Here is a 57,671-nt window from a genome sequence, read left to right on the forward strand (position 1 = left end):
CAGACACAGCTTCGCCACGCATCTGCTTCAGAGCGGCGTCAACATCAGGGAGGTGCAGAGCCTTCTCGGACACAAGAATGTCGAGACGACTATGATTTACACTCATGTCTTGCGCGACATGTCTAATGCGCCACAAAGCCCGCTTGATGCCCTTTACGGAAATAAATAATGACTGCCATTGACAAAATAAAAGAGATTTCGGCTTTTCTTAAATCTCAAGGCATTGATGATGCGCATAAGGAATCGGAAATCATCGTCACTCATTGTCTTGGCATAGATAAGGCATTGCTCTACAGAGACAATCCTGTGCTTTCCGAAAAAAATGTAAAGGAGATTAATGCTGTTCTTCAGAAGCGCGCTAAGAGAGAGCCGCTGCAATATATCCTCGGCTATGTAGAGTTCTATGGATTAAAGATAAAAGTCGGGAAAGGAGTTCTTATTCCAAGGCCTGAGACAGAATTGCTGGCAGAAGAGGTTATCAAAGCAGTTGAGAGTTATAAGTTAAAAGTTAAAAGTGAAAAAGAAATACTCAACTCCAAACTCCAAACTCCATACTCTAAACTGCGAGTTCTCGACTTGTGCACAGGAAGCGGATGCCTTGCGCTTGCGCTTGCAAAGCGCTTTCCTGATGCCGAGGTGTACGGGACTGACATATCAAAAGATGCAATAAGGTACGCAAATGAGAATGCAAGGCTTAACGATATAATGAATGTAACATTTCTTAACGGCTCACTATTCGAGCCGTTAAGTCAACTTTTAACTCATAACTCTTCACTTTTAACTTTTGATGTGATTGTATCAAACCCCCCGTATATCAGAAGCGGTGACATAGCGAATCTTCAGCCTGAGATAAAGAAGTGGGAGCCGAGGAGTGCGCTTGACGGCGGCGAGGACGGGCTTGACTATTACAGAGCGATACTTTCAGAGGCGCCGAAATACTTAACCCCTCCTTGCCCCTCCTTGCCAAGGGGGGGATGGGGGGGTGGAGTTATCTTCCTTGAAATAGGAGAAGGGCAGTCAGAGGAAGTGTCAGTGATTGCCATGCAGAACGGCTTCTGTAATATCTCTGTGATTAAAGACTATGCAGGCATAGAGAGAATCATAGTGTGCTGTCCCTAACAATTCTGTACACTGTCATTGCGAGGGACAGAGTCCTGAAGCAATCTCAAAACGAGATTCTTCGCTTTGCTCTGAATGACAAGTAGAGCAAAGTTATTTATGGGACAGCACAATAGCTGCAAGCGCATTATAGATCCATAAATTTTTTATATAACCTATAGCTTGCTAAATCCTTGACTTTGAATCGGAATTTTAATTAAGATAGCAACGATTTTCCCTGTAGCCTATGACTTGTAGAGGAGGCTTTTATGGCAGCTGGCATGCACGAAGTGCTTTTAATGGATGTGATTGTTGATCCCAACAAGATTTCCCATAATGTTACTTACGCAGTCCTGGCGTCTGTCATTCTTATAACATCTGCGCTTGTCATCAGGCGTTCTCTCAGAATGGTGCCGACAGGCTTTCAAAATTTTATTGAGGTAGTTGTTGAGACATTCCTTAAACTCTCAGAAGAAAACATAGGGCATCACTGGGGCAGGACCCTTTTCCCTTTGATTGGCACATTGTTTATGTTTATACTCATTTGCAATTTTATGGGTCTTATCCCCGGATTTGCTTCTCCTACAAGCAACATAAATACAAATGCAGCGATGGCTATCCCTGTGTTTCTGGCAACGCATTATTACGGGATTAAGGTTCACGGAATAAAATACCTAAATCATTTCCTTGGTCCAATTCGTTCTATTTTTGCGCTGCCCTTAATGCTACTTATGTTCATAATCGAATTTATCGGCCATCTTGTAAGGCCCATTACCCTCTCGGTAAGGCTTTTCGGAAACATGGTGGCAAAACATATACTCTTAGGTGTGCTTGCTGTATTGGCTCCGTGGATAATTCCAACGCTCATACTCGCATTGGGCACACTCGTAAGTCTTATACAGGCATTTGTCTTTGCCCTTCTAACCACTTTATATCTTGCCGGAGCTGTTGAAGAAGGGCATTAAATACGAGTTTTAGAAGAAAGGAGGAATAAGTGATGAGAAAAATAATCTCTGTAATTTTAATGGCGCTAACCTTTGTCTGTCTGTTTGCTCCGTTTGTTTTTGCAGAAGAGGCAAAGGTTGCAGCATCTGGAGATTCTTCTGTTAAGGCAATGGCTGCATTGGCAGCAGGACTTGCAATAGGTATTGCAGCATTGGGCACAGGTATTGGCCAGGGCATCGGTCTGAGCAAGGCATGTGAAGGCGCAGCAAGGAACCCCGGCGCAGCCGGAAAGATTCAGCTCCTTCTTATCATCGGTCTTGCGATGATAGAGTCTCTGGCAATCTATGCGCTGCTCGTGGCATTGGGTATTCTGATCAACCAGAAGCTCTTCTTCTAAAAAAGAAAACTGATTAGTTTAAAAGGGCTCGCCCCCCGATAATATCGGGACGAGCCCTTTTTTATTTTGTCTTTGCCCTGTAATATGACGACTTGTATTTATCGGGCTTGAATGGCTTAAGGCGGACTATTTTGCACTCGGGAAGTCTCTCTTTAATCTTTTCCTCTGAAACCCTCTGGTCGTAGCCAAGGGCGATGATATCCGGTTTTAAATTCTCCAATATTTTAAAAATATCTTTATCCGTATATCCGAGTATGGCCTTATCCGGAATGCCTGTTTTTTCGACGCTCTCCCTGCGCTCATTTTCATTATGCTCCGGAAGTATGTTCTTTATGTGCCTGACATTCTCATCACGGGCAACAATAACAACGAGTTCATCTCCAAGAACCTTTGCCTGTTTCAAGAAGTTGGCATGCCCCAGATGGAGATGGTCGAACGTCCCGGCGCATACAACGAGTTTTTTTTTCAAAGATTCCTCCCTAACCCTTTTACAAAACATCCGGTTTGTCGCTTGCAATTCCGTCAACGCCTTTGGCGCGGTATTCTTTTGCCTCTTCTTTTGTATTAATCGTCCAGACAATTACCTTGAGGTTTTTCTTATGCGCGTCTTCAATGTTTTTAGTATGAGTAAACCTATAAAGGGCAACGAGGTACTGAGTCTTTAATTTTAAGGCTGAAGCAATGGGGTTCTTGTGCCTTGCATAGATGAGTCCAGTCTCAATCTTGCTGTCCAGTCTTCTGATTTCAGAGAGCGCCTCTTCATGGAACGAGACAATGATTGCGCGGTCCAGGAGTTTTTCTTTCTTTATAACCGCAAGGACTTTCTTTTCATAACCTGTTTCTTTTAGCTCAATGAGAATCCTCTCTACCTTTTCCCCGATGAATTGCAACGCCTCTTCAAGGGTCGGGATTCTGTTTTCCGTGAGATGCTTTAGTTCTTTTAATGGCGAAGCATTTAACTCAATGTCCTTTCCAAACACTCTTTTCAGATTGTCGTCGTGAAAGACAATGAGCTTTCCGTCCTTTGTTGCCCTCACGTCAAATTCAATGGCATTTACGCCAAGCTCAATAGCCCTTTTAAAACTATCAAGGGTGTTCTCAATCTCGTAGGCCCTTGCTCCCCTATGCCCGACTTTTAGAAACATAATCCTCCTCCACTTCTTCTATCAACTCTTGCATATCTTCTTTGGTTGCCGCATTAAATGCTTTCATTTTCAGCATTTTTACCGGCATCCCCTTTGTATACCATCCAAAGAATTTCCTAAAACGCAGGACTCCTCTTTCCTCGCCGTGGAATGAGATAGTTAGAGCAAGATGTTTTTGCATTGTTTGAGTAATCTCCTGAGCAGAAGGACTTAAAGGCGCCGAACCTTTTTTCAGAAACTCTTCTGTTTCCCTGAATATCCATGGATTGCCGAGAGCGCCTCGCGCCACTGCCACGCCGTCACAGCCGGTCTCATCAAAAAGTTTTCTGATTAGTTCCGGTGAGAGCGCATCACCGCTGGCTATTACAGGTATTTGAACGGACTCTTTTACCTCTCTTATTATGTCGTAATCTACTTTTCCCCTGTATGCCTGCTGCCTGGTTCTGCCGTGTATAATGAGGGCTTTAACGCCGGCATCCTGTGCGCGGAGCGCAGTCTCGGATGCATTGACAGATGATCCATCCCAGCCGGAGCGTATCTTTACGGTGACGGGCCTGTCTGTATTTTCTACGATTATCTTCAGGATTTTCTGCAGCCTCAGAGGTTCCATGAGAAGCCCTGCGCCTTCGCCTCTTGATACAACCTTGCTTACGGGGCATGCCGCATTGAAATCTATTATATCGAACGCATATCCGGATACAATATCAACAGCCCTTCTGATAACATCCGGATTGGCTCCGAGAAGCTGGACCCCCAATGGCCTGTCATCAACTGTCGTAGAAAGGTTTTTCAGCGTGGTTGCATTTTTTCTCACAAGCGAGCCGGCGCTTATCATCTCTGTGAATGCCAGTTCACACCCGAAAGACCTGTTAATCAGACGGAAAGGCAGGTCGCTTATCCCCGCCATGGGAGCAAGCGCCAATGGAGAACGGCTGTTTATTTTTATGTGTCCGATTGAAAGCATGGCTGTTTATTATACATTAGACGGATTATGGCTTCCTGCTTCCTTCATACAACTCGTATTCCAGCAGCCTGCATTCAATACTGCCGTTAAAGAACTGTATGCGCCTCTTTGCCTTAAGTCCAACTTTTTTCGCGAGGTCAAGATTTCCCGTGAATATGCAGCCTGTATATCCCTTGCACCTCTGTTTGAAAAAATCGCCTATTCCCTCGTATGTATCCTTTAGAGCTTCTTCCTCTCCCATCCTCTCTCCATATTCAGGATTCAGTATAACTACCCCTCCTCCTTCAGGAACCGGTGTTTCTCTGAAATCGCAGATATGAAACTCGATGAGGTGTGCAACGCCTGCTGTCTCTGCATTATTTTTTGCAGCATCTATAGCCTTACTGCTTACGTCAGATGCTATTATCCTGAAGTCAAGCCGCTTTTTTATTGAGGACTTTGCGTTTTCCCTTAAGCGTTCCCATGATTCCTCTTTAAATTCTTTTATATGCATAAAGCCGAAGTTGTCCCTGAGAAGGCCCGGCGGCCTGTTCAGAGCAATGAGGCTGGCCTCTATAGCGAGTGTTCCGCTTCCGCACATGGGGTTTATGAAATTCCCTTTCCCGCTCCATCCTGTTGCCATGATAACAGCGGCAGCGAGAGTCTCCTGCATCGGCGCCCTAAATGGGATTTTCCTGTATCTCCTTTTGGACAGGGGCTCGCCGGAAGTATCTATATATATGCTGCAATCTTTATTTCCCCAGTAAAGGTGGATAACTGCACTGTCCCTCAGCGGGCCCGAGTCAGGCCTCCTTCCGAACTTCTCTGACATCCTGTCCACTATCGCATCTTTACACTTAAGGTTTGGATATCTTGTATCGCTTATTGTTGAGTTTTTAACCGATGATGTTACGCATACATATCCATCCTCATGAAGATAATCCTCCCATGGTATTTTTTTGACCTCAGCGTAAAGTTCTTCGGGATCAGATGCATGAAAATCCCTGATGTGATAGAGGACCCTGTGGCCTGTTCTTAAAAAAAGGTTAAGCCTCATTGTATCTTCCATCAGACCTTCAGTTTCAACCCATGAAACAGAATCGGATTTTACAGGGAATTCAAGTCTCAGGATTTCTTCCTTAAGGTATGGAGAAATTCCCTTGGGGCATGTTATGAGAATCCTTGCCTTCTTCATCTTAAGTCACGAAGTTTTAAAAAAGAGATGGCGTTATGGTGTAAAAGTTCAAAGGGCAAGGCTTGCTTCTGAGTGTTGAGCCATGATGCCCCTGCGTTTGTTTCATGGATTTTTTTGGTTATAAATTTCTCTATTTTCATGACAGCCGCTGTAAGAGTATTTTGTAAAAACATTTAAAAAAATGCAATATAGCTTGAAGCCTGATGCGTTATCAATCTATAATATCACGCTGTCACATAAGAAAAACAAAAGTATCAAAGTGTCAGAGCGCAGAAGTTTAATAATGCCTTGGGGGAATCAATGGAGATTAGTGTCAGCATCGGTGATGCTTCAATATCTATTGCCGTTGAAAATCCATTCCATATTGATCTGGATTTTGTTGCAGGACGGATAGAGTCCTTTTGTTCCTCAAAAGGAGCAACTCTTAACGGCATCAATGTAAGAGGGCTAATCCCGAGAATGATAAAGGGCGTTGCGGGGTGTGAGAGAGGATGTCCTGCTGATGCAAAGGAGTTTGTCCACAGAGGGCTTAAGGAGTTCAGCCTTGCCTATGTTGAAGGCGGCATTCTTACGGCAAAGGCAGTGATTGGCAATAATAAAGAGCTTTCAATCAAGATGTTTCCTGATTTTTAGGGAAGCCCTGTTTTTTGGTTAAGTGGGCTGAGAATCTTTGAGGGGATGGACATGGATATAGTCCTTGCAACAAGAAATAAGAAAAAGGTTGAAGAGATAAAGAGGATTGTCAGGGATATGCCTGTCACAATTTATACCCTTGATGACTTTCCCGGATGCCCTGAAGTTGAGGAAGACGGAAAGACCTTTGAGGAAAATGCCGTGAAGAAGGCAAGGGCTGTTTCAAAATATACGAAGATGCCTGCCCTTGCCGATGATTCAGGGCTTGAGGTTTACGCCTTGGGCGGAGCGCCCGGAGTTTTCTCTGCAAGGTATGCGGGAGAAGGCGCAGACGACAGAAATAATCTTGAAAAGCTCCTGAAGGAAATGAGTTCGCTGCCTGATGATAAAAGAGGTGCGCGCTTTGTATGCGTAATAGCTCTGGCATTTTCTGGCAGCAGGGTGGAGACATTTTCAGGATATGCTGAGGGGTTGATAGGGAAGGAGACAAAAGGGGCTAACGGGTTTGGATACGACCCTGTTTTTTATCCAAAAGGGCATGAAATGACATTTGCCGAGATGTCTGATAAGGAAAAAGACCTTCTCAGCCACAGGGGCAAAGCCATTGGAAAACTTCAGGAATATCTTGCACACGGCAGACAATCATACCACAAGCAGCACAGAGAACAATGAGAATTACCCCGCCCCCATCCCCCTCCCTCAAGGGGAGCGGGTGAGGGGGATGGTGAAACATTACAATTATAAGAAAAATTAATATAATAATTTTTATTTTTTTCTTGAAAAAACCCCGATATTTAGAATAGTATGTAACGCTTACAAGGACTGCTTAAATTTTTTAGAAAGTCCTGCATTAGATACAGGCAGTTATTTTTGTTAGGTTTTTTATTTTATGTTGGGTTTAAGTTAGCTGACAGCAGAGGGAAATAAAGGGGGTAAGGTATGAGGATAGTATTGTTAGGTGCGCCTGGCGCGGGCAAAGGGACTCAGGCTAAGAAGCTTATTGACAAATACGGGATTCCGCAGATTTCAACAGGCGATATCTTAAGGCAGAATGTAGCGGAGGGCACACCGCTCGGCAAAGAGGCAAAGTCCTATATGGACAAAGGAGAGTTGGTGCCTGACAGTGTAGTTTTGGGTCTTGTGGAGGACAGGCTTAAAAAGGATGACTGCAAAAAGGGCTATATCCTTGACGGTTTTCCGAGAAATACTGCCCAGGCAGAGACGCTGGATAAAATATTGGCGTCGCTCGGCATGTCACTGACAGGCGCGGTGAGCGTGAATGTCCCGAAAGAGGACCTTATGAAGAGGCTCACAGGCAGGAGGACCTGCAAGGGATGCGGGCAGATGTACAATGTATATTTTTCTCCTTCAAAGAACGAAAGCGTTTGCGACAAGTGCGGCGGAGCGCTTTTCCATAGGGATGACGATAAAGAGGAGACAATTAAGAGAAGGCTTGATGTTTATGAGGCCCAGACAGCGCCGCTCATAGACTATTACAAAAAAAACGGGATTTTAAAATCTGTTACGGGTGTCGGAAGCATTGATGAGATATTCAGCAAGGTTTGCAGCGCATTGGGCGCAAAGTAGATAAAATTAATTTTTAAATTTTCAAGGAGGAAAGAATGGCATTAATTAAACCACATGGGTCAGACAAACTAAATCCACTATTTGTATATGACACGGCTGAAAATGAAGCCCTGCAGAAAGAAGCTAAAGGTCTGGCTTCGATTGTTGTGAGCTCAGCTACTGCAGCTAATGCAGTTATGCTGGGTGGTGGTTACTTCAACCCATTAACAGGCTACATGAATAAAGCTGATGCCCTATCTGTTGCTACAGATATGAAAACAACATCCGGTTTGTTCTGGCCTACTCCAGTTTTAAACTTGGCTAAAGCTGCAGGCTCAATCAAAGCGGGCGAACGCATTGCACTGAAAGATCCAAATGTCGAAGGCCATCCTGTACTGGCCGTTATGGATGTAAAAGCGGTTGAAGAATTCAGCGATGCAGAGATGGCGCTGATGTCTGAAAAAGTTTACCGTCCCAGGCTTCCTGAAGCACATCCGGGTGTTGAAGCCTTTAACGCTCAGGGTAAAGTTTGTCTGTCAGGTCCAATCAAAGTATTAAACTTCTCTTACTTCCAGGATGAATTCCCGGACACTTTCCGTACTGCAGTTGAAATTCGTAACGAAATCAATGAGCGCGGCTGGAAGAAAGTTGTTGCTTTCCAGACTCGTAACCCAATGCATCTGGCTCACGAAGAACTATGTCACATGGCAATGAAGCGCTTAGGTTGTGATGGTCTGGTTATTCACATGTTACTTGGTAAATTGAAAAAAGGAGATATACCGGCGCCTGTTCGTGATGCTGCGATCCGTAAAATGGTTGAGCTGTACTTCCCAAAAAACAGTGCAATGATTACCGGTTACGGTTTTGATATGCTTTATGCCGGTCCACGCGAAGCTGTATTGCACGCCATATTCCGTCAGAACATGGGTGCAACTCACTTCATTGTTGGCCGTGACCATGCGGGTGTTGGTGATCACTACGGTGCATTCGATGCTCAAACTATCTTTGATAATGAGGTGCCTGCCGGTGCGCTGAAAATTGAAATCTTCAAAGCTGACCACACTGCATACTCGAAGAAACTGAACAAGGTTATGATGATGTGTGAAGCGCCTGATCATAAAAAAGAAGACTTTGTTCTGCTTTCAGGTACAAAAGTTCGTGAAATGTTAGGCAAGGGTATTGCACCACCTAAAGAATTCTCACGTCCTGAAGTGGCTGAAATTCTGATTAAGTATTATCAGAGTCTTGAAAAATAGATTGTTGAGATAAAGGTTCACAAGTATTCAGAAGGCGTATAAGAATAATAGTGTCAGTGGTTAGTGTCAGTAAGCTTTATCACTGACACAGACACTATAAACTTAATGAGAAGGGGGTGAAGGAACAAGTTAGAGATTCACGGTTTTAGACTAAAGCCGATTTTGTATTAAAAACAATATCACTGAAGGAGGTTGAAAATGCCGAGTTTTGTAATCACAGAAAAGTGTGATGGTTGTAAGGCTCAGGATAAGACAGCATGCCAGTATATCTGCCCCAATGACCTGATGACTCTGAACAGGGATCTGATGAAGGCTTACAATCAGGAGCCTGACCAGTGCTGGGAATGCTACAGCTGCGTAAAGATATGCCCTCAGCAGGCTATGGAGGTAAGGGGTTACGCTGATTTTGTTCCCCTCGGAGGCAATGTTATCCCTCTGAGAGGTTCAGACTCAATCATGTGGACAATTAAATTCAGGAACGGGAAACTTAAGAGGTTTAAATTCCCTATAAGGACTACCCCTGAGGGTTCGGTAGAGCCGTACAAGGGGAAACCGGAAGCAAATATCGCAAACATTAAGAAGCCTGGCTTCTTTACACATCAGGGTGCAGGCAAGACGATGCCTCTCCCCAAGAAATAAGGAGGTGTGCTAATGGAAAAAGAAAGTTGCACGTTTTCGTATTGTCAAAAGCCGGAAATTGTTGAGCATGAGACAGATATTCTTGTCATAGGCGGCGGAATGTCAGCATGCGGTTCTGCTTTTGAGGCGGCAAGATGGGCCAACCCGCAGAAGATGAGGATTACAATGGTTGATAAGGCAGCAACTGACAGAAGCGGCGCAGTTGCAATGGGCCTTTCTGCTATCAATACATATATGGGCGAGAATGATCCCGCTGACTACGTCAAATACGTAAGAGCCGACCTCATGGGCATAACAAGGGAAGACCTTGTTTATGACCTCGGCAGGCATGTTGATGACAGCGTCCATAATTTTGAAGATTGGGGACTTCCAGTATGGAAGAAAGCTCCGGACGGGCACACAATGGACGGCGCTCAGGAAGCTCCAAAACTTTCAGAGGGCGGAAAACCTGTAAGGTCAGGCAAGTGGCAGATAATGATCAATGGTGAATCCTACAAAGTCCTTGTTGCAGAGGCAGCGAAAGCAGCTTTGAAGACAAACAGGGAGGCAACCGGCGTTGCAGAGAACCATTTTGAGAGGGTTTTCATAGTGAAACTCCTCCTTGATGAAAAAGTTCCCAACAGGATTGCCGGCGCAGTAGGATTCAGCGTAAGAGAAAATAAAGTTTATATATTCAGAGCCAAAACAATACTCCTCGGTGCCGGCGGCGCAGTTAACGTATTCAGGCCAAGGTCTGTAGCAGAAGGACAGGGCAGGGCTTGGTATCCTGTATGGAACTCAGGCTCAGGATACGCTCTCGGTATTCAGGCCGGAGCAGAGCTTACCATGATGGAGAACAGGTTCGTTCCTGCCAGATTTAAGGACGGATACGGCCCTGTCGGCGCATGGTTCCTCTTCTTTAAGGCAAAGTCAACAAATGCTTATGGAGAGGACTATTGCGTAGGCGAGAACTTTGAATCAACAAAGAAGCTCTACAGCCCTTATGCAGAGAAGATGGGAACTGCCATCAGAAACCACATGATGATGCTGGACATGAAGGCTGGCAAAGGACCGATTTTTATGCAAACTGCTCAGGCGATGGCAGAGCTTGGAAAGACAATGGATGCAAAACAGATTAAGCACCTTGAGGCAGAGGCATGGGAAGACTTCCTTGATATGTGTATTGGTCAGGCAGGTGTATGGGCTGGTATGAACATTGCGCCTGACGAGACGCCTTCCGAGATTATGCCTACAGAGCCATATCTCTTGGGTTCGCATGCCGGCTGTGCAGGTTTCTGGACCAGCGGCCCTGCAGATGTTATTGAGGCAACAGGCGCGCCAAAGGAATGGGACTGGGGCTATAACAGGATGTCAACAGTTAACGGTCTCTTTATGATGGGCGACATCTGCGGCGCATCAGGCCACAAGTTCTCATCAGGCTCACATGCTGAAGGAAGAATCGCGGCAAAGAGCGGAATTGCCTTTATCCTTGACAACAAGGATTTCAAGCCGACAGTGACAAAGTCAGCTGATGAGCTCGCAGCAGAGATATACATGCCGTTTGAAACATACGAGAAATATAAAACATATTCGACAGCTCCTGAGGTTAACCCCAACTACATTAAGCCGAAGATGCTTCAGGCAAGGATGCAGAAGATTGCTGATGAGTATTTTGGCGGAACCTCAACATGGTATATGACCAGTGCAACAATGCTTAAAGAGGGGTTAAAGCTGCTTGCAATGCTCAAGGAAGATGCAGCCAAGTCCGGCGCAAAAGACCTTCATGAGCTTATGAGGGCCTGGGAGAATTACCACAGAATATGGTCAATCGAGGCGCATGCAAGACACATACAGTTCAGGGAAGAGACAAGATACCCCGGTTATTACTATAGGGGCGACTACCTTGCAATCAATGACAAGGACTGGAAGTGCTTTGTAAACTCCAAGTACGATCCTGCAACAGGCGACTGGAAGTGCTTCAAGAAAGAGTACAAACAATTAATACCTGATTAATCAGGCAAAAAGGGGCGGAAGAAATCTCCGCCCCTTTTTAAATTAAGAAAAGTTAAAAGTTAAGAGTTAAGGACTGAGAGCTGAGAGCTATCAGCTAATAGCTCTCAGCTTTTAACTTTGAAATAAACAAAACCAGGTCGTCATTCCCCGACTTGATCGGGGAATCCAGAGGAATAAAGACTGGATTCCGCATCAAGTGCGGAATGACAAAACTAATGTGTTTTTTGGGAGGATTAAATGGCAGACGGAAAAACTATCTTAGTTATCGGCGGAGGCATGAGCGGATTGACTGCTGCTATTGAGGCGGCAGAAGCCGGCAACAACGCTGTTATAGTTGAAAAGACCCCTTTTTTAGGCGGCAGGGTTGCACAGCTTAATAAGTACTTTCCGAAGTTATGCCCTCCAAACTGCGGACTTGAGATAAATTTCAAAAGGATGAAAAACAATGCAGATGTAACTTTTTACACCCTTGCGGAAGTTGAAAAGATCTCAGGCGAGGAAGGGAATTACGATGTGGCCATAAAGGTTAAGCCGCGGTATGTGAATGACAAGTGTGTCGGCTGCAATGCATGCTCTGAGGCATGTCCTGTTGAGATGCCGAATGAGTTTAATTTCGGCATGGATAAGACAAAGGCAGCATACATAGCGCACAATCAGGCGTTCCCTTTTAAATATGCGATAGATGACAGGCACTGTAAAGGAGCGTCATGCGCAAAATGCGTTGAGGCATGCAAATACGATGCTATTAAACTTGACATGAAACCCGAGACAGTTAATCTCAAGGTCGGCGCGATTGTAATGGCAACAGGCTGGGATTTATATGATGCTTCAAAGCTTGATATTCTCGGCGGCGGGAAAATTCAGAATGTAGTGACTAATATGCAGATGGAGAGGATTGCATCGCCGAACGGGCCTACGGCAGGAAAGATTCTCAGGCCGTCTGACGGGAAAGAGGTAAAAAACATAGCGTTTGTCCAGTGCGCGGGAAGCAGGGATGAAAACCATCTTCCATACTGTTCGTTTATATGCTGTATGGCTTCTCTGAAGCAGGCTACATATCTGAGAGAACAGTATCCTGATTCCAGGGCGCAGATATTCTATATAGATATCAGAACCCCGGGTAGGTATGAACAGTTCTACTGGAAGGTAAAGGATGACCCTAATGTTACCCTCACAAAAGGAAAGGTTGCAAAGATTACAGAAGACCCTTCCACAAAAGACGTGATTGTTGAGGCGGAAGATATAATGGCAGGGAAAAAGATAAAGGCTAAATTTGATATGGTTGTGCTTGCAGCAGGCATGGTGCCCTCAACAAAGAGCCAAACAAATAAAATATCAGAAGATATTTCATATACTCCCGACGGCTTTGTTATTCCGTCTTCTCTAAAAAAAGGAATCTACGCAGTCGGGACCTTAAAGAGCCCTGTTGATGTGGCAAAATCTGTTCAGGATGCGACAGGGGTTGCCATTAAGAGCATTCAGAGCGCAAGGAGGTCGAAATAATAATGGAGAAGAAATACGGTGTATATATATGCAAGGGCTGCGGAATTGAAAAGGCGATTGATATAGAGAAGCTTTCAAAAAATGCCGCCAAGGGAGCTAAACTTCCGGAAGAAACAGTGAAAAATCACCCGATACTTTGCAGTCCTGAAGGACTGCAATTAATAAAGAGCGATATTAAGGAAGGCACAAATACGATAGTCATAGCCGCATGCTCTCCCCGCGTGAAGTATGAAGAGTTTGATTTCCCCGGCACAATAACAGAGAGAGCCAACATCAGAGAATTGGTTGCATGGAGCCAGCGGCCCAACACAGAAGATACTCAGATGGCGGCAAATGATTATCTTAGGATGGGGATAATAAAAGTTCAGAAAGGAACTCTTCCTGAACCAAATGTGCTTGAGGATTTGAGTAAGGCAATACTGGTTGTCGGCGGAGGAATTTCAGGGCTTTCTGCAGCGCTTGAGGCAGCGAATGCGGGTTATCAGGTTGTTCTTGTTGAAAAAGAGGCTGAACTCGGAGGGTGGGCTGCAAAACTTTATAAAGAGGTTCCGAGACAATACCCCTATGAAAAGCTGGATGACCCGATTATCTTTAGCAAGATACAGGAAGTTGAGTCAAACCCCAATATAAAAGTGTTCAAGTCATCGGTAATTGAAAAGACAGACGGGCAGCCCGGGCTCCTGGATGTAACTATAAGAAATAACGGCACAAGCGAGACAATCAGGGTTGGGTCAGTTATTATGGCGTCAGGGTGGAAGCCGTATGATGCGGCAAAGCTCGGACATCTCGGATACGGCAAGCCTAATGTTATTACAAGCGTACAGATGGAGGAAATGGCAAAGAAGGGGAAAATCATTCGTCCTTCTGACGGCAAAGAGGCCAAAAAGGTCGCATTCATACAGTGCGCAGGTTCAAGGGACCCGAATCATCTTCCTTACTGTTCATCTTTCTGCTGCGCAACATCTCTGAAACAGGCAAAGTATGTCAGAGAGAAAAACAGCGATGCGATTGCAATGATATTTTACAAAGATATAAGGACGCCGGGACAGTCAGAGATTTTCTATAAAAATATGCAGAATGACCCCGGTGTTTTATTGACAAAGGCTGATGTTACGGGCATAAGCGATGCAGGAAACAGCAGCCTGTTTGTTGAGGCTGAGAATGCCCTGCTTGGAGAGAAAATAAAGGTTGAAGCCGACCTTGTTGTTCTTGCAATAGGGGTGGTGCCCGGCACGCGGGCACCGCAGGAATATCTTGACGGGCTTACAGAGGCTCAGAAAAAAGGCGATGATGCAAAGGCAAAATATCTGGAAGAAACTCCCAAACCTGAATTTATACTGAATCTTGACTACAGGCAGGGTCCTGAAATCCCTTCGCTTGAAGGCGCATACGGTTTTGCTGATTCCAATTTTATATGCTTCCAGTATGAGACAAGAAGGACTGGTATCTATGCGGCAGGCTGTGTAAGGCAGCCGATGAATATGTCAGAAGCGCAGCTTGATGCGGCAGGCACAGCAATGAAGGCAATCCAGTGCGTTGAGCATGTCGCAAAGGGCATAGCTGTTCATCCGAGGGCATGGGATATGACATATCCTGATGCAAATCTTTTGAAATGTACCGCATGTAAGAGGTGTACGGAAGAGTGTCCGTTCGGCGCCATAGAAGAGGATGCAAAAGGAATTCCTTCTTACAAGATTAACCGGTGCAGGCGCTGCGGCACATGCATGGGCGCATGTCCCGAGAGGATTGTTTCATTCAAAGACTACAGTGTTGACATGGTAGGCTCAATGATTAAGTCAATGGAAGTCCCTGATGAAGGGCTGAGGATAATTGCGCTTGCATGTGAAAACGACGCTTATCCCGCGCTTGACAGCGCAGCGATAAACAGGAAACAGCTTCATCCGAGCGTAAGGTTTATACCTGTAAGGTGTCTCGGGTCAACAAATCTTGTGTGGGTTGCGGATGCGTTCTCAAGGGGCATTGACGGGCTTATACTCCTTGGGTGTAAATATGGGGAGAACTATCAGTGCCATTTTATAAAAGGCAGCGAGCTTGCGAACTACCGTTTCAGCAAGATTCAGGAAACACTTGACAAGCTTCAGCTTGAGGCGGAAAGATGCCAGCTCATGCAGGTCACTATATCAGAATATGACAAGCTTCCTGATATGATTAATGATTTTGTGAAGGGGATAGAGAAAGTAGGCCCGAATCCGTTTAAAGGATTTTAGCTTAAGTGTAAAGTTCAAAGTTGAAAGTTATAAAAATTAACTCTTAACTTTTAATTCTTAACTTATAACTGTATTTTTTAGAGGAGGAGTCAATGACAGAACAGATTATTAAACCTGATTTGAATTTTATAAACGATGTTATCAGTTCCGGAGGAGAGTCTCTCAAGAAATGTTTTCAGTGCGCAACCTGCTCTGTTGTATGCAATGTGACGCCCGATGACAAGCCTTTCCCGAGAAAAGAGATGCTGCACGCACAGTGGGGGCTGAAAGATAAGCTTCTCAGCAATCCTGACATATGGCTCTGTCATCAGTGCAGCGACTGCACAGCATATTGTCCCAGAGGGGCAAAGCCGGGCGAAGTTCTCGGTGCGATAAGAAAACTGAGCCTTCAGGAGTTTTCGGTTCCCGGCGTTATGGCGAAAATGGTAAATCAGCCGAAGTTTCTTCTGCTGCTACTCGCAGTGCCTGCGCTGCTCTACATATTGTTTATTGCCGCCCAAGGTTTTTTCAGCGGTGTCAGCATACCTACGGAAGACGGAAAGATTGTTTACGGGAAATTCCTTTTTTCCCTATATTATGTCGACACGGTTTTTACCGCTACCGCTCTCTTTGCGGCGTTTAGTCTGTTCCTTGGGATTACAAAATACTGGAAGGCAATGAGCGCTGCTGCTCCGGCAAATAAGGGTTCCTTCGGCAAGGCTCTCATTGATACAATCAAGGAAATCCTCGGACATAACCGCTTCAGGAAGTGCGAGGTAACAAAGGGCAGGGCTATATCGCACATGCTGGTATTTTACAGCTTCATCGGTCTTTTTATAACCACAGTGCTGGCATTTGCAAAAGTTATCCCCGAGTATTTTGAACATTTCGGCGTTCCGATGCATGTAGACCCTTCGCTTCTGAGCGGTCTGACAGTCACATACAAAATAATAGGCAACATAAGCGCCGCTGCGCTGGTCATCGGCATTCTTTTGATAATGCTTAACAGGTTCAAAAATCAGGGGAAGGCCGGATTAGGCAGCTATTACGACTGGCTGTTTATCTCGCTTGTAGCCGGGGTCGGAGTTTCCGGACTGCTGGCCCAGTTCCTGAGAATGGCTAACACAGTGGCTGCTTACCCAACTTATGTAGTGCATCTTTGTCTGGTTTTTTTCCTTTTTGCTTATGCCCCGTTTTCAAAGATGGCGCATATGGTTTACAGGGCAACTGCAATGGTTTTCGCAAAGCAGGCAGGCAGGGAATAATAAATATTTTTATATGCAGAGCCGGGTTACCCTAAGGATTATATTTCAGGCGGGTAAACGAATAGTTGAAAGTTCGAAGTTAAAAGGTAAGAGTTGAAAACTAAAATTGGAAACTGCTTAAGGAGGTGAGGGGGCTACTCGGTAAAGCAATTAAAAGTTATAAGTGAAAAGTTAAGAGTTGAAGTGAAAGTTTTTTAACTTATAATTTTAAACTCTAAACTTTAAATTTTTTCCAGAAGGAGGAGATAATGAGTTCAACAATACTTTTTGCCTTAGGCTGCGGATTGTTAGGCGTTATATACGCTGTGATGACCGCAATGTGGGTATCAAAACAGGACGCAGGAAGTGCGAAGATGCAGGAGATATCAAATGCTGTTAAAGAGGGAGCTTATGCGTTTCTTGCTCGTGAATATAAGACAGTAGCGATAGTTGCAGTGATTCTCGTTGTACTTATAGCGGCGATGAATCTCGGCATTTGGACTGCTATTGGCTTTATCGTCGGCACGTTCGGTTCAGCGCTTGCCGGTTTTGTAGGCATGTGGGTTACGGTCCGTGCAAACGTACGCACAACTCAGGCCGCGCACAAGGGTCTCCAGGCTGCACTCAGCCTGGCGTTTAAGGGCGGCTCTGTTACAGGCGTTATGGTCGTTGGCCTCGGAATTATAGGCCTTGCAGGTTTTTATTTTATAGCGAAGCAGGCAGCCCCTGAAATGGCATTCCATGCACTGGTAGGGCTTGGCTTCGGATGCTCACTCATGAGCGTGTTTGCGCGTATCGCAGGCGGTATCTATACTAAGGCTGCTGATGTAGGCGCTGACCTCGTTGGAAAGGTTGAGGCAGGAATTCCTGAAGATGATCCGAGAAACCCTGCTGTTATCGCAGATAACGTAGGAGACAACGTAGGGGACTGTGCAGGCATGGCAGCAGACCTTTATGAAACATATACGGTTACGCTTGTTGCAGCAATGCTCCTGGCAAAGACGGTTTTTGGCGTAGGGAGCGCATGGGTGGAATTCCCGATGCTCCTCGGCGGAATATCAATCATTGCTTCCATTATCGGGACCTTTGCAGTCAAGCTCGGTAAAAGCCAGTACATCATGGGCGCCCTCTATAAGGGGCTTGCCGTTGCAGGAGTTCTTGCGGCAATAGTATTTTATTTTGTGACAGGTAAATTTCTGAAAGGCGTAGATGCGGCTTCAATGGCCTCTCACCCTTCATTTACACAGATGAACGTTTTCCTTATGGCGGTTATCGGCCTTGCATTGACCGGACTGATCGTGGTTATAACTGAGTACTTCACTGCTTCGCAGTATCCCCCGGTGAAACACATTGCAAAGGCCAGCCTGACCGGTCACGGCACAAACGTGATCGCCGGTCTCGCGGTCAGCATGAAGTCAACAGGCGCGCCTGTTGTAGTTATCGTTGCCTCAATTCTCGGCGCTTATTCATTGGGTGGCGGATTTGCAGGTGATGCTGTGGGCGGTCTTTTTGCTATCGCATTGTCAGCGGTTTCAATGCTTTCGATGACAGGTATCGTTGTTGCGATTGACTCGTATGGTCCAATAACAGACAACGCAGGTGGTATCGCAGAAATGTCAGGACTTCCTGCAGAGATCCGTAACATAACAGATCCATTGGATGCAGTCGGAAACACAACAAAGGCTGTTACAAAGGGTTATGCTATCGGTTCAGCAGCCCTCGCGGCACTGGTCCTTTTTGCGGAGTATTCAAGGTCCTTTAGCACACAGCTTTATTTTGACCTTTCAAACCCGATGGTTCTGGCCGGCCTTTTCATCGGCGGTCTGCTCCCTTATTATTACGGCTCACTCCTTATGGAGGCTGTTGGAAAGGCAGCAGGCAGTATTGTTGAGGAAGTCAGAAGACAGTTCAGGGAGATCCCCGGCATTATGGAATACAAGGCAAAGCCGGAATACGGCAAGTGCGTTGACATTGTCACAAAAGGCGCTATCAAGCAGATGATGGTTCCTGCTCTTATCCCGGTTGTTGTTCCTATCGTAGTTGGCCTTACTCTTGGCAGGGAAGCGCTCGGCGGAGTTCTTATCGGCAGTATCCTTACCGGACTCTTCCAGGCTATTGCCATGACAAGCGGCGGCGGCGCATGGGACAACGCCAAGAAATCCTTTGAAGAGGGCGTTACCGACGACAAAGGCGTCGTACACAAGAAGGGGAGCGAAGGACACAAAGCCTCTGTCACAGGCGACACAGTCGGCGATCCTTACAAGGATACAGCGGGCCCGGCAATCAACCCGATGATAAAGGTTATTAACATTGTTGCGCTTCTGATAGTTCCACTCCTGTAAAAGAGAATTAAGGCTCAAATTAAAGGGGATGTTTCCACTACATGTGGAAACATCCCCTTTTTAGTTTGTAAGGTTTTATCAGCATTCTGATTTAGAAAATTGTCATTCCGAGTGAAGCGAAGCAATCTCACACGAATTGTCATTCCGAGCATAGCGAGGAATCTCAAAGAGATTGCCACGGGTTTTGCCCTCGCAACGACCTTTTAGGTCGGATTGCCACGAACCCTTCGGGTTCTCGCAATGACAGACAAAACAAGGCATTGAAAAGTCTATATTGGGATTGGGTAGCACTTGACTATATATCGGGTTTTATCGTATAAAAAAGCTGTCAATATAATTTATGAATAACGGCGCGCAGGATAAGAGATGCGAAATATGGGCTATTGGCGGAGGCAAGGGAGGGACCGGCAAGAGTTTCGTCACAAGCAGCATAGGCATGCATCTGGCTTCAAAGGGCCACAAGGTTGTGCTGATTGATGCAGATCTCGGAGGAGCGAACCTTCATACTCTGCTTGGAGTAAGCAAGCCAAGAAATTCTCTTACTGATTTTTTTGAAAAAAAAGCGTCACTGAATGACATTATAGTAAATTGCGGTATCCCTGACATTGGATTGGTGTCAGGGACTCTCAGTTCACTTGACTCCGAGAACATAAAATATGCTCAGAAACTCAAGCTGTTCAGGCAGATAAAGGCAATAGATACGGATTATATTCTCATTGACCTCGGAGCGGGCTCGCACAATAATACCATCGACACTTTTTTGCTGGCCGATAAGATGATAGTTGTAACACTGCCCGAAATCACCGCACTTGAGAATATGTATCATTTCATTAAAAATGGTTTTTTCAGAAAACTTAAGATTATACTCGGCGCACACGGGCTGAAGGATGTGATTCAGGATGTCTGGAAGAACAGGGATGCGCACGGCATAAAACACCTTAAGGATGTAGTGGAGCATCTGATGGGCACTTCGGTTCACATCAGGGATATTATTGAGGATGAACTGGCATCATTCAGGATACATATAGTCCTGAATCAAGTGAGAAGCGGCAGGGAGATTATGATTGGAGCTTCTGTTAAAAGCGTATGCCTGAAATTTCTGGGTTTTGATGCGCAGTATGCAGGGCACATAGAATACGATGATGCTGTGTTGAGGTGCATAAACAAGAGGCTGCCTTTTATGCTTACGCATCCGTTTTCACATGTAGCAAAAGAGATAAGCAAGCTTACGGAAAATCTGAGAGACGGCAGGCAGATAACGGTAACGGCCGATAAATATGCATATGCCAATAGAAGATTATAAGAAATACTTTGAGGCGCTTGAGCTCAGTCCTGACGCCCAGTTGTCAGAAGTAAGGAATTCATATCTGCATCTGAAATCATTATACTCAAATGACTCCATTGTGACTTCGGCCATTGCCTATGAATTATCCGAAGAAAAGCGGCATGATATACTGGAACAGGTAGAGGAGGCATACACAAAACTTATCGACTTTTTTGAGAATAAAGGCAGCAACCCCTCGGGCAGCAAGAAACCGTCTTTTGTTGTGGGTGAAGAACTAAAGCAGTACATGTCCGGTATGACGTCATTCAGCGGCGAATCGTTAAGAGAGATAAGGGAAAAGCTTGGGGTTAACCTGAAAGATATGGCAGTTTTTACAAAAATCCGCAAGCAGTATTTTGAAGATATAGAGCGCGAGAAATTTTCGTCCCTTCCGGCAGAAGTTTATCTGAAAGGGTATATCATGGAATATGCCCGTTACCTCTCCCTTGACCCTGTAAAGGTTGCAAATGATTATATAGGCAGATACAGGGCAGCGATGAAGGCTAAAGGCAAGCAGGATTAGGGAGAACATTACATTTTATGCCGCATGCGTCTTTTGAATTGTTTTAAGGGAAACCTGTAAGTTGAATCAAGGAAAATTTCAAGCAGCAACATTAAACTCATTGAAAAATATGGAAATTAATTTTCTGCCGCACAATTTATAGAAAATTTATCCAAGGCTTAAATCCCTTAAAAAACTGCCGGTTAAGCGCCTTTTTTAGTGTTTATAACCCCAAAGTTTTAATTGCATAGCGCCAATGTCCTGATAAATAAGGCTTTTTGATTAACTATAAAATCAAGTCGTTGCAGAGCCAATTCTAAAGACGTAACCTATTGTTATTTAAAGAAAACCTAACTGCACAAAAAACAGGCAAAATGTTGGGGTTGAGGACTGTAGAGGCAAAAAAATCTTTAATTGAAGTTGCTAACAATTTTTCAACATATATGTTTGGTAAATACTTTGATGCTGTCTTTATCCCGTCATAGATAACTCTCTAAAAATAAAGAGAAAGAATAAAAAATAGCGAAATGAAGGTGTTTTAAAAAATTTAGCTGACTGATTCAGATTCCCTCAATCACTGCTGCTGCCAAGAGCGGGAACATAATCTCGTGATGGCCTGTGAGGGCATACGAGCATCCTTTTTGCAGGGTAGGCCTTTTAAGAACATTTTGATGAGGCCTGTAGTGCTGGATAAAATCCATGTTGACAGTGGTGATGTTTTCAACCTTGCTGCCGAGATTTCTTGCTATTGTCAATGCCTTTAAAAAAACTTCCGGCATAATGACGGCAGAGCCTAAATTTATATAAACGCCTCCTTCAAGGTCTGACACTACGGATGTGAAGAGTTTGAAATCTCTCAGGCTACCTTCCCCGATTGATGCGCCGTCGGCGTGGGGGTGCATATGAATTATGTCTGTGCCGATTGCAACGTGGACAGTTGCAGGAATTTTAAGCTTATATGCAGAGCCGAATATGCTCATTCCTCTGTACTTGAATCTTGAATTTTGAATCATCTCGCCGAGCGATTTCCCGATGCCGTAACCTTTCTTTACCCCTCTGTTTATAGCCTTATTGATATATTCTCCGGTCTCCCTTGCCATTCCGAAAGTGCCTTTGCATATCTCCGCTGCAACGTCTTCGGAGGTCTTACCCATGAAAGACAGCTCAAAGTCATGAACAATACAAGCGCCGTTTGTTGCAATTGCGGTTATAATCCCCCGGTTCATAAGGTCAATGATAAGGGGGGATAACCCCACTTTTATTGGATGCGCTCCCATGCCTAAAATAACATGCCTCTTTTTCTTTCTTGCATTAACTATGGCCATTACAACAGCCCTGAAGTCCTTTGCCGCGAGTATGCCGGACAGATTACGGATAAAATCGCTGAATGACTGTCCTGTTTTATGCGGAGCAGCAGTCAAGGCAATCTCCACCTTGCTCTTCCTTCTTGAGATGGGATATGTCTTTAACTTTTTCAGCGAGACAGGCTTGTATTTTTTCATAGTGTTGAATTTTAACATAAAAAGATTGATTTTTTGTCTCCCTTGATTTTATTTTGTCTGATAAATGTGTATGCTATTCTATAATATACACATGGAGGTGACAGACTATGCAGACAGAAGAAAAGGTTAGAAAACAGTTTATCCTCGACCCTGCCAAAATCGCAATGGTTAAAAAAATTACCCGCGCAGCAACCGAGACAGAGGCGGTTAATAGGGCGTTGGACATGGTTATTGCAAATGAACAAATCGAAAAAACACTTATGGCGGTAAGAGGCAAGGGGAAGATAAAGGATGTCTACGGAAGAATATCCGTTTAAAGCTCTCTGCGACACTTCGGTATACATTCCTTTTATCAACAAGGGAATTATCCATCCTGTTTTTGCCGAATCTGCCCGGCCCGTGCTCTACATGAGCCTGGTAGTTCTTGCGGAATTGTACGCCGGAAGCCATGACGCTAATTCTATAAAACTTGCCGACAGGCTATACAATACTTTTCTGGGCGTTGGAAGGCTTATTATCCCCAATGATGAAGACTGGAGGAAGACGGGGATGGTTATGGCAAAGCTCGGCCAGAAATACGGATTTGAAGCAAAATATATCTCAAAAATTCAAAACGACGTCTTGATTGCATGTTCAGTGCGTAGAATCGGCGCATTCGTTGTCACGCAGAATAAAATTGATTTTCAGAGAATAAAAGAGTTCATAGATTTTCGGATTTATGGGTAAAGGCAGTGCATAAGTTCTATGCCCATAGCGTCGAAGGGAAGCCGAAGAGCGAATGGCAGGGGCTTGAGGAGCATTTGCTGAATGCGGAGGGGACTGTCCCAGATTTACGGACGGAGCAAAGCGTAGTCGTAGAATCGGGACTGTCCCCGGCTAAAAGGAATGTGGCGAAGTTTGCCGCCGAATTCGGCTGTGGGCGATTGGGCATATCTGGCGGGGTTGTGGCATGATAAAAATTGACTTGCCTTGAAATTGCTTTAAGGGTAGACTATTTTAAATTGTTTGAGACTGAATGATTGTATTCGGCAGGTGAGGAGGAAACTTTATGAATGATAGAGATAGGGCTTTGATATTGGATATTAAAAGAAGGCTTTCATCGGATTTGGAGGGTCATGTAAAACGCCTCATAGTTTTTGGTTCGAGAGCAAAAGGTGAAGCAGCAGAGGATTCTGATCTTGATGTAATTGCATTGGTTGATGAAAAAAATCCGGAGATTGAAAAAGGTCTTGAAGATATAGCGTATCAGATTATGTGGGATCATGACTTCAGGCCAATCATATCACTCAAGGTGCTCTCTGAAGCTCAATTCTATAATGCTCTCAATAGAGGTTTTTCCTTTTACCGGCATGTTGAAAAAGAAGGTGTTTCAGTATGACCGAGGAGGTAAAAAAGCTGGTTGAAAAAGCTGAACATGCACTTGAGGTGGCTGAAAAATTGATGGAGGATGGCTATCCATCTGATGCTGCAAGCAAAATCTATTATTCAATGTACTATGCAGCGCAGGCGCTTTTAAAATCAGAAGGAATTGATGTTATCAAGCATTCTGCCGTTGAATCAGCATTAGGGTATCACTTTGCTAAGACTGGAAAGATTGACTCCAAATACCACAGGATGCTTATAGATGCAAGGAAGATTCGTGAGATAGCCGATTATGATATTCAGGAAGAGATTATTGAGCCGGCTGCATCGCTAAAAATTGAAGAGGGGAAATCTTTTTTAGCTGAAATCAAGAAAATTCTCGGCAGCCCGTAGCATCAGGCTGTCTATTTTTAAAGTCTGCTGTTTAGGAAGTAGATTCCGTTCTTATTGAAATATGCCTCACGAATTCTATGCACATAGTATTAAGGGGAAGCCGACAAGAGAATGGCAGGGGCTTGGGGAGCACTTGCTGAATGTCGCTGAGCTTGCAAAGAAGTTCGGGGATGAATTCGGCTCAGGAGATTGGGCGTATCTGGCGGGGTTGTGGCATGATATGGGAAAGTATTCGGAGGATTTTCAGAAGATGCTTCTTGCCTCTGCCGATGCGCATATTGAGACAAAGCCAGGTCGGGTTGATCATTCAACAGCAGGGGCAATTCATGCCATTGAAAAATTAAAAATACCGGGCAGAATATTAGGCTATCTTATCGCAGGACACCATGCGGGGTTGGCAGATTGGCAAACTGATATGGCTGGGAGAAAGAGCCTTGTACAACGATTGCAGAACATTAATCTTTTTCATAAGCTACCCTTTTCAGACATCCCTCATCATATCATTGAGCAATCCCGTCCAAAACAAAAATTTATAACCAAAGAAGGTCATGCCCTGTGGATAAGGATGCTTTATTCTTGCCTTGTTGATGCTGACTTTCTTGATACAGAGGCGTTTCTTGAGCCGGGAAAAACAAAGACACGAAAAGGCTACCCCTCATTGAAAGAGCTTCTGTCGTTCTTTGAATCTTATATGGCTTACAAACAGACGAATGCAGTTGATACTCTTGTTAACAAAAAGCGGGCGGAGATACTCAAACAATGTATCTTAAACTCAGCGCATGAACCTGCGATATTTACCCTGACGGTTCCAACTGGCGGTGGCAAAACGCTTTCGTCAATGGCATTTGCGCTGAATCATGCCGTGAAGTACGGTATGGAGCGAGTAATTTATGTCATACCCTATACAAGCATCATTGAGCAGACAGCTGAACAATTCAGGGAAATTTTCAAAGATGCTGTTATCGAGCATCACAGCAATGTTGATGTCTCTGACGAGAGCAGTGAGACCGCAAGAAGCAGGCTTGCCTGTGAAAACTGGGACGCTTCGGTGATCGTAACAACGTCAGTTCAATTTTTTGAATCCCTTTTTGCCAATCGTTCAAGCCGCTGTCGGAAGCTACACAATATTGCAAACACCGTTGTGGTTTTAGATGAAGTGCAGCTTCTGCCGCCTGAATATCTTAACCCGATTCTCCATACAATGAAAGAGCTTCATCAGAATTACAATGTGACATTTGTCCTATGCACGGCGACACAGCCTGCATTCACGCCTCACAAATCGAATGACTATGAATTTAAGGGGCTACCTGACACCGTTGAGATAATGGAAAAGCCCCTGTCTCTTTACAAATCATTCAAACGGGTTGAGGTGCAGGTGCCAAACGATTTCTTAAAACCTTGCTTATGGGAAGACCTCGCATCTGAGCTTACTCAACATCCGTCAGTTTTGTGCATTGTGAACAGGCGAGACGATTGCCGGACACTTTACGAGTTGATGCCTGAGAAAGGAGAAAAAACCTTTCACCTCTCCGCTCTTATGTGCGGCGAGCATCGTTCGAAAGTAATTAAGCAAATAAAACAGAGACTTAAAGATAAAATCCTGACCCGTGTCATAAGCACACAGCTTGTTGAGGCAGGCGTTGATCTTGATTTTCCAGTCGTCTACCGCGCCCTTGCAGGGCTTGACTCGCTTGCACAAGCTGCGGGCAGATGCAACAGGGAAGGACTCCTTGAGAGCGGGCATGTAGTGGTTTTTATTCCACCGAGTAAATTCCCTGTTGGTTACTTGAGACAGGCAGGAGAAATCGGCAGAAGACTGCTTGCTGAAAAAGCAGACGACTTACTTTCACCAAAAAGGTTTGAGCAATTTTTTAAAGAATTGTACTGGCTTCAAGGGACTAACCTGGATGAGCATGAAATTATGAAAGACCTTGCTATAGACAAGGAGTTGCGATTCAGTTTTCTCTCGGCAGCTCAGAAATTCAAGATGATTGACGATAAGCAATATGCTCCTGTAATTGTATGTTACGAAGAAGGGGAGAGATTGATTGAGATGCTGAAAAAACTTAGTCCCGAAAGATGGCTGATGCGTAAGCTTCAAAGATATGTTGTGAATCTGCCTAAATACGGTCATGCAAAACTTTACAAAGATGGCGCTATTATTGAAGCTCATCCGGGTATATATATTCAGGTAAATAGGGCAATGTATCATCCTGAGCTTGGGTTTTGTCCTGATAAGTCTATGATCTACGAGCCAGATGATTTAATGTGTTAACCATTTACTGAAAGGAGGGGAATATGAGGGATTCACCTGTTACAAGTAATGCCTTTCGTCTAAAAGTATGGGGCAGGAATGCTTGCTTCACGCGGCCAGAGATGAAAGTGGAGCGCGTTTCATATGACGTTATGACGCCATCTGCTGCACGAGGAATACTTGAAGCGATTCTCTGGAAGCCTGCCATTCTCTGGAAGGTGACGCAGATAGATGTGCTGAATCCGATTAAGTGGGAATCGGTGCGCAGAAATGAGGTCGGCGCTGTCATGTCTCCGCGAACAAACGGATTGTTTATCGAGGATCAGCGACAGCAACGAGCAGGGTTATTTCTCAGGGATGTTGCTTATACAATTCATGCGCATTTTGAGCTTACTGATAAGGCAGAGAACGAGGATACAGTTGTTAAGTTTACAGAGATGTTTCTCCGCAGGGCTGAAAAAGGGCAGTGCTTTCAACGTCCTTATCTTGGCTGCCGTGAGTTTGCTGGTGAGTTTGAAGTGTTTACAAACGGTAAGAAATTGCCAGAACCAATTGCCGAAACCCGCGACCTCGGCTGGATGCTCTACGATATGGATTTCGAAGGCAAAGAGCCTATGCCACGCTTCTTCAAGGCAAGCCTCGACAACGGACGCATGATGACTGATGAAAGGGTGGTGAGACAGTGATTCTACAGGCATTGACAAAGTATTATGAGCGAATTCCAAATGTCGCTCAAGAAGGATATCAGAAGCAGGCCATTTCGTTTCTCATCATCATTAAAAAAAATGGGGATTTTGTCGGATTACAGGATTTGAGAGAAGGAGAAGGTAAAAAGAAAAAAGGGCAATTCCGCTTAGTGCCGAAGGCTGTTAAGCGAACTATTAAGTCAGCAGCAAACCTTTTATGGGATAATCCTGCATATGTCTTGGGACGACCTAAGCCTGACAAGAGAAAGGATATGAAGGCTTTGCTCAAGAGGGCAGAAGAACAGCGAGCTCTTTTTCTTGAGCATATCAAAAACACCTTTTGTTGCAATCATGTTGACGAGGGAGTTGCTGCCGTAATCCGGTTTCTTGATACGAAAAACTATAAAAAACTTTTTGATCATCCACTATGGAAAGATATTGAGGAAAGCGGAGCAAATATAACATTTCAAATAGAAGGCGATACGGAACTTGTTTGCCAGCGTGAAGCTGTGCGAAATGCTATCAGTACCTCTTCAAGCACTGATCGTTCCGAATCTCAAATCTGTCTTATAACCGGCAAACAGGATAGTCCAGCCCGGCTTCACACTGCCATTAAAGGCGTCTGGGGTGCACAGCCATCTGGTGCGAATATTGTAGCGTTCAACCTCGATGCTTTCAGATCGTTCAACAAAGAACAAGGCTATAATGCGCCTGTCGGCAAGAAAGCAGAATTCGCTTACACAACTGCATTAAATACTTTGCTTGCAAAGGGCTCACGACAGCGCATTCAGGTAGGTGATGCAAGCACTGTTTTTTGGGCCGAGAGAAAGCATGACATTGAAGACTGGTTTGCAGATATTTTTGGAGAACCTGCTAAAGGAGATAGTGAGCAGGACTATGCAGCCATCAAGGCTTTGTTCAAGTCGCCTGAAACAGGAGCGAAACCTCTACTTGATAACAATATTAAATTTCATGTTCTTGGCCTGTCTCCAAATGCATCACGGATTGCTATCCGTTTCTGGTATGCAGGAACCATCACTGAAGTTGAAGAAAATATTAAGCAGCACTTCAAGGATATTGCCATTGACCACGCTCCACGCCAGCCTGAATATTTATCACTTTTCCGATTACTTGTTTCAACAGCTTTACAGGGGAAGGCAGATAACATCCAGCCCAATCTATCAGGCGATTTCATGAAGGCTGTACTTACTGGTACGCCGTATCCAACAACGCTTTTATCAGCGGCAATACGGCGGATAAAGGCTGAGCGTGAAGTTACATATCCACGAGTATCGCTTATTAAAGCCATACTTGTAAGAAATGCACGATTTTATGAAATAAACCTAAAGGAGGAGGTAGGTATGTCATTGGATACAAGCAACACTAACATAGGCTATCGTCTTGGGCGACTCTTTGCCGTTCTCGAAAAGATTCAGGAAGAGGCAAGTCCTGGAATCAACGCCACTATTAGAGACAGGTTTTATGGTTCGGCATCAAGCGTCCCTGTTACCGTCTTTTCGCATCTTATGAAACTGAAGAATCATCATATTGCAAAGCTTGAAAGCAAGGGACGTACAGTAAATCTGGAAAAGATAATAGGCGAGATAGTGGATGATATAAAGGACTTCCCCGGCCATCTGAGTCTCGATGATCAGGGGAGGTTTGCAGTTGGCTATTATCACCAGAGACAGGATTTTTTTAAGAAGAAGGATATAAAGGAGTAGAAAGTGAACTGGATTCCTGCTTTCGCAGGAATGACAAAAAAATCAAAGGAGGAATAAAAAAATGAGCAACACAATCAACAACCGCTATGATTTTGTATTATTCTTTGATGTAAAGGACGGCAATCCCAACGGAGACCCGGACGCAGGCAACCTGCCGCGCGTTGATCCTGAAACAGGACACGGGCTTGTTACGGACGTTTGTTTAAAAAGGAAAGTAAGAAATTATGTGCAGATGTCAAATGGGAATAAAGATGGATACGATATTTTTGTGAAAGAAAAAGCGATACTCAACAAATATATTAGAGAAGGATATGAGACATTGGGCATTAATCTTAACGAACCACCCACAGACAAAAAAGATGGAGAGAAGCGTAAAACCAAAGGTGGAGCTCAAAGCAGCGAAATTGAGAAAGGACGGCAGTATATGTGTAAGACTTACTATGATGTCCGAACTTTCGGGGCCGTTATGAGTACAGGTCCTAATGCTGGACAAGTTAGAGGTCCGATACAAATGACTTTTGCGCGCTCCGTTGATCAAGTAGTTCCACTTGAACATTCATTGACTGTTTGCGCTGCCCGTTCTGAGGATAAATCAATCGAAGAACAAATTGGCATTCAAGGGCGTAAATTCACAATCCCTTATGGACTTTATCGTTGCCACGGATTTATCTCTGCACCATTTGCAACGCAGACAGGATTTAACGAAGATGATTTGAATCTATTCTGGAAGGCTCTTCTTGAAATGTTTGAGCATGACCGATCTGCAGCGCGGGGACAAATGGCCACTCGGAAGCTCATCATTTTCAAGCACGATTCAGCAATGGGTAATCATCCGTCTCACGTGCTGTTCGACATGGTCAAGGTCAAATCCGAAAACAAGCCTGCGCGTGATTTCAGTGATTACACTGTCACAGTACCTACTCAGGCAAATATGCTGCAGGGTGTAACTTTGGAGGTCGAGCTTTAGTTGTACACTGAAGACGATTTGATTCAACTCTCTTCCTTGCAGCACTTTTTTCCTGTTGAATACAAGCGCGGAAAACCTAAGATGGATGATTGCGATAAGGTTCAGCTTTGCGCTCAGGCAATCTGTCTTGAGGAAATGCTCAATGTTGAAATTCCGGAAGGCGCGCTTTTTTACGGCCAGACTCACCACAGGCATGATGTGATTTTTGACAAGGCATTGCGTTCGGAAACAGAAGACGCTGCGAAAAAAGTTCATGAGCTTATTGAATCAGGGATTACGCCGAAAGCTGAATACTCAAAAAAGTGCAAGAAGTGTTCTTTGGTAGAGTTGTGCCTGCCTAATGCAAGCAGTAAGGCGAGTAATTATCTGATGAAGGCGATGGCGGAGGAATAAAGGAAGCCTATGAAGAAAAAGAAAGAACAAATTCCAGTTAAAAGTGATTTGATTCTGTATCAGACAGAGGATGGCAAAACTAATATCGAGGTGAGATTGCAGGACGAAACCGTCTGGATGAGCCAATTGGCAATGGCGGAACTGTTTCAGACAACTGTCCCTAACATCAATATTCATTTAAACAATGTGTATGACGAAGGAGAGCTTTCAGAGATGGCAACTATTAAGGATTACTTAATAGTTCGGCATGAGGGTTCCCGGCAGGTTCGCCGCAATGTAAGGCACTACAACCTTGAAGCTATTGTCGCGGTCGGCTACCGGGTGAAATCACTTCGAGGCACTCAGTTTCGCAGGTGGGCAACAGAGCGGTTGAATGAGTATCTCATCAAGGGCTTCACCATGGACGATGAACGGCTGAAAGAAGTCAATAATATCGGCTCTGATTACTTTGATGAGATGCTTGAGCGGATAAGGGACATCCGGTCAAGCGAAAAGCGTTTTTATCAAAAAATCCGCGACATCTATAAACTTGCGGTTGATTACGATCCGAATGCAGAAGAAACCCTGGAATTTTTTAGCATTGTCCAGAACAAGCTGCACTTTGCAGTATCAGGAAAGACTGCTGCTGAAATAATCTCCGAACGGGCGGATGCATCGAAGCCCAATATGGGATTGACTTCATGGAAGGGGGCAAAAGTCCGCAGGGGGGATGTGACCATTGCCAAAAACTATCTGAATCATAATGAAATCGAGCATCTCAACCGCATTGTTGAAATGTACCTGAATTATGCCGAAGATCAGGCCAAACGCCGCAGGCAGGTTTTCATGCGCGACTGGCGGAAAAAGCTGGATGCCTTCCTGAAATTTAACGAACGGGATATTCTGACTAACGCAGGCAAGGTGACCAAAGAAGTAGCGAATAAGCTGGCGCTTGATCATTATGAAGCATTTAACCGCAACCGGCTTGCAATAGAGGCGAAGGAGGAAGCTCTTGCTGACGATGAAGAACTGAAAAAGATAGAAGCGGCTATCGAAAGAAAAAAGAGACAGAGACATAAAAAGACATGAAAAGACACCTTAATACATTGTTCGTGACAACTCAGGGCGCGTATCTTTCAAAAGAAGGAGAGACAGTCATTGTCAAGGTTGATGGAGAAGTGGCCTTGCGCTTGCCTGTTCATACCCTCGGCGGCATTGTCTGTTTCGGACAGGTCAGTTGCAGCCCGTATCTTATGGGCTTTTGTGCAGAGCGCGGAGTGTCAGTTAGTTTCATGACTGAAAACGGCAGCTTCCTCGCAAAGGTTCAGGGGCCTGTGTCAGGCAATGTACTTCTGAGGCGCGAACAATACAGGAAGGCTGATGATCAGAAATTCTCTGCTGATATGGCAACTGCTTTTCTTACAGGAAAAATTACCAACAGCAGGACGGTCTTGCAGAGAGCGCTAAGGGATCATTCAGAGAAAATCGAATGTTCTGAACTTGAAGATGCAGTTCAAAAACTCAACAGCTCTTTAAGGAGGCTACAGTCTGATTCAGATCTCGATTCTTTGCGCGGGATTGAGGGCGACTCTGCAAATGCATATTTCAGCGTCTTCGACCACCTGATTACAACTCAAAAGGAAAACTTCTTTTTCAAGGAGCGTAACAGGCGTCCGCCTCTTGATAATGTAAACTGTCTGCTTTCTTTTCTTTATGTGATTCTGATGCACGATATAAGGTCTGCGCTTGAAGCAGTCGGGCTGGACCCTGCTGTGGGCTTTTTGCACAGAGACCGGCCGGGGCGCTATAGTCTTGCCTTGGATTTGATGGAAGAGTTCCGTCCGTTTTTTGCAGACCGTTTGGCTCTTTCATTGATTAATCTCTGTCAGGTGCAGGACAAGGGGTTTAATAAAAAAGAATCAGGCTCAGTGTGGATGGATGACGACACAAGAAAGACAGTGCTGGTAACTTACCAGAAGCGTAAGCAGGATGAGATGATGCATCCTTTTTTGAAAGAGAAGGTTACTGTCGGGCTGTTATTTCATACGCAGGCATTGCTTCTGGCGCGCTATCTGCGCGGGGATATGGATGCATATCCGCCGTTTATATGGAAGTGAGGAGAAATTATGTTTATGATTGTAAGTTATGATGTGTCAACAGTTGAGAAGGGCGGGCAGCGCCGTCTGCGAAGGGTAGCGCGTGCGTGTCTTGACTATGGACAGAGGGTGCAGAATTCTATCTTTGAATGCATTGTTGACCCTGCGCAATGGACAACGCTCAGGTCGAGGCTCGTTAAGGAGATTGACCCTGCAAAAGACAGTCTGCGGTTTTATTATCTCGGCTCTAACTGGAAACACAGGGTTGAGCATGTGGGTGCAAAGGCAACGATTGAACAGGATGGGCCATTAATAATTTGATGGCTTGCGAACCTGAAGGGCACATAAGTCTTCGGTAAAGTTCGCAAACCATAAAACAGCTTTTAAAAACGCAGTGTTTTGTAAAATGCTCTTTGACAATTGAAGTACTTGCTCAGCGAAAAAGATGCGGTTCGCAGTAAATGAGCAATTTATCTTTTTGATTTAGTAAGTTGTAGCTTAGCAGTCGCGCCCCGCGTGGGCGCGTGGATTGAAACGTGACGAGTATGGCAATGCGCCTGCACCGCAAAAAGTCGCGCCCCGCGTGGGCGCGTGGATTGAAACGGCTTGGCGCCCAGCCTCCAATGCCGACATGGGGCTGTCGCGCCCCGCGTGGGCGCGTGGATTGAAACAAAGGCGTGTTCTGTTCACTGCCTACTGATGCGTCGCGCCCCGCGTGGGCGCGTGGATTGAAACAGCGGCAGCTTTCCTTGTATAAGCAACGCCGCGGAAGTCGCGCCCCGCGTGGGCGCGTGGATTGAAACGAAAAGGCGCGGAAGGGTGGCTATATTCACAGGTCGCGCCCCGCGTGGGCGCGTGGATTGAAACCAGTCACGGGAGCAAAGATAACAGAAGACCTGAGTCGCGCCCCGCGTGGGCGCGTGGATTGAAACCCAATTAATTCTGCTTTATTCTTCAGTAAAATCGCTGTCGCGCCCCGCGTGGGCGCGTGGATTGAAACCGAACAAGGGCGTCTATGCTTTTCATACCGAGATAGTCGCGCCCCGCGTGGGCGCGTGGATTGAAACTCATCAGGATATGACTTTGCTTGATAATTGCCTGTCGCGCCCCGCGTGGGCGCGTGGATTGAAACCGAACAAGGGTCTGATTTAATATCCGGATTGAGGTATGGTGGAATAATCCGTGAGTCGTCTTTTTGAATCTCTCTCCTCATAAAAGAAAATCTGCTTATAAACTGTCTATTACAAGCAAAAAACTATTTAAATCTTGTATTATATAAATAAATCTTGTAAGTTATTATTGGAGGTGATGAGGATGGAAAGCACGGTTACAGTGAGGGGGCAGACGGCGATCCCCGTGGCGATACGCAGAAAGTATAACATCAAGCCAAAGACAAAACTTGAGTGGATAGATGACGGACATACCATAACTGTCTTGCCTATTCCCAAAGACCCCATTAAGGCGCTCAGGGGCAAATTCAGGGACACGGATCTTCTGCGGTCGCTTCTGAAATCAAGGAAAGAGGAACGAGAACGTGTCTAAGAGTTATGTGCTGGACACCTCTGCTATTTTCACTTTTACAAAGGCAGAGGAGGGCAGTGACGTGGTTGAAGATATTCTGAATATGGCCAAGAAGGGGAAAGATTCGGTTTATCTCTCGTTCGTCAGCTTTATGGAATTGTACTATGTCACATGGCAGGAAAAAAGTGAAGATGCTGCCAGGGAGTTGATTATACTGGTTAAGTCGCTGCCTGTTCACAGAGTAGATTCAAATGAAAGGCTCACTTTGTCTGCAGGCAGGCTTAAGGCAAATCACAGGCTTTCGGTGGCTGATGCTTTTATAGCGGCAACAGCAATAGAAAAAGGCGCTGTCCTGGTTCACAAAGACCCCGAGCTTGAAGTTATATCAAAATACACAGAAATCATAGAGTTGCCGTATAAATAACAAGGGGAGTGAATTTGTTGGTTGTTAGTCCTTATCATTTTGTCGATTTAGTTGAGTCCTCCTCAGAAAAGAAAATCTGGACACTTCGACAATGCCAGCGTATGTCGCTCCTCGCGCGGGAGCGTGGATTGAAACTCATTGCGAATCATTAAATCTTTGCAATGCAAAACAATCTCTAAAGAAAGATTGCCGCGCGGAGTTTATCCCGATGAAAATCGGAACTCGCAATGACAATAAGGGAACCCTGAAGCAAGACTACAGAAATTGTAGAATTAAAAGATTGATTTTATAACTAAAATTATGTTAAAAAATAAGACCAAATTTTTCGGGGTCTCAGACCTATAAGGAGGAAAGAATTGCCGGCTAAAGCAGCAAAAAAGAAAAACCTTTCAGCAATAAAAAGAATAAGACAGGCAGAGAAACGCAATTTGCGCAATGCTTCAATCCGCTCAAAGATAAAGACTGTCTCGAAAAGGATTGAGGAAGCGATAACTGAAAAAAATCAGGACAATGTAAAAAAGTTTTTGAGAGAGATAATAAGGGCTGTAAATTCAGCTGTCTCAAAAGGCGTATTGCACAAAAATACAGCCTCCAGAAAAATATCAAGACTCTCAAAACTGGCAAATACAGTTCTCAAAGCTGCAGCAGCCTGATAAGCAGGTGTTCCATCGGATAGGCGCCGCCTGAGGTTTTTATCTGTATATCGGCATCGTTAAGGAGTTTAAATGCTCTGGAAATGTTTTTCCGCTGACGCGTGTCGTTTGCTTGCAGGGACATCTTGCTGTACTGCCAGTTTATTGCGCCTAAAAGGTTATACGGTTCTGTTGTCTCGGAGAGCGTTCTGTATATCCTGAATACTTTTTCGATGTTCTTCTCTCTCAGCGCATTTGTGAGGTCAAAGACACTGTAATCCCTGCTCCCTTCAACAATTTCCTTTATGCCTGTGATTGTTATTGTTTCATTCCCGAATGACGCAAGTTTTTCGATTTCCGATGACAGAAGTCCTATGTCGTCTCCGACAACCCCGATGAGGTATTCCACGGCGTCATCTTTAATTGTAATTCCCTTTTGCCTTATCTTTTCTTTTATCCACACAGGCAGATCATTCTCCCGCATATCGAGGCAGATGCTTTTTAACCCTTTCGTGCTTTCTTTCATTTCTTTTTTTAATGTTCCGGTATAGGACATTAAGAAAACCGAATTGGGTGATGGATTGGCTATATAGGATTGGAATTTTCTAAATTCCTTTGTAGAAATTTTCTGAAGGTTCCTGACAACTACATACCTGCGGCTTCCGAAAAAAGAGACTGTATTTAAGGTGTCAGTTATTTCCCCTGTAGTTGGGATGCTGTCGGCAGAGTCCATGTCAAATACATTGAAGTTGAAAGCCATCTCTGTTTCAGGAATTGTTTTTTTTACTGAAGATAACGCCTCTTCTATCATATACTCGTTATCTGCATATAGAAGGTAGGCAGGCGAGGTCAGTCCTTTATCTATTTCCTGCAAAAAGGTTTTAATGCTCATTAAGTGTGTATTTTACCATAGATGAATTTTACTATGGTTTTATGATGAAAAATAGATTCTTTATTATATTAAAAACAGAGGTATCATGCTTGATATTCTGATCTTTCTTAAGACAATCTGCATTGTCCTGACAGGAAAAGGAGCGATTTTTAAATACTCACTTTTCCCACAGATACCTGTCAACATGCTGGGCCAGTATCTCCTGCATTCTGGCAGGCGGCGGTACGATGAAATAAAAGTTAATAACGGCATGGGCTGTCTCATGCGCAAAGATTCTGTCAGTTATGCTTTCAAGTGAGATATAGATAGCCTTTGTCCTGTGCGAATAAAATGCGATTGGCGCCTTGTCAAAAAATCCCATGGACCTGTACATTGTTTCTATTTCTTTATTAGTTTGATAAAGATAGATGCTGAAATAAAGGCCGGACGGATACATATCCAGAAGCGCCCTTACTCTTTCCACTATCTTGTCCACCCTGTTTTTTGTAAGCAGCGGATTATTTTCAATGCTTTCACTGGAAAAACTAAACCCTTTATCTATGTTTTTGGTGAAGATAGCCAGGTCGTTGTCGTTTGAATAGTGAATTATAGCGTATTGTGTCTTATAATTTTTTGTCCATTCCTGAGCCTCAAGGCGGTCAGGGGCAGAAATAACGAGAAAAAGACCCAAACAGAAGATGATGAGAAGCAGATTCTCAGAATCAGGGTTTTTTATCTTGCTGCTCTTTAGAGGTTTTAAAATAATTTGCAGTCTCCTGTAAGTCTGATAGTTTTTCAGAAATGCCCTGTACAAGGCGTTCAAGGTCCTCGTCGGAGGGATTGCCTGATGCAGTGAGGGTTTTTAATCTTAGAAATTGTTCAGAAATTTCATTGGCGCCGGACTTTAGGTTCCCAACATTAATATCAAGGGTATTTGTCAGTTCATTAATGCGATCCGCTAATTCCTTAAACTCATCTGCTTGCCGGAGTTTAACCCTGTGAGTCAGGTCGCCTTTGCTGATCTCGCCGAGCGCTTTTTCAAAACGGTACATCGGGCCTGCTATTCTGTGAGATAAGAATATCAAAACGATTATGCCTGTTATGCCTGTTATGCCTACAATGACAAGATTTGCGAGGAGAAGAGTAGGGAGGAAGAAATCATACGTGCGTGTTATCTTGAGTTCTGAGCCGATGTAGCCTGTGGTCAGTGTTCCTTTTGACAAGAAAAGGAAAAGGCCTACTGCAAGGACTGCCTCTATAACTATAATGGCAAAGAACTTGATCGAAAAATTCGCCTGAAATTTTTTCTTGATAAAATAGTTTCTTCGCCTGAACGGTGGTCTATTTTCCATTGCCGGCTGCCTTTAAAAGTGCGGTATCTATATTTATTTTTGACGACTTCTTAAGCTCTTCCATCCATTCTGCCATTGCCTTCTGTTTTTTCTGCTCAACGAGGGATTCCTTTATTTTTTCTTGTATGTCCTTAAGCGGGAGCAGCATGATTTTTTCCTTTTTAACAACACGGATAACAATGTATTCACCGTCGCTGCTGAAAAACTTTATTTCGCCTTTTTGCATATCAAATGCATTTTGCAGCGGAAGTAACTTTGTGTCCTCACAAAAATGCGGAACTATTGTCTCTCCGCCTTCAATATGTTCCCCTTTCTTCATCTTCTTTTTTATTGCTTCAGCCTCCTCTTTATTGCCTGCCCTGACTGCAATTACAACCATTCTGTATTGCATTCTTTTGTATTGTTTCTGTATTTCGTTTTCAGTTACAAAAAATCTGTCCGCCCATTCCTTGTTCTTTGTATTTATCAGTTCCCTTATCAAGGTCTGTTCCCAGAATGTCTTGATTGTATCTATAAACCGTTCGTCTTCTGCCAGGCCTTTCTTCATGGCCTCATGGATCATAAGTTTTTTTTCTATGATGGTCTTGAGATGGTTTTCTATTGCCTCCGGCGTCATCTTGAACATCGGCTGCCTTTTTGAATATGAGGCTATCTCTTTCTCAAATTCTGCAAGTGTGATTGGCGTATCATTTACTGTTGCAATGACTTTCTGTTCCTGTTTTTTATCCTTGCAGGCGGCTATTAATAATACCGATAAAAAAATGAAATAGAGCAGGTATCTGCTTGCTTTCATGCCATGGCCCTTTGTTCCTTATTCATATAAGGAATTATAGTAAATATTAATGGGAATAACAAGAAAACGAATATTTGCTGTAAGCAGAGCGCCACGGGCTTGCCCGTGGGTATCTAAATTCGCTTGACAGAAATGATGGGGGGATTGATAATACAGTGAATCTAAATTGGGACAAGTTCATCTATTTTTCTTAATTGGGTTTTTATTTCCTTATTACTCTGTTATTAAGGCATAGAAGAACAGTAAGGAGAAGAGAATAGTGGGATATGTAACGAAGGTGATTTGCAGCATAGGGATTCTTGTGCTGTGCGGTTTTTCAGTTCCTTCCAAATCTCAGGCCGCATCGCAGCCCGATGCAGGCACAATATTGAGGGACATCAAAGACAAGCCTGCGCTGCCCGAAAAAGAGCCTGATGGGAAAATAGAGACCAAACCCGATGTGATTGCGCCGGAAGTCGCAGGGCCGAAAGTCCTCGTAAAGGGTTTCCGCATCAAGGGGGCGACAATCTTCAAAGAAGAGGCTCTCTTGGCGCTTCTTCAGGAATACATCGGCAAAGAGCTTGCCTTTTCGGAACTTCAGAAGGCGGCGGAAAAGATAACCGCCTACTACACAGCGCACGGATATATAGCCCGCGTCTATCTGCCCCCGCAGGAAATCAAAGACGGCATAGTGGAGATTGCAGTCATAGAGGGCAGGCTTGAGGATATAGTCCCCGACAAAGAGAGTAAATCGCGGCTTGATTTTCAAGGGGCAAAACAATACATTACCGCATCGCAGGGCCTCGGCGAAACTGTCCGCATGGACAAGCTTGAAAGGGGCATGCTCATACTTAACGACCTTCCGGGAGTAGCAGCGGACTCCGTCCTCCAGCCCGGCACGAAAGAAGGCATGATACAGCAGACCATCAAACTCACAAACACCCCCTTCATTACCGGCAGCATAGACCTTGACAACACCGGCAGCCGCGCTTCCGGCGAGTACAGGGTGGGAGCGGGCATTAACCTCAATAATCTCAGCGGCATCGGAGACCGGATATCCATCAAAGCGCTTGGCGGCTACGACAATCTGTACACCCTGCGCACAAAATACGGCAGAATCGCCTACAGCCTGCCGGTGGGATACAGCGGACTCAAACTCGGCGCATCACTTGCAGCGATGGACTATAACCTTGGCGCCGACTTCAAGGCAACGGAAGCAGAAGGCCGCTCCACCATCTACAGCCTCTTTGCGTCATATCCTCTAATCCGTCAGAGACAGCACAACCTGAGCGTTACAGCCAATTACGACCACAAAGATCTTTATAACGAATCAAACAGAGTAACCACCAGCAACAAGCAAACAGACGCGGCAACCCTTGGGTTGAACGGAGACATCTTTGACAGCCTTCTGGGAGGCGGATATACATCATTAGGCGTGAACTTTGTCATGGGCAGGCTGGACCTCGGCAGATGGCAGGACGATTTGGATGCAGACCAGTTATCCGCAAAGACCCACGGAGAATACAAGAAAGCGACGCTCAACCTTTACCGGATGCAGCGGCTTGCTGAAAAGACCTCATTAAGCCTGAGCCTCACACACCAGTTCGCCTTCAAAAACTTAGATTCCTCCGAAGACTTCAGCCTTGGCGGGGCTTACGGAGTAAGGGCATATCCCGCAAACGAGGCATCCGGGGACGAAGGAACGCTCCTTGCAGTAGAACTCCAGCAAAGGCTCACGCAGAACATAAGCGTATTCGGCTTTTACGACTACGGACACATCAAAACGAACCATACGGAATGGACAACTACAAGCATTCCGAACTCATACAATCTTGAGGGCATAGGCGGAGGCATTGCTTACATAAAGGCCGGAGACTTCTCTGTCAAAGCAACCATAGCAGGCAGACTGGGCAACAACCCGGGCATGACCACGGCAGGCAACGATTCCGACGGAACGAAGCGCAGCCCGAGGGTATGGGTGACGGCGAGCAAATATTTCTGAAAGCAGGAAGATTGATGGCTTCGTAAAAAGTCTGAAAAATCGGTTTCTGTCATTCCCGTAGGTTTTTTGTCATTCCCGCGAAAGCGGGAATCCAGAGGAACGAAAAACCTTTTAAAACAGCTGGATTCCGTGTCAAGCACGGAATGACAGACTAAGGAGGAAGTCAGATGAATACAACAATCAAAAGCATAGGGATAAGCGGACTTGCGGCATTGCTCATCTTCGGCATGGAGGCCCTTGCCCACGGCGCTGATAAAATAGGCTACATCAACCCGCAGAGAATCATATCGGAATCCAACATAGGCAAAAAGAAGACAGAGGAATACAACAGGCTCAGAGAGCAGAAAGACAAAGAACTTCGCGGAAAACTTGCGGAAATAGAAGCCCTCAACAACGACCTCAAAAAAGGGAGGGAGCAAAAGACCATAAACGAAAGAAAGGTAAAAGACCTCATAGAACAGATACAGAACAAAAACAAAGAAATAGAGAGATATGCGGCTGATGTAAAAGAAGACCTTGCGAAGAAAGATGTTGAATCAGTAAACGAGATACTCCTGAAAGCGGCGCCCATCTTAAACGACATAGGCAGCAAGCGCGGCTATGCCGTCATACTGAAAAACATACAGGACATTGCATATATAGGCGCCGGAGTGGACATAACGGGCGAAGTCATAAAGAGGCTTAATGAGACTAAATAATATAAGGGTAACATTTTGGGTAAAGCCTTACCCTTAAATCATTGCCCTAATTTGTAATGCGCTGATTTTAAGCTGTTATTTTTCAGGCATGGACATTGCGAATTATAGAATAAAGAGGTAGGAGGAACATGACAACTCTTAATAAGACCAAAAACAAACTTTTCAGGGCCATATCAATAGCTTTGATATTTTTACATACAGCGGTCTTTGCCGCTCCTCCTGCGTCCAATGAACTGCCCACCGGCGGGCAGGTAACGGCAGGGCAGGCGTCCATCACGCAGACCAACGCCAGCATGAACATCAACCAGAGCACAGACAAGGCTGTCATCAATTGGCAGACCTTCAACATAGGTTCTCAGGCGCAAGTGAATTTCAACCAGCCCTCTGCATCGTCGGCAACATTAAATAGGGTGCTTACGCCTGATGCGAGCCAAATCTTCGGCAGACTCACCGCAAACGGGCAGGTATTCATCTTAAACCCCAACGGCATCATTTTCGGGCAGGGAAGCAGTGTTAATGTAGGCGGCATTGTCGCCTCCACCATGAAAATAAGCGACGCGGATTTCATGAACGGAGTTTACCGCTTTGAAAGGGACGGCTCCACCGGAAGCATACTCAACTATGGAAACATTACGGCAGCGGACGGCGGCTACATAGCCCTGTTAGCCCCTGAAGTGAGGAACGAGGGCATACTCTCCGCAAAACTCGGCACGGTGGCAATAGGAGCTGGAGATAAAGCCACGCTTGACTTCAACGGCGACAGCCTGATAGGCATAACAGTAGAGCCGGCAGCAATAGACACCTTTATAGAGAACAAACACTTAATACAGGCAGACGGCGGCAGGGTGATAATGAGCGCCTCCGCAGCAAACAGCCTGTTGAGCAGCATAGTAAGCAATGAAGGCGTTATACAGGCGCAGACCATAGGAGAGAAAGACGGCGTCATCAAACTTCTGGCCGGCATGGAAAGCGGCGGAGTCGTGAAAGTGGGCGGCACTCTGGACGCCTCTGCTCCGAATGGCGGGGATAGCGGATTTATAGAGACTTCGGGACATAATGTTGAACTGAATAATCCGACCGTTACTGCAGCAGCGCCTTACGGCAAAGGCGGGACATGGCTTATAGACCCGACCGATGTGCTCATGGATGCGGCATATAATGCCCCGATTGTTGCCTCCTTAAACGCAGGCACCAGTGTAACTGTTGTGCTACCGCAGCAGCAGGGGCGCAACTCGGCGACATCACCGTAGCCGCCAACATTGCCAAGACCGCGGGCGCCAATGCAACGCTCACCCTTCGGGCGTACAATAATATTATCGTAAACAGCGGCGTTTCCATCTCATCCACCAGCAACAGGCTCAATGTAGTTCTCAACTCCGACTCCGACGCCACCGGCGGCGGCAACATCCAGATGAACAGCGGCTCATCCATCGTTACCAATGGCGGCTACATCACCCTTGGCGGCGGTGCAAATCCGGCAACCACAGCGGCGGTGGGCACAGGCGGCGCTGGCGTTAATGATAAATACGGCGTCTATCTTAATAACGCAACGCTCAACGCAGGCGCGGGCATTATCAGAATCAGAGGCACAGGCTTTGCCGGAACATCGAGCGCCTACGGCATTTACGCATTGGGCGGAAGCGTTATTCAAACAACAAGCGGTAATATCACACTTACCGGCACAGGCGGCGCGGGAACAGGCACTAACCGCGGCGTTTATCTCTCCGGCGCAAACACAAAGGTAACATCCGCAACCGGCGCAATCTCCATTACCGGAACCGGCGCAGGCTTAGGCGCGGGCAATTACGGCATACTCATAGATAACGGCGCAGCCGTAACTTCCACCGGCTCCGCCAACATCACCCTTGACGGCAGAGGCGCTGGAGCGGCGCAAGGCATATACACTGCTGGTCTCAACAACACCATCGGCGGCGCGACCTCCACTGGCAATATCACCCTCATCGCAAGGACGGCAACCGGCGCGGACAGCATCTTCCTTTCCGGCCTGACCATACAAGGCACGGGTAATCTTTTGCTTGAGCCGCTCAATCCAGCAACCACCATCGGCCTCGCAGGCGGCGCAGGCACATTCAACCTTTCCGCCGCCGAACTGGGCTATATCCAGAACGGCTTTGCAAACATTACCATTGGCAGGGCGAACGGCACAGGAGCGATAAAGACCGGCGCATGGACAGTTCCGGCATCGGCAAATCTTACGCTGCAAAATCCCGGCGCATCAAGCGGCGGCATAGCCATAAACGGCGCGCTGACATTGGGTGCAGGAAAGAACCTGACCCTCAACACCACCGGCGCGGTAACCCAGACAGCGGCAATCACCGCAGCGGGACTTGAACTCCTCGGCACAGGCGGCACATACACCTTAACCAACACCGGCAATGCCATCGCCACCCTTGCGGGAAATACCGGCAGTGTGAGCTACTCGCAAGCAGGCGGATTGACCATCGGCGCGGTAAATCTCACATCAGGACTGACCGCCTCAAATACAATCCTTGTTCAAACCACAGGTGCAGCCGCAGACATCACCCTGAATAACGCGGCAACCGCCAACGGAACCGGCGACGCCCTTGTGCTTGCTGCGGCAAGAAACTTCATCAACAATGCCGGCGCAACTCCGCTGAATGCGCCCAATGGAAGATTTCTTGTATATTCCACAGACCCTGCGGCAAACACCTTCGGCGCATTCACCTCGCCGGGCAATTATTTCAACTGTGTTTATGGAACATGCACACCTTCCGCATCTCTCGGCAGCAGAATGGTTTACAGCATTACGCCGACCTTGACCGTTACCGCGGATGCGCAGACGCGGCTCTACGGAGACCCGAATCCGGCATTGACCTATGCAACAAGCGGACTTATTGCAGGCGACACAGCGGCAACGGCGCTCGCAGGCAGCCTTTCAACCGCTGCAACACAGACAAGTAATGTTGGGACATACACCATTACGCAGGGAACGTTGCTTGGTAGTCTCGGCTACAATATCACCTACATCGGCAATAACCTGACAGTAACCCAACGGCCTATTATAAACACGGACGCAGGCACTATAGATAGGGAGGTCATTCTGCCGGCAGGTACGATATTCGTAGTTGCCCCTCCGCCGCAGGAAAGTTTTGTTAAACTTGCATTCAATACAGCCGTAACACTAAGCGACAGTAACGCATTATTCGGCAGCGCGCTGGTGAACACTCCCGATGTATTCACCTACACCGAACCCAAAGAGGTAGTAATACAGATTGAAGTCCTTGTTGATACAACCAGTACATTTACTTTCTCCATACCCAAAGAGGTGGTCATACAGGCTGCCGGAAGCGAAAGCGACGCCACAACAGCGAAGGCAACGACCACTGACGGCAATCCTTTACCTTCGTGGCTGAGTTTTAATCCTAAGACGCAGACCTTTACAGCGGTAAATGCGCCTGCGGGGTCACTGCCTATGAAAGTGACTGTGCATTACACCGGCGCTGCGGGAAACGGTTCAGTTGTAGTGACCATAATATGGAAGGGCGCAGCCGTGAAATAAGACCCGAACAAAACACTCTCATACTGAGCCTGTCTAAAAAATACTGATTTGTCACCCTGAATTTATTTCAGGGTCTTATAACTCATTGATTTCATTAGATACTGAAACAAGTTCAGCATGACATAATGCACTGTTTTATGAGTTTTTAGACAAGCTCTACTTGCCCCCTTTAGCCAAAAGGCGGCGTCTTATTTTCCCATAGCGCTTAATTTGACTTGACAGTCTTGGGCAGGCGAAGTCAGTCCTTTGTCTATTTCCTGCAAAAAGGTTTTAATGCTCATTTATATGCCATATACTATTCCGGCCCGTATCTCAGAAGCCAGGTTTCTCATGGCAGTTTCCGCTGCCTGCTCCTTTGCCGCAACTATGTTTTCTATATTGCCTGAACCTGAAAAAGATACAGTAAAAACCCCGCTATTTCTTAGCTCTTTGACCTTTCCATCGGGGAAAGTAAGAAAGAACCTGGCTTTTATAATCACCTGGTATTCGGATGCTACTCCTTCTTTTTCTGAAAGAGGTTTAAGGCTGAAATCATTTATTGTGCCGCTTATTACATGCCCTGCACTCTTTGAAATCATTATCCCGTTTCTTATGAGTTCATCAGCAAGCGCTTTCTGAAATTTATCTTCTAATTTCGGTTCAAATGTTTTGTTTTCAATCCTGCCTATTTTGACAGAGGTAAAGGGCAGCGTGTCTCTGCCCTGTAATGTATAACCGCAGCCGGAAAGAGTGAACAGTAAGATGAGCCCAGTAGCCCAGCAGCCCAGTAGAACAGCAGTTAAATAAAAAGTCTTGGTAGTTGTATCTTCCTGCTGCTCTATTGCTCTACTGCTCTGTTGCTCTGTTGACCCCTTCACTTTTAACTTTGAATTTTTAATTTTTATTTTCATATTACTATGTTAACAAGTTTGCCTTTAACAATAAAGACTTTTTTCAGCGCTTTCTTGCCGATAATCTCTTGTATCTTCGGCTCATCAAGCGCTTTCTTTCTGACTTCATCGTCAGAGATCCCGGCAGGTATCATAATCTTTGCTTTTACTTTGCCGTTAATCTGAATAACGAGTTCTATTTCCTCTTCTTTTGCGATGTGCTCATCCCATGAAGGCCATTTCTGTTCAAGTATGCCTTCTTTGTTGCCTATGGATTCCCACAGTTCTTCTGAGATGTGCGGAGAAAATGGAGAGAGCAAAAGCATAAGCGTCTCAATGCTGAATCTGAATACTTCCCATTCTTCATCTTCCTTAGGCTCAAAAGCGCTTATATCATTCACAAGCTCCATAAGCGCTGCGATCGCTGTGTTGAAGTGGTATTCGCGCTCCATGTCGTTTGTGACCCGCTTTATGGTCTGATGCGTCTTTCTTAGAAGGCTCATAGCTGATGGCTGATAGCTTGATAGCTCCTCAATTTTGAATTTTGAATTTTGAATTTTGAATTTATTTTTATACAAGATTCCCCATATCCTGTTGAGGAATCTGTATGCGCCCTCAACTCCCTGATCAGACCATTCAAGGTCCCTTTCAGGCGGCGCTGCAAAAAGCGAAAAGAGCCTTGATGTGTCTGCACCGTATCTATTTATCAGGTGGTCAGGGTCAATGACATTTTTTTTGGATTTTGACATCTTCTCAACCCTTCCTCTCTCAACAGCTTTTCCGCACTTCACGCACTTCTCATCCTTAATATCTTCGGGTAAGAGCCAGCCATGCTCAGAACATTTCAATGTCTCCTTGCAGACCATTCCCTGCGTGAGAAGGTTTGTGAAAGGCTCCGGAGAGTTAATGATCCCAAGGTCTTTTATAACACGGGTAAAGAACCTTGAATAGAGGAGATGAAGCACTGCGTGTTCAACGCCGCCGACATACTGGTCAACAGGCATCCAGTAACTTATTGGGGATTGGGGATTGGGGGTTAGGGATTGGAAATTAATCTTTCCATTGTCAACGCAATATGCAATGAAATACCATGATGAATCAACAAATGTGTCCATAGTATCAGTCTCGCGCCTTGCCTTGCCTTTGCACTCTGGGCAGCTTGTATTTACAAATTTTTCTGACTCTGCAAGCGGTGACCCGCCTGTGCCTGTGAATTTCACATCCTCGGGAAGGATTACAGGGAGTTCGTCTTCAGGAACAGGAACAACACCGCATTTCTCACAATAAATTATTGGTATTGGCGTTCCCCAGTATCTCTGCCTTGATATTCCCCAGTCACGGAGCTTGTAATTTATTACCCTTTTGCCTAATCCCTTTTTCTCTATGTGCTTTGCTATCTCTATTCTTGCAACATCACTTCTTAGTCTGCTGTATGAACTTGAGTCAACGAGAATGCCTTCATCCTCAAAAGCGGCATTGAGTTCGGAGTTTGAAGTTTGGAGTTCGGAGTTTTCAGGCATAATTACAATCTTAATCGGAAGTTCATACTTCTTTGCAAACTCAAAGTCGCGCTGGTCATGCGCAGGCACTGACATTATAGCTCCTGTGCCGTATTCCATCAGGACGAAGTTTGCTATGCAGATGGGAATCTTCTCATCATTCGCAGGATTGACTGCATAGTGTCCTGTGAAGAATCCAATCTTTTCATCTTCTTTGCCGTAGCGCTCTTTGACTTTTTTAAGCGCTTCTTTATCAGCAGCGAGTTTTTCTGATAACGGGTGTGTGGGTGCAAGGCATACAAATGTTGCGCCAAACAGCGTATCTGCCCTTGTAGTGAATATCCTGATTTTTTCATCCATTCCGTAAACTTTAAAATCAGCTTCAAGTCCCTCACTCTTTCCTATCCAGTTTTTTTGCATTAAGACAACTTTTTCAGGCCAGCCCTTAAGCTCGTCACATGCATTTAGAAGGTCTTCTGCATAATGCGTAATACGGAAGAACCATTGCTCCAACTCTTTCTTGATTACGGCTGTATCGCATCTCCAGCATCCGCTGTCAATAACCTGCTCATTTGCAAGAACAGTCATGCATGAAGGGCACCAGTTCACAAATGATGATTTCCTGTATGCCAGCCCTTTTTCATACATCTTCAGGAAAAACCACTGATTCCACTTATAGTAATCAGGACTGCATGTCGTAACCTCTCTGTCCCAGTCATAGCTAAGCCCCAACTGATTGAGCTGTTTTTTCATATATGTGATGTTTTCGTATGTCCATTTTGCAGGATGGACACCCTCTTTTATCGCGGCGTTCTCAGCAGGCATTCCGAATGCATCCCATCCCATCGGATGTATTACATTGAATCCCCTCATTTTCTTGTATCTTGCTATAACATCACCGATGGCATAGTTCCGCACATGGCCCATGTGTATTTTTCCTGAAGGGTAGGGGAACATCTCAAGGCAGTAAAATTTCTTTTTTGAAGAGTCCTGTTCTGTTTTAAAAATATTTCTCTCAGCCCAATACTTCTGCCACTTCAGCTCAACTTTTTGCGGGTCGTATCTTTCTTCCAAAGCAGTCTGTCTCCTTTTAATTTCAGGCATTTATTATAAATGTGCGAGAGGAAGAATGACAAGGGAGGAGAGCAGGAGCAATGAAAATTCTTAATAAAATCAGGAAATTTCAAAAACTGCTTGACAGTCCATCATTTTTATAGTATCGTATGTTTAGAAAGTTCTAAACAAAAAGAATAAGGGAGGATTGCATGACAGAGACATGCTACTTCTTGACAGGGCTTTTGGTTTGTTCGGTTGTTACATTTAGCATAATAGCGGTTATGCACAAAAGTTTTTCGATTATGATGGTAGATCTTTGTGAAGGCGAGGCAAGGGCACGTTTCTGGACAGTGGCTGTTGAGGCATGGTTTTTTCTTTGGGGCATAAGCGCAGCATTGAAGTGGTGTCCCGAAGGGACTACTGACAGGCAGTTGTTTTTTGCAGCAATTAACCAGATTAAGAGCGGTTTGAACGGCACATCAAGTGCAATAGTAATGTTTTCAGTAGGACTGCTTGCTTTTGTCCTGATTAGGAAATTTAAAGGGCGTGAAGAAGAAGCTTAAAGGAGGCAATATGAGCAATCAGTTTACAGATGTACGCGAAGGTTTGATGGAGGCTGTGGGGAGAATAACTTCTTTCTGGGGTTTCAGCAAGATAATGGGGCAGATGTACGGATTGCTGTATCTTTCTTCCAAGCCATTAACGCTGGATGAAATGTCAGAAAGCATTTCTGTAAGTAAGGGCAATGTCAGCATAAACATAAGGGCTCTTGAGCGATGGAATATGGTTAAGCCTGTTTGGGTTAAAGGAGATAGAAAGGACTATTATGAGGCTGAGACTGATTTCTGGAAGATTGTAAAGGGGGTATTGAGGGAAAGAGAAAAGAAGGAATTTGATCAGGCACTGGCATCTGTGAGCAGCATTTTGAAGAAATCGGAGGATATTCATAAGAGTTCAAAAAATGCCGAGACTGCATTCACAATAGAAAGACTTAAAAAACTTGAAGACTTCATTATGACAATAGATAAGCTGGCAGGTGTTTTATTAACAATAGAAGACCTTAAAAGAAAATTTTTAGGTCTTTCTAAAAAGAAATAGGAGGTCATTATGAACTCTAAACAAATTCATATAGTGACAGGAGCCTTTGGATTTTCAGGAAAATATATCGCCGGGCGCCTACTCGATGCAGGTTATGAGGTGCGGACGCTGACCAATTCTCCGCATCGTGAAAATCCCTTCGGAGGCGGAATAAAGGCTTACCCCTATAACTTTGATAATCCTAAAAAACTTATTGAATCATTACAAGGGGTTTCTGTTCTCTACAACAACTACTGGGTAAGATTTAATTGTAGGGATTTTTCTTATGCAAAAGCTGTTGAAAATACATTGAAGCTTTTCGACGCGGCAAAGAAGGCTGGTATAAAACGAATAGTCCACGTCAGCATAACAAATCCATCAGGAGATTCTCCCTTTGAATATTTCAGTGGGAAGGCAAAAATTGAAAAAGCGCTGATAGAATCTGGAATCTCCTATGCCATTCTCAGACCGGCTGTTCTCTTTGGCAAAGAGGATATTTTGATAAACAACATTGCCTGGTTCTTAAGGCGATTTCCTGTATTCGGAGTTTTCGGCGACGGCAATTATCGCCTACAGCCGATTTATGTTGATGACCTTGCAAAGCTCGCAGTTGAACAGGGGCAGAAGACTGAAAATTGCGTTATTGATGCAATCGGGCCTGAAACATTTACGTATCGAGAGTTGATTGAGGAAATAGGTGATGCCATAGGAAAACGAAGACTTATTCTGTATATTCCACCTCCTCTGGGTTATCTTATAGGTTCAATCGTTGGTAAAATATTCGGCGATGTAACGATTACACGCGATGAGATAGACGGGCTAATGGCTGACCTCCTCTATACAAAGTCCCATCCAACAGGGAAGACAAGACTTAGTGACTGGGTAAACAAGAACGCATCCACACTCGGAATTCATTACAGCAGTGAACTTGCGAGAAGGAAGGATAGAGAGAAATCTTATGAGAAGTTGTAAATAAGAGTGTAAAGAGACTAAGCAACAATATATTTAAAATTAAGCACTTCGCTGATTAACTTAAAATCCTTCTCATTTTTTGTAATTAGGACTGCGCCTATGTCTCTGACAGAAATGGCTATGAGAATATCAGCAAGAAGGCTTTTGATTCTTAAGGGGTCGATTTTCTCATCAAGTCTCAGCTTTCGCATTATATCCCCTGCAACATACCATTGTCTTTCAGTTACAGAGATAACACTAAAATTATTCTTTATCTGCTCTATGAGTTTTTGTTCCTTTGGGTCGTATGCGCCCGAGAGAAGTTCCATCAGGACTACAGAACTGAATGTAATATGATAAACTCGGTTCAGGCTTATGAATGTGTCGTAAACAGTGCCTTTTCTGAAATGTTCTATGAGAAAGGAAGTATCAAAGACAGCCCTCTGCCTCAATTAAGACCCTCGAATTTGAATTTCCCCTTTGTCTGCTCGATAAGCCTTCTCATCTTTTCCTGATATATGACATCAGAAAGAGCAGTTTCTACAGCTTCTGTCTCTGTCTTTGCCCCAAGTATTTTCTGGGCATCCTTGATTAAAGTTTCATTAAGCCTGAAATGTTTTGCCGTTTTTTTAATTACAGTCTGCATGTTAACCTCCATTCTTACTTGTATATACAATTTAAGATATTGTAGCTACAATGTCAAGGGCTTTTAGCTGTTTGGTGGTAATTGTGTGCATGATTACGGCTGATGCGAGGAAGTTAGTTATTAGAGAATTGCTTATTCTATTTCGGTTGTCCGATAAACAATCTGATTATAGCAACGGCGATTAAGGCGTAAATCAGATATTGCAAGAACTGAACGGCTTTGCCGAGAGGCATTTTATCACTGCTCCCTGCCGTCTCCAACGAAGTTTTTTTCTCTTCTTTAGACAGTTTTGCAAAAGATAACGCACCATAAATAAGAACTGCCACAAACATCAAGACGCCAATTGCCTTTAGGTAAAATTTTGTGATTATGATTGCAGCGATAAGGAATGTGATAACAACTAAGGCTATGGTAAATTTTTTTTTGGCTGCATTCCTTGATTTTGGCTGTTCCATGATGTGTACGACTACTCTATTGGCACATCTGTCTTTATGTAAAGCTCTCTCAGTTGTTTTGGTTCTACTGTTGAAGGCGCTCCGGACATCATGCAGACAGCTTTTTGTGTTTTTGGGAATGCGATAACGTCTCTTATAGATGTTGCTCCAACCATTATCATCACAAGCCTGTCAAGTCCGAGGGCGATGCCTCCATGCGGCGGAGCGCCATACTGGAGCGCATCAAGCAGGAAGCCAAACTTCATCTTAGCCTCTTCCTCTGAGATATTCAGGACATCAAACATCTTTTTCTGAACGTCCTGCCTGTGAATACGAATGCTTCCACCGCCAATCTCAGAACCGTTAAGAACAATGTCATAAGCCTTTGCCCTAAGAGAAGTTAGAAGTTGAAAGTTAGAAGTTGAGAGTTGAGAATCAGAAAAATTAACAGTCAACAGTTTCTCTATATCTTCATTCATGGGTGATGTGAACGGATGGTGCATTGTTTGAAACCTGCTTTCCTCTTCATCCCATTCAAGCAAAGGGAAATCGGTTATCCACGCAAATTTATATCCCGGCTTAATCAGGTTTAATCTTTCGCCGAGCGCAAGCCTGAGCCTGCTTAAGACGTCATAAGTAACCTTCGGCTTGTCAGCGATGAAGAGCATCAAATCGCCTTCTTCAGCGCTAAGCCTTTCAGCCATCTTTTTCAATATCTCTTCAGGGAAGAACTTTGCAATTGGTGAGTCAAAGCCGTTCTTTATCTTTATCCATGCAAGGCCTTTTGCGCCGAATGACTGCGCTTCCTGTGTCAGCATGTCTATCTCTTTGCGTGAAAGACCTGCCATCCCTTTTCCGTTGATTGCCTTTACCATTCCCCTGTCATTGATTGCATCAAGGAAAACCTTGAATGTGCCCTTTAAGGCGAGGTCTGCCATATCTTTAAGTTCAAGGCCGAATCTCATATCAGGCTTGTCGTTTCCAAATCTCTCCATTGATTCATGAAAACTTAATCTCTGAAAAGGTGTTTCTATATCAATTGAAAGCACATCTTTGAAAAGCTTCATCATCATTTCTTCCATGAGAGAAATGATATCTTCCCTGTCGGCAAACGACATCTCAAGGTCAATCTGTGTGAATTCAGGTTGTCTGTCTGCCCTGAGGTCTTCGTCACGGAAACATTTCACAATCTGGAAATACTTCTCCAATCCTGAGACCATGAGTATCTGCTTGAATAACTGCGGTGACTGCGGGAGCGCATAGAAATGTCCGGGGTTCAACCTGCTCGGAACAAGATAATCCCTTGCGCCTTCAGGCGTGGATTTTGTAAGCATCGGTGTTTCTATCTCAAGAAATCCCCTCTCATCGAGATAATCTCTTGTGGCCATTGTAATCTTGTGACGCGTAGTAAGGTTCTGCTGCATCTCAGGCCTTCTCAAGTCAAGATACCTGTGTTTAAGCCGTAAGGCCTCTCCTGCGTCTGCCGCCTCTTCCATGTTATAAGGCAATGGCGCTGCCTCATTCAGGACTTCAAGTTTGCTGACATACAACTCAACAATGCCTGTTGGGATATTAGGATTTTCGGTGCCTTCAGGCCTTCTTCGTATCTCGCCTGACACAGCTATGACATACTCAGCCCTCAAATCATGCGCGTTAGTATGCGAATCACCTGCGATGTCAGGACTGAATACAATCTGGCAAAGTCCGCTCCTGTCTCTGAGGTCAATGAATATCAGACCTCCGTGGTCTCTCCTTCTGAACACCCAGCCGGCAAGGCTCAGGTTTGAGCCTATGTCGGATTCCCTGAGTTCACCGCAGCCTTTGTCCCGAATCATTCATTACCTCTTTCTTTATCTTTTTAACCTCATCCGGAGTTAAATATCTTAACTCTCCGGAGCGAAGATTTCCAATATCTATGCCGTTGATTTTTATGCGTTTGAGTTTAAGCACAGGATGTCCGGCCTGCTCGCACATTCTCCTTACCTGCCTTTTTTTCCCCTCATAAATCGTAATCTCAATCCAGCAGTTTTCCTCTGCCTTTCTGAGTTTCTTTACTTTAGCAGGCGCGGTAACTCCGTCCTTAAGCCTTATCCCTTTTCGCAGTTTCTCTATCTTTTCGTCCTCAATGATGCCCTTTATTTTAACATGATATGTCTTTGGAATCTTCTTTGACGGATGCAAGATTGAATGCGCGAAATCACCGTCATTTGTAAGAAGAAGCAGTCCTTCCGAATCAAAGTCAAGCCTTCCAACGGGAAATACCCTGTATCTGATGTTTCTTAAATAATCCTTTATAGTCGGCCTTTCCTCCGCTTCTGCAAGGGTTGTAATAACTCCCTTTGGCTTGTTTATCATTAGATAGACCTTCGGCTCCGGTTTTGTTAGAAGTTTCCCGTCTAATTTTATATGGTCTTTTGAAATGTCTGCCTTCATCCCGAGGGATGCAGCCTTTCCGTTTATAGTGACCCTTCCTTCAAGGATAATCTCCTCAGCGCCTCTTCTGGAGGCAATCCCCATCTTTGCAAGTATCTTCTGAAGCCGTTCTTCCATAGGTAATGATGATAACATAGCGGATGGTAATATGGGCAGGTGCCGCATAAAAATTCCTCGCCAGCCTCCCCTATCTATTGCCCATAGCAGCGCTCTGTTTTTCAATGACATATTCATCATATGACTGCTATAATTTAATAAAAATTCAGAGGCTATCGCATATGAAATTTCTGAAACTCGTTGAATATTTTGAAAAGCTTGAGGCTACTGCAAAGCGTCTTGAGATGTTCGACATACTTTCGGAACTGTTCAAAGAGGCGCATTCCGATAATATAGATAAAATTATTTATCTCAGCCAGGGGCAGTTGCTTCCGCCTTTTCATGGCCTTGAGATGGGCATGTCGGAAAAACTTCTTATCAGGGCAATATCAGATGCAGCCAATACACCTACAAAAAAAGTTGAGGATGTATTTAAACACACAGGAGACCTCGGGAAAACTGCCAGGGAATTGATAAAAAACAAAGGAGAAAATCTTACAGTCAGAAAAGTTTATGAAGAACTTACGGCCATTGCCCGGACATCAGGCACAGGAAGCGTTGAAAAGAAGATTGGGCTTCTAAGTAGTCTTTTAAGGGGAGTATCTCCGGAAGAGGCAAAGTATATTGCGCGGTTTGTAATAGGAAGATTGAGGCTCGGAATCGGCGATCCAACTGTGCTCGAAGCCTTGGCGCTTGCGCAGGGAGACAGATCATTAAGGCCCGAGCTTGAAAGGGCTTATAACTTCTGCTCCGATCTGGGGCTTGTTGCAAAAACATTACTTGAAAAGGGGATGGAGGGCGTAAAGAAATTCCATGTGAGAGTTGGTTACCCGATAAGGATGGCGTTGTGTGAAAGGCTTCCTTCCTCAGAGGAGATTATAGAGAAAATAGGGGAAGCTGCCATAGAGGCTAAATATGACGGTTTCAGGGTACAGATTCATAAAAACAAAAACAATATTGACATGTTCTCAAGAAACCTTGAGAGGACGACTCACATGTTCCCCGAGATAAAAGAGGCTGTGAAAAATTTTATAACTGCGGATACTGCAATCATTGAAGGGGAGGCGCTTGCATACAATGAATCAACAGGCGAGCTTTTTCCATTTCAGATTACTATTCAAAGAAAAAGAAAACACGGGATTGAGGAACTTGCAAAGGAATATCCCCTTAGATTTTTTGCCTTTGATCTTCTTTATGCAGATGGAGAAGACTATACTCCAAAGCCTTTTAGGGAGAGGCGTGAAAAATTAAAAAAGATTATAAAGAATAATTCTGTGATTGAACCATCCGAATTGTTTATTACAGACAGGCATGAAGATATCACAAAATATTTTGAGGGTGCCATAGCAAGGGGGCTTGAAGGTGTTGTTGCGAAAAGGCTTGATGCGCCCTATGCAGCAGGAGGCAGGAACTTCAACTGGATTAAGCTTAAGAGAAGTTACAGGGGAGAGCTTGCAGATACGGTTGATGTATGCATAGTCGGTTATTTCAGGGGCAAGGGAGCAAGGGCAAAGTTCGGTGTAGGAGCTTTTCTCGGCGCTGTCTATGACCCGAAGACAGACTCATTCAAGACAGTAAGCAAGGTCGGCACAGGCTTTTCAGAGGATGAATTTCTTCAGCTCAAAAAAATCCTTGATGAAATATCCATCTCCCACAGGCATCCGAGGGTAGATTCCGTTATGGAGGCAGATGTCTGGGTAGAGCCGAGATATGTTGTGACAGTCACGGCAGATGAAATTACACGCTCTCCTTCGCATACAGCAGGACGCGACAAGGATGGCATAGGCTACGCACTGCGCTTCCCGCGTGCAGTCGGATTTCTGAGAGAAGACAAAAACCCTGAGGACGCAAACACGGTCAAAGAGATTATTGCGTTGTTTGAGATGCAGAAAAAGGTGAAGGTGAGTTGAAGGTTATGAAAAACTGGCTTATTCTTTTAATTGGAATTGTTTTTTTAACAATTTTTGTATCTCCTGCATCATCTGAGATTTACAAATGGAAGGATAAAGATGGAAATGTTTTTTACTCTGATTCTCCACCGCCTGGCGTTGATGTGCAGAAAAAGAAGTTCAGGGAGGACAAAATCGAAAGGCAAGAAATAAAGGAAGGCATTCATAAGTCAGAGAGCATTACGTTAAAAGGGAACAGGCCAATCAGTGATGTAAAGGTCATCATGTATATGACGTCGTGGTGCCCATATTGCAGAAAGGCAAGAGAGTATATCAATTCTCTCGGCGTAAAATTAACTGAATATGATATAGATCGCGACAAAAGCAAAAACAGTGAAATGCTGAGTAAAAGCGGAGGAGCTAAGGGAGTTCCTCTTATCGATGTCGAAGGCCTGATAATAAAGGGGTATGTGCCGGATGCTATCAAGACAGCGGTAGAAAAAAGAAGAAGTCTATGAAGATAAATGATTACTCATTCGGAAAAATCACAGTTGATAATAAGACCTATACCTCTGATGTTGTCATGTATCCTGATAAGGTTGATTCTAAATGGTGGCGCAAGGAAGGTCATTATCTCCAGCCTGCAGACCTGACGGATATAATAAATGCAAAGCCTGATATCCTGATTATCGGTACTGGTGCATCAGGAATTATGCAAGTGCCGGATGAAACGCTGAAGTTTCTTAAGGCAAAAGGCATTGAGGTTCATGTTGAGATAACTGGGAAGGCAGTTGAATTATTTAATAAATTGCAGAGCGAAAAATCAGGCAAGAGAATAATTGCTGCATTGCATCTGACGTGTTGATAACCAAAAATCATTTGAAATGAAAAACAAAAGGCTTATCTCAATCTACAGAAAACTCTTTAAATCATTTGGCCCTCAGAGCTGGTGGCCGGGGGATTCGCCCTTTGAGGTTGCAGTTGGAGCGATACTTACGCAGAACACAAATTGGGGAAATGTTGAGAAGGCGATAAATAATCTCAAAAGAGAGAAAGTCCTGAATGCAAAGGCTATTCATGATATGCCTGTAAACAGGCTGGCTTCATTGATTCGGCCTGCGGGATATTTCAATGTCAAGGCAAAGCGCCTTAAAGCATTCATTGATTTCCTGATGAATGATTATCACGGAAGCATGAAGAGGATGAAAAAAGAAGATATGCATTCACTCAGGAATAAACTTCTCAGTGTCAATGGCATAGGCCCTGAGACTGCTGACTCAATTCTTCTTTATGCGCTTGATAAGCCGATATTTGTGATTGATGCATATACCAAGAGGGTTCTATCAAGGCATAATATTTTAGGGCATGATGAACCTTATGACAGGTTTCAGGAGCTTTTCCATTCAACTCTTAGAAAAGATGTTAAGTTATTTAATGAATATCATGCATTGTTTGTGAGGGTAGGGAAGATGTTTTGTAAAACAAAACCTGTTTGTGAAAGATGCCCGTTGAATAGGAAGGAGAAAATACTATGACAGGCAGTATTGTCTTTCACTTCCTGAGATATTTTTCTACAGTTCTAAGTTCATTCCACTACAGCCTCGAAACTCACCCTTCGGGTTCAGACAGTCGAGGCCGTGGACGCTTCATTTCACTAAGAACTGTTACCGAAAAATCTCTAAAGTCGTTCAAGCCAACACTGCCTGTTACAAGCGTGAGGCTCGACCAATGAGAACTCTTTCTCTTGGATACTCCCCCTGTCCGAATGACACGTTCATCTTCTATGCGCTCGTGCATGGGAAGATAGATACCGGTGATTTGAAGTTCAATGAAATTCTTCTTGATGTGGAGACACTGAACCAGATGGCTTTGAAAGGCAAGCTTGATATAACAAAGGCTTCATACAATGCATTCGGTAGCCTGCGTGAGGATTACTGTCTTCTGCGTTCAGGCGGAGCGCTTGGAAGGGGATGCGGGCCATTGGTTGTGGCTTCTAAAGAATGTGAAATGAAAGATTTGAAGGGGAAGACAATAGCAATCCCCGGAGAGCTTACCACAGCTTATCTTCTTTTACAGCTTTATGACCCTGATTTCAGGAGTAATGTCAAAGCGATGCCGTTTCATGAAATTATGGGTGCGGTTAAAGAAGGAAAGGCTGATGCAGGGCTGATAATTCATGAAGGAAGATTTACTTATCCATCCTATGGGCTGAAAAAGATTATTGACCTCGGCGAGTGGTGGGAAGAGGAAACAGGCCTGCCGATACCACTTGGCTGCATAATTGCAAAGAGAAGTCTCGGAATAGAATTAATAGAAAAGCTGGGAAGGCTGATAAGGGAGAGTGTGCTTTATGCTATGAGCCGCAGGGATGAGCCTGTGAAATATATAAAAGAGCATTCACAGGAGCTTGATGATTCTGTTATTGATGAACATATCAAGCTCTATGTCAATGATTATTCGATTGACATTGGCGATAACGGTATAAGAGCCGTAAGGAAGCTTCTGGACATGGCAGAAGAAAGAGGGATAATAAAAAAATCGTCAAAGCCGCTATTTATAAGGTTGGATTAGTATACTGTCTAAGTGGGATATAATATCTTCGCTTAACTTCTATTTATTTT

Annotated in this window: 60 protein-coding genes and 1 CRISPR repeat array (1 of these 61 running past the window's edge); of the genes, 43 read left to right on the plus strand and 17 right to left on the minus strand. The window is 44.7% G+C overall.

Annotated elements, in window-relative coordinates:
- The 4 genes from HY035_01470 to atpE all read left to right on the plus strand — a co-directional run.
- Positions 1–169 (plus strand): tyrosine-type recombinase/integrase (locus tag HY035_01470; protein ID MBI3377059.1); only part of this gene is annotated, 169 nt, incomplete at its 5' end.
- Positions 169–1,119, plus strand: coding sequence for a peptide chain release factor N(5)-glutamine methyltransferase (prmC, locus tag HY035_01475; protein MBI3377060.1), 951 nt, complete (start codon positions 169–171; stop codon positions 1,117–1,119). The genes HY035_01470 and prmC, both read left to right, overlap by 1 nt.
- Positions 1,120–1,367: 248 nt before the next feature.
- Complete coding sequence (atpB, locus tag HY035_01480) at positions 1,368–2,063, plus strand: F0F1 ATP synthase subunit A (GenBank protein MBI3377061.1); 696 nt, start codon at positions 1,368–1,370, stop codon at positions 2,061–2,063.
- Between the two features lie 32 nt (positions 2,064–2,095).
- Positions 2,096–2,440: an ATP synthase F0 subunit C gene (gene atpE / locus HY035_01485; protein MBI3377062.1), complete on the plus strand. Its 345-nt coding sequence runs from the start codon at positions 2,096–2,098 to the stop codon at positions 2,438–2,440.
- A gap of 61 nt (positions 2,441–2,501) precedes the next feature.
- Here the strand turns inward: atpE and HY035_01490 are convergent, their stop codons facing one another.
- Genes HY035_01490 through HY035_01505 form a run of 4 tightly spaced genes read right to left on the minus strand, consistent with a single transcriptional unit; the run spans position 2,502 to position 5,723 of the window.
- Positions 2,502–2,939: an FAD synthase gene (locus HY035_01490; GenBank protein ID MBI3377063.1), complete on the minus strand. Its 438-nt coding sequence runs from the start codon at positions 2,937–2,939 to the stop codon at positions 2,502–2,504.
- Entirely contained in the window at positions 2,929–3,585 is a 657-nt protein-coding gene (locus HY035_01495; GenBank protein ID MBI3377064.1) for a glycerophosphodiester phosphodiesterase, read from the minus strand. The genes HY035_01490 and HY035_01495 overlap by 11 nt, the downstream gene beginning before the upstream one ends.
- Positions 3,563–4,549 carry a tRNA dihydrouridine synthase DusB gene (gene dusB / locus HY035_01500; GenBank protein MBI3377065.1) on the minus strand — a complete coding sequence of 329 codons (987 nt, stop codon included), beginning with the start codon at positions 4,547–4,549 and terminating at the stop codon, positions 3,563–3,565. Before dusB ends, HY035_01495 begins: the two co-directional genes overlap by 23 nt.
- Positions 4,550–4,574: 25 nt before the next feature.
- Positions 4,575–5,723, minus strand: coding sequence for a class I SAM-dependent RNA methyltransferase (locus HY035_01505; protein MBI3377066.1), 1,149 nt, complete (start codon positions 5,721–5,723; stop codon positions 4,575–4,577).
- Between the two features lie 300 nt (positions 5,724–6,023).
- On the opposite strand from HY035_01505, the gene HY035_01510 reads away from it, so the two are divergent.
- From HY035_01510 to HY035_01565, 12 genes are all read left to right on the plus strand, one after another.
- Positions 6,024–6,356, plus strand: coding sequence for a hypothetical protein (locus HY035_01510; GenBank protein ID MBI3377067.1), 333 nt, complete (start codon positions 6,024–6,026; stop codon positions 6,354–6,356).
- 51 nt (positions 6,357–6,407) lie between these two features.
- Positions 6,408–7,028, plus strand: a complete 621-nt coding sequence (locus HY035_01515; GenBank protein MBI3377068.1) for an XTP/dITP diphosphatase — start codon at positions 6,408–6,410, stop codon at positions 7,026–7,028.
- A 267-nt stretch (positions 7,029–7,295) separates the two neighbouring features.
- A complete protein-coding gene (locus HY035_01520) occupies positions 7,296–7,943 on the plus strand; it encodes an adenylate kinase (protein ID MBI3377069.1) in 648 nt (215 codons plus the stop codon).
- A gap of 35 nt (positions 7,944–7,978) precedes the next feature.
- Complete coding sequence (sat, locus tag HY035_01525; protein MBI3377070.1) at positions 7,979–9,178, plus strand: sulfate adenylyltransferase; 1,200 nt, start codon at positions 7,979–7,981, stop codon at positions 9,176–9,178.
- A gap of 198 nt (positions 9,179–9,376) precedes the next feature.
- Positions 9,377–9,817 (plus strand): adenylyl-sulfate reductase subunit beta, encoded by a 441-nt coding sequence (gene aprB / locus HY035_01530; protein ID MBI3377071.1) that lies wholly within the window; start codon positions 9,377–9,379, stop codon positions 9,815–9,817.
- A gap of 12 nt (positions 9,818–9,829) precedes the next feature.
- Positions 9,830–11,809, plus strand: coding sequence for an adenylyl-sulfate reductase subunit alpha (locus HY035_01535; protein ID MBI3377072.1), 1,980 nt, complete (start codon positions 9,830–9,832; stop codon positions 11,807–11,809).
- A 237-nt stretch (positions 11,810–12,046) separates the two neighbouring features.
- A complete protein-coding gene (locus HY035_01540) occupies positions 12,047–13,312 on the plus strand; it encodes a CoB--CoM heterodisulfide reductase iron-sulfur subunit A family protein (GenBank protein ID MBI3377073.1) in 1,266 nt (421 codons plus the stop codon).
- 2 nt (positions 13,313–13,314) lie between these two features.
- Positions 13,315–15,540, plus strand: a complete 2,226-nt coding sequence (locus HY035_01545) for an FAD-dependent oxidoreductase (GenBank protein MBI3377074.1) — start codon at positions 13,315–13,317, stop codon at positions 15,538–15,540.
- Positions 15,541–15,632: 92 nt separating this feature from the next.
- Positions 15,633–16,784, plus strand: coding sequence for a quinone-interacting membrane-bound oxidoreductase complex subunit QmoC (gene qmoC, locus HY035_01550; GenBank protein ID MBI3377075.1), 1,152 nt, complete (start codon positions 15,633–15,635; stop codon positions 16,782–16,784).
- Between the two features lie 248 nt (positions 16,785–17,032).
- The gene (locus HY035_01555; protein MBI3377076.1) at positions 17,033–19,105 is read left to right on the plus strand and encodes a sodium-translocating pyrophosphatase; all 2,073 of its coding nucleotides are present in this window, start codon (positions 17,033–17,035) and stop codon (positions 19,103–19,105) included.
- 340 nt (positions 19,106–19,445) lie between these two features.
- The gene (locus tag HY035_01560) at positions 19,446–20,408 is read left to right on the plus strand and encodes a P-loop NTPase (GenBank protein ID MBI3377077.1); all 963 of its coding nucleotides are present in this window, start codon (positions 19,446–19,448) and stop codon (positions 20,406–20,408) included.
- Positions 20,389–20,952, plus strand: a complete 564-nt coding sequence (locus HY035_01565; protein MBI3377078.1) for a helix-turn-helix domain-containing protein — start codon at positions 20,389–20,391, stop codon at positions 20,950–20,952. The genes HY035_01560 and HY035_01565 overlap by 20 nt, the downstream gene beginning before the upstream one ends.
- Positions 20,953–21,491: 539 nt before the next feature.
- Here the strand turns inward: HY035_01565 and HY035_01570 are convergent.
- Positions 21,492–22,433: a hypothetical protein gene (locus HY035_01570; protein MBI3377079.1), complete on the minus strand. Its 942-nt coding sequence runs from the start codon at positions 22,431–22,433 to the stop codon at positions 21,492–21,494.
- Positions 22,434–22,540: 107 nt separating this feature from the next.
- Between HY035_01570 and HY035_01575 the strand changes: the two genes are divergently transcribed.
- From HY035_01575 to rpsT, 15 genes are all read left to right on the plus strand, one after another.
- Positions 22,541–22,750 (plus strand): hypothetical protein, encoded by a 210-nt coding sequence (locus tag HY035_01575; protein ID MBI3377080.1) that lies wholly within the window; start codon positions 22,541–22,543, stop codon positions 22,748–22,750.
- Positions 22,725–23,159 carry a type II toxin-antitoxin system VapC family toxin gene (locus HY035_01580; protein ID MBI3377081.1) on the plus strand — a complete coding sequence of 145 codons (435 nt, stop codon included), beginning with the start codon at positions 22,725–22,727 and terminating at the stop codon, positions 23,157–23,159. Before HY035_01575 ends, HY035_01580 begins: the two co-directional genes overlap by 26 nt.
- 322 nt (positions 23,160–23,481) lie before the next feature.
- Entirely contained in the window at positions 23,482–23,811 is a 330-nt protein-coding gene (locus HY035_01585) for a nucleotidyltransferase domain-containing protein (protein ID MBI3377082.1), read from the plus strand.
- Positions 23,808–24,188 carry a HEPN domain-containing protein gene (locus tag HY035_01590; protein MBI3377083.1) on the plus strand — a complete coding sequence of 127 codons (381 nt, stop codon included), beginning with the start codon at positions 23,808–23,810 and terminating at the stop codon, positions 24,186–24,188. The genes HY035_01585 and HY035_01590 overlap by 4 nt, the downstream gene beginning before the upstream one ends.
- Before the next feature lie 61 nt (positions 24,189–24,249).
- Positions 24,250–26,463, plus strand: coding sequence for a CRISPR-associated helicase Cas3' (gene cas3 / locus HY035_01595; protein ID MBI3377084.1), 2,214 nt, complete (start codon positions 24,250–24,252; stop codon positions 26,461–26,463).
- Between the two features lie 23 nt (positions 26,464–26,486).
- Positions 26,487–27,128 (plus strand): type I-C CRISPR-associated protein Cas5, encoded by a 642-nt coding sequence (gene cas5c / locus HY035_01600; GenBank protein ID MBI3377085.1) that lies wholly within the window; start codon positions 26,487–26,489, stop codon positions 27,126–27,128.
- The gene (cas8c, locus tag HY035_01605; protein ID MBI3377086.1) at positions 27,125–28,852 is read left to right on the plus strand and encodes a type I-C CRISPR-associated protein Cas8c/Csd1; all 1,728 of its coding nucleotides are present in this window, start codon (positions 27,125–27,127) and stop codon (positions 28,850–28,852) included. Before cas5c ends, cas8c begins: the two co-directional genes overlap by 4 nt.
- A gap of 61 nt (positions 28,853–28,913) precedes the next feature.
- Positions 28,914–29,819: a type I-C CRISPR-associated protein Cas7/Csd2 gene (gene cas7c / locus HY035_01610; GenBank protein MBI3377087.1), complete on the plus strand. Its 906-nt coding sequence runs from the start codon at positions 28,914–28,916 to the stop codon at positions 29,817–29,819.
- The gene (gene cas4, locus HY035_01615) at positions 29,820–30,212 is read left to right on the plus strand and encodes a CRISPR-associated protein Cas4 (GenBank protein ID MBI3377088.1); all 393 of its coding nucleotides are present in this window, start codon (positions 29,820–29,822) and stop codon (positions 30,210–30,212) included.
- A 9-nt stretch (positions 30,213–30,221) separates the two neighbouring features.
- On the plus strand, positions 30,222–31,280 hold the full coding sequence (locus tag HY035_01620; GenBank protein MBI3377089.1) for a virulence RhuM family protein: 1,059 nt from the start codon (positions 30,222–30,224) through the stop codon (positions 31,278–31,280).
- The gene (gene cas1c, locus HY035_01625) at positions 31,277–32,308 is read left to right on the plus strand and encodes a type I-C CRISPR-associated endonuclease Cas1 (GenBank protein MBI3377090.1); all 1,032 of its coding nucleotides are present in this window, start codon (positions 31,277–31,279) and stop codon (positions 32,306–32,308) included. The genes HY035_01620 and cas1c overlap by 4 nt, the downstream gene beginning before the upstream one ends.
- 9 nt (positions 32,309–32,317) lie before the next feature.
- Positions 32,318–32,608, plus strand: a complete 291-nt coding sequence (gene cas2, locus HY035_01630; protein MBI3377091.1) for a CRISPR-associated endonuclease Cas2 — start codon at positions 32,318–32,320, stop codon at positions 32,606–32,608.
- A gap of 183 nt (positions 32,609–32,791) precedes the next feature.
- Positions 32,792–33,419: a CRISPR direct-repeat array (repeat unit 32 nt; unit sequence GTCGCGCCCCGCGTGGGCGCGTGGATTGAAAC).
- Positions 33,420–33,601: 182 nt separating this feature from the next.
- On the plus strand, positions 33,602–33,829 hold the full coding sequence (locus tag HY035_01635) for an AbrB/MazE/SpoVT family DNA-binding domain-containing protein (GenBank protein MBI3377092.1): 228 nt from the start codon (positions 33,602–33,604) through the stop codon (positions 33,827–33,829).
- Positions 33,822–34,232, plus strand: coding sequence for a type II toxin-antitoxin system VapC family toxin (locus HY035_01640; protein MBI3377093.1), 411 nt, complete (start codon positions 33,822–33,824; stop codon positions 34,230–34,232). Before HY035_01635 ends, HY035_01640 begins: the two co-directional genes overlap by 8 nt.
- Positions 34,233–34,588: 356 nt before the next feature.
- A complete protein-coding gene (gene rpsT / locus HY035_01645; GenBank protein ID MBI3377094.1) occupies positions 34,589–34,885 on the plus strand; it encodes a 30S ribosomal protein S20 in 297 nt (98 codons plus the stop codon).
- Here the strand turns inward: rpsT and holA are convergent.
- From holA to HY035_01665, 4 genes are all read right to left on the minus strand, one after another.
- Entirely contained in the window at positions 34,866–35,756 is an 891-nt protein-coding gene (holA, locus tag HY035_01650) for a DNA polymerase III subunit delta (protein MBI3377095.1), read from the minus strand. The two genes, rpsT and holA, sit on opposite strands and share 20 nt — an antisense overlap.
- A 157-nt stretch (positions 35,757–35,913) precedes the next feature.
- Positions 35,914–36,549, minus strand: coding sequence for a hypothetical protein (locus HY035_01655; protein ID MBI3377096.1), 636 nt, complete (start codon positions 36,547–36,549; stop codon positions 35,914–35,916).
- Positions 36,458–37,087, minus strand: coding sequence for a methyl-accepting chemotaxis protein (locus tag HY035_01660; GenBank protein MBI3377097.1), 630 nt, complete (start codon positions 37,085–37,087; stop codon positions 36,458–36,460). Before HY035_01660 ends, HY035_01655 begins: the two co-directional genes overlap by 92 nt.
- A complete protein-coding gene (locus tag HY035_01665; GenBank protein MBI3377098.1) occupies positions 37,077–37,880 on the minus strand; it encodes a hypothetical protein in 804 nt (267 codons plus the stop codon). Before HY035_01665 ends, HY035_01660 begins: the two co-directional genes overlap by 11 nt.
- 259 nt (positions 37,881–38,139) lie before the next feature.
- Here HY035_01665 and HY035_01670 point away from each other — a divergent pair, with 259 nt between their 5' ends.
- The 4 genes from HY035_01670 (at position 38,140) to HY035_01685 (ending at position 44,100) form a co-directional block, all read left to right on the plus strand.
- Positions 38,140–39,861 (plus strand): ShlB/FhaC/HecB family hemolysin secretion/activation protein, encoded by a 1,722-nt coding sequence (locus HY035_01670; GenBank protein MBI3377099.1) that lies wholly within the window; start codon positions 38,140–38,142, stop codon positions 39,859–39,861.
- A 167-nt stretch (positions 39,862–40,028) separates the two neighbouring features.
- Positions 40,029–40,559 (plus strand): OmpH family outer membrane protein, encoded by a 531-nt coding sequence (locus HY035_01675; protein ID MBI3377100.1) that lies wholly within the window; start codon positions 40,029–40,031, stop codon positions 40,557–40,559.
- Positions 40,560–40,687: 128 nt separating this feature from the next.
- Entirely contained in the window at positions 40,688–41,809 is a 1,122-nt protein-coding gene (locus HY035_01680) for a filamentous hemagglutinin N-terminal domain-containing protein (protein MBI3377101.1), read from the plus strand.
- Positions 41,810–41,970: 161 nt separating this feature from the next.
- The gene (locus HY035_01685; GenBank protein ID MBI3377102.1) at positions 41,971–44,100 is read left to right on the plus strand and encodes a putative Ig domain-containing protein; all 2,130 of its coding nucleotides are present in this window, start codon (positions 41,971–41,973) and stop codon (positions 44,098–44,100) included.
- A 281-nt stretch (positions 44,101–44,381) separates the two neighbouring features.
- On the opposite strand, the gene HY035_01690 is transcribed toward HY035_01685, so the two are convergent.
- Together HY035_01690 and HY035_01695 are read right to left on the minus strand one after the other, a co-directional pair.
- The gene (locus tag HY035_01690) at positions 44,382–44,990 is read right to left on the minus strand and encodes a hypothetical protein (GenBank protein ID MBI3377103.1); all 609 of its coding nucleotides are present in this window, start codon (positions 44,988–44,990) and stop codon (positions 44,382–44,384) included.
- Entirely contained in the window at positions 44,987–47,542 is a 2,556-nt protein-coding gene (locus HY035_01695) for a leucine--tRNA ligase (GenBank protein MBI3377104.1), read from the minus strand. Before HY035_01695 ends, HY035_01690 begins: the two co-directional genes overlap by 4 nt.
- Before the next feature lie 191 nt (positions 47,543–47,733).
- Here HY035_01695 and HY035_01700 point away from each other — a divergent pair, with 191 nt between their 5' ends.
- The 3 genes from HY035_01700 to HY035_01710 are packed head-to-tail and all read left to right on the plus strand — an operon-like array spanning position 47,734 to position 49,573.
- Positions 47,734–48,087 carry a hypothetical protein gene (locus HY035_01700; GenBank protein ID MBI3377105.1) on the plus strand — a complete coding sequence of 118 codons (354 nt, stop codon included), beginning with the start codon at positions 47,734–47,736 and terminating at the stop codon, positions 48,085–48,087.
- A gap of 10 nt (positions 48,088–48,097) precedes the next feature.
- Positions 48,098–48,622, plus strand: coding sequence for a hypothetical protein (locus tag HY035_01705; GenBank protein MBI3377106.1), 525 nt, complete (start codon positions 48,098–48,100; stop codon positions 48,620–48,622).
- A 9-nt stretch (positions 48,623–48,631) separates the two neighbouring features.
- Positions 48,632–49,573, plus strand: coding sequence for an NAD(P)H-binding protein (locus HY035_01710; GenBank protein ID MBI3377107.1), 942 nt, complete (start codon positions 48,632–48,634; stop codon positions 49,571–49,573).
- Between the two features lie 17 nt (positions 49,574–49,590).
- On the opposite strand, the gene HY035_01715 is transcribed toward HY035_01710, so the two are convergent.
- The 5 genes from HY035_01715 to HY035_01735 all read right to left on the minus strand — a co-directional run bounded on the left by HY035_01715 (position 49,591) and on the right by HY035_01735 (position 53,182).
- Positions 49,591–50,004: a PIN domain-containing protein gene (locus HY035_01715; GenBank protein ID MBI3377108.1), complete on the minus strand. Its 414-nt coding sequence runs from the start codon at positions 50,002–50,004 to the stop codon at positions 49,591–49,593.
- Complete coding sequence (locus tag HY035_01720) at positions 50,001–50,198, minus strand: type II toxin-antitoxin system VapB family antitoxin (protein MBI3377109.1); 198 nt, start codon at positions 50,196–50,198, stop codon at positions 50,001–50,003. The genes HY035_01715 and HY035_01720 overlap by 4 nt, the downstream gene beginning before the upstream one ends.
- Before the next feature lie 137 nt (positions 50,199–50,335).
- A complete protein-coding gene (locus HY035_01725; protein MBI3377110.1) occupies positions 50,336–50,653 on the minus strand; it encodes a hypothetical protein in 318 nt (105 codons plus the stop codon).
- A gap of 11 nt (positions 50,654–50,664) precedes the next feature.
- On the minus strand, positions 50,665–52,467 hold the full coding sequence (gene aspS, locus HY035_01730; GenBank protein ID MBI3377111.1) for an aspartate--tRNA ligase: 1,803 nt from the start codon (positions 52,465–52,467) through the stop codon (positions 50,665–50,667).
- On the minus strand, positions 52,442–53,182 hold the full coding sequence (locus HY035_01735) for an rRNA pseudouridine synthase (protein MBI3377112.1): 741 nt from the start codon (positions 53,180–53,182) through the stop codon (positions 52,442–52,444). Before HY035_01735 ends, aspS begins: the two co-directional genes overlap by 26 nt.
- 161 nt (positions 53,183–53,343) lie before the next feature.
- On the opposite strand from HY035_01735, the gene HY035_01740 reads away from it, so the two are divergent.
- From HY035_01740 to HY035_01760, 5 genes are all read left to right on the plus strand, one after another.
- Positions 53,344–55,071: an ATP-dependent DNA ligase gene (locus HY035_01740; protein ID MBI3377113.1), complete on the plus strand. Its 1,728-nt coding sequence runs from the start codon at positions 53,344–53,346 to the stop codon at positions 55,069–55,071.
- Positions 55,072–55,076: 5 nt separating this feature from the next.
- Positions 55,077–55,568, plus strand: coding sequence for a DUF4124 domain-containing protein (locus HY035_01745; protein ID MBI3377114.1), 492 nt, complete (start codon positions 55,077–55,079; stop codon positions 55,566–55,568).
- A complete protein-coding gene (locus HY035_01750; GenBank protein ID MBI3377115.1) occupies positions 55,565–55,915 on the plus strand; it encodes an Mth938-like domain-containing protein in 351 nt (116 codons plus the stop codon). Before HY035_01745 ends, HY035_01750 begins: the two co-directional genes overlap by 4 nt.
- Positions 55,916–55,934: 19 nt before the next feature.
- Positions 55,935–56,585 carry an endonuclease III domain-containing protein gene (locus HY035_01755; GenBank protein MBI3377116.1) on the plus strand — a complete coding sequence of 217 codons (651 nt, stop codon included), beginning with the start codon at positions 55,935–55,937 and terminating at the stop codon, positions 56,583–56,585.
- Positions 56,586–56,778: 193 nt separating this feature from the next.
- Positions 56,779–57,621: a 1,4-dihydroxy-6-naphthoate synthase gene (locus HY035_01760; GenBank protein ID MBI3377117.1), complete on the plus strand. Its 843-nt coding sequence runs from the start codon at positions 56,779–56,781 to the stop codon at positions 57,619–57,621.
- 39 nt (positions 57,622–57,660) lie between these two features.
- Here the strand turns inward: HY035_01760 and HY035_01765 are convergent, their stop codons facing one another.
- Positions 57,661–57,671 carry the final stretch of an isoprenylcysteine carboxylmethyltransferase family protein gene (locus HY035_01765; GenBank protein MBI3377118.1) on the minus strand. The gene runs 631 nt beyond the window's last position, so only the last 11 of its 642 coding nucleotides appear in the window; the start codon falls outside the window, past its right edge; its stop codon occupies positions 57,661–57,663.

This window comes from Nitrospirota bacterium, from assembly GCA_016195565.1.
Classification (GTDB): Bacteria; Nitrospirota; Thermodesulfovibrionia; order Thermodesulfovibrionales; family UBA1546; genus UBA1546.

Coding starts and splice junctions, on each gene's coding strand:
- HY035_01700 (MBI3377105.1), top strand. CDS start 47,734: ATGACAGAGACATGCTACTTCTTGACAGGGCTTTTGGTTTGTTCGGTT.
- dusB (MBI3377065.1), bottom strand. CDS start 4,549: ATGCTTTCAATCGGACACATAAAAATAAACAGCCGTTCTCCATTGGCG.
- HY035_01755 (MBI3377116.1), top strand. CDS start 55,935: ATGAAAAACAAAAGGCTTATCTCAATCTACAGAAAACTCTTTAAATCA.
- HY035_01760 (MBI3377117.1), top strand. CDS start 56,779: ATGAGAACTCTTTCTCTTGGATACTCCCCCTGTCCGAATGACACGTTC.
- HY035_01540 (MBI3377073.1), top strand. CDS start 12,047: ATGGCAGACGGAAAAACTATCTTAGTTATCGGCGGAGGCATGAGCGGA.
- HY035_01690 (MBI3377103.1), bottom strand. CDS start 44,990: ATGAAAATAAAAATTAAAAATTCAAAGTTAAAAGTGAAGGGGTCAACA.
- HY035_01520 (MBI3377069.1), top strand. CDS start 7,296: ATGAGGATAGTATTGTTAGGTGCGCCTGGCGCGGGCAAAGGGACTCAG.
- HY035_01555 (MBI3377076.1), top strand. CDS start 17,033: ATGAGTTCAACAATACTTTTTGCCTTAGGCTGCGGATTGTTAGGCGTT.
- HY035_01510 (MBI3377067.1), top strand. CDS start 6,024: ATGGAGATTAGTGTCAGCATCGGTGATGCTTCAATATCTATTGCCGTT.
- prmC (MBI3377060.1), top strand. CDS start 169: ATGACTGCCATTGACAAAATAAAAGAGATTTCGGCTTTTCTTAAATCT.
- HY035_01665 (MBI3377098.1), bottom strand. CDS start 37,880: ATGAAAGCAAGCAGATACCTGCTCTATTTCATTTTTTTATCGGTATTA.
- HY035_01590 (MBI3377083.1), top strand. CDS start 23,808: ATGACCGAGGAGGTAAAAAAGCTGGTTGAAAAAGCTGAACATGCACTT.
- cas2 (MBI3377091.1), top strand. CDS start 32,318: ATGTTTATGATTGTAAGTTATGATGTGTCAACAGTTGAGAAGGGCGGG.
- atpE (MBI3377062.1), top strand. CDS start 2,096: ATGAGAAAAATAATCTCTGTAATTTTAATGGCGCTAACCTTTGTCTGT.
- HY035_01675 (MBI3377100.1), top strand. CDS start 40,029: ATGAATACAACAATCAAAAGCATAGGGATAAGCGGACTTGCGGCATTG.
- sat (MBI3377070.1), top strand. CDS start 7,979: ATGGCATTAATTAAACCACATGGGTCAGACAAACTAAATCCACTATTT.
- HY035_01620 (MBI3377089.1), top strand. CDS start 30,222: ATGAAGAAAAAGAAAGAACAAATTCCAGTTAAAAGTGATTTGATTCTG.
- HY035_01495 (MBI3377064.1), bottom strand. CDS start 3,585: ATGTTTCTAAAAGTCGGGCATAGGGGAGCAAGGGCCTACGAGATTGAG.
- HY035_01735 (MBI3377112.1), bottom strand. CDS start 53,182: ATGGAAGAACGGCTTCAGAAGATACTTGCAAAGATGGGGATTGCCTCC.
- HY035_01560 (MBI3377077.1), top strand. CDS start 19,446: ATGAATAACGGCGCGCAGGATAAGAGATGCGAAATATGGGCTATTGGC.
- cas1c (MBI3377090.1), top strand. CDS start 31,277: ATGAAAAGACACCTTAATACATTGTTCGTGACAACTCAGGGCGCGTAT.
- qmoC (MBI3377075.1), top strand. CDS start 15,633: ATGACAGAACAGATTATTAAACCTGATTTGAATTTTATAAACGATGTT.
- HY035_01745 (MBI3377114.1), top strand. CDS start 55,077: ATGAAAAACTGGCTTATTCTTTTAATTGGAATTGTTTTTTTAACAATT.
- HY035_01680 (MBI3377101.1), top strand. CDS start 40,688: ATGACAACTCTTAATAAGACCAAAAACAAACTTTTCAGGGCCATATCA.
- HY035_01565 (MBI3377078.1), top strand. CDS start 20,389: ATGCCAATAGAAGATTATAAGAAATACTTTGAGGCGCTTGAGCTCAGT.
- cas3 (MBI3377084.1), top strand. CDS start 24,250: ATGCCTCACGAATTCTATGCACATAGTATTAAGGGGAAGCCGACAAGA.
- HY035_01660 (MBI3377097.1), bottom strand. CDS start 37,087: ATGGAAAATAGACCACCGTTCAGGCGAAGAAACTATTTTATCAAGAAA.
- HY035_01750 (MBI3377115.1), top strand. CDS start 55,565: ATGAAGATAAATGATTACTCATTCGGAAAAATCACAGTTGATAATAAG.
- HY035_01635 (MBI3377092.1), top strand. CDS start 33,602: ATGGAAAGCACGGTTACAGTGAGGGGGCAGACGGCGATCCCCGTGGCG.
- HY035_01685 (MBI3377102.1), top strand. CDS start 41,971: ATGAACAGCGGCTCATCCATCGTTACCAATGGCGGCTACATCACCCTT.
- HY035_01585 (MBI3377082.1), top strand. CDS start 23,482: ATGAATGATAGAGATAGGGCTTTGATATTGGATATTAAAAGAAGGCTT.
- HY035_01575 (MBI3377080.1), top strand. CDS start 22,541: ATGCAGACAGAAGAAAAGGTTAGAAAACAGTTTATCCTCGACCCTGCC.
- HY035_01710 (MBI3377107.1), top strand. CDS start 48,632: ATGAACTCTAAACAAATTCATATAGTGACAGGAGCCTTTGGATTTTCA.
- HY035_01570 (MBI3377079.1), bottom strand. CDS start 22,433: ATGAAAAAATACAAGCCTGTCTCGCTGAAAAAGTTAAAGACATATCCC.
- aprB (MBI3377071.1), top strand. CDS start 9,377: ATGCCGAGTTTTGTAATCACAGAAAAGTGTGATGGTTGTAAGGCTCAG.
- HY035_01725 (MBI3377110.1), bottom strand. CDS start 50,653: ATGGAACAGCCAAAATCAAGGAATGCAGCCAAAAAAAAATTTACCATA.
- HY035_01720 (MBI3377109.1), bottom strand. CDS start 50,198: ATGCAGACTGTAATTAAAAAAACGGCAAAACATTTCAGGCTTAATGAA.
- atpB (MBI3377061.1), top strand. CDS start 1,368: ATGGCAGCTGGCATGCACGAAGTGCTTTTAATGGATGTGATTGTTGAT.
- HY035_01545 (MBI3377074.1), top strand. CDS start 13,315: ATGGAGAAGAAATACGGTGTATATATATGCAAGGGCTGCGGAATTGAA.
- HY035_01705 (MBI3377106.1), top strand. CDS start 48,098: ATGAGCAATCAGTTTACAGATGTACGCGAAGGTTTGATGGAGGCTGTG.
- HY035_01490 (MBI3377063.1), bottom strand. CDS start 2,939: ATGTTTTGTAAAAGGGTTAGGGAGGAATCTTTGAAAAAAAAACTCGTT.
- holA (MBI3377095.1), bottom strand. CDS start 35,756: ATGAGCATTAAAACCTTTTTGCAGGAAATAGATAAAGGACTGACCTCG.
- HY035_01740 (MBI3377113.1), top strand. CDS start 53,344: ATGAAATTTCTGAAACTCGTTGAATATTTTGAAAAGCTTGAGGCTACT.
- HY035_01580 (MBI3377081.1), top strand. CDS start 22,725: ATGTCTACGGAAGAATATCCGTTTAAAGCTCTCTGCGACACTTCGGTA.
- HY035_01515 (MBI3377068.1), top strand. CDS start 6,408: ATGGATATAGTCCTTGCAACAAGAAATAAGAAAAAGGTTGAAGAGATA.
- cas7c (MBI3377087.1), top strand. CDS start 28,914: ATGAGCAACACAATCAACAACCGCTATGATTTTGTATTATTCTTTGAT.
- cas5c (MBI3377085.1), top strand. CDS start 26,487: ATGAGGGATTCACCTGTTACAAGTAATGCCTTTCGTCTAAAAGTATGG.
- aspS (MBI3377111.1), bottom strand. CDS start 52,467: ATGATTCGGGACAAAGGCTGCGGTGAACTCAGGGAATCCGACATAGGC.
- HY035_01505 (MBI3377066.1), bottom strand. CDS start 5,723: ATGAAGAAGGCAAGGATTCTCATAACATGCCCCAAGGGAATTTCTCCA.
- HY035_01535 (MBI3377072.1), top strand. CDS start 9,830: ATGGAAAAAGAAAGTTGCACGTTTTCGTATTGTCAAAAGCCGGAAATT.